This is a genomic window from Streptomyces sp. NPDC096048, assembly GCF_044763415.1.
GTDB lineage: Bacteria > Actinomycetota > Actinomycetes > Streptomycetales > Streptomycetaceae > Streptomyces.
In genome coordinates this window covers 227077-284043 of record NZ_JBIWGG010000002.1, presented here as the reverse complement: position 1 = coordinate 284043, position 56967 = coordinate 227077, and the positions used below count along the sequence as shown (strand labels likewise).

General features: G+C 70.5%; 53 protein-coding genes and 2 tRNA genes (2 of these 55 cut by a window edge). 45 read left to right on the top strand and 10 right to left on the bottom strand.

The window, feature by feature from the left end; all coding sequences use genetic code 11:
- A protein-coding gene (locus ACIQ6R_RS05795; RefSeq protein ID WP_404177610.1) for a superoxide dismutase crosses the window boundary here: on the bottom strand, window positions 1-221 show its 5' portion. Its footprint begins 421 nt before the window's first position; only the first 221 of its 642 coding nucleotides appear in the window; it begins with the start codon at window positions 219-221; the stop codon falls past the left edge of the window.
- Between the two features lie 168 nt (window positions 222-389).
- Window positions 390-1772 carry an amino acid permease gene (locus tag ACIQ6R_RS05790; RefSeq protein ID WP_404218976.1) on the bottom strand — a complete coding sequence of 461 codons (1383 nt, stop codon included), beginning with the start codon at window positions 1770-1772 and terminating at the stop codon, window positions 390-392.
- A 329-nt stretch (window positions 1773-2101) separates the two neighbouring features.
- Here ACIQ6R_RS05790 and ACIQ6R_RS05785 point away from each other — a divergent pair, with 329 nt between their 5' ends.
- Window positions 2102-2683 (top strand): biotin transporter BioY, encoded by a 582-nt coding sequence (locus ACIQ6R_RS05785; protein ID WP_404177616.1) that lies wholly within the window; start codon window positions 2102-2104, stop codon window positions 2681-2683.
- Between the two features lie 94 nt (window positions 2684-2777).
- On the opposite strand, the gene ACIQ6R_RS05780 is transcribed toward ACIQ6R_RS05785, so the two are convergent.
- Window positions 2778-4235, bottom strand: a complete 1458-nt coding sequence (locus tag ACIQ6R_RS05780; RefSeq protein WP_404218974.1) for an amino acid permease — start codon at window positions 4233-4235, stop codon at window positions 2778-2780.
- Between the two features lie 208 nt (window positions 4236-4443).
- Here ACIQ6R_RS05780 and ACIQ6R_RS05775 point away from each other — a divergent pair, with 208 nt between their 5' ends.
- The gene (locus ACIQ6R_RS05775) at window positions 4444-4929 is read left to right on the top strand and encodes a ribose-5-phosphate isomerase (RefSeq protein WP_404218972.1); all 486 of its coding nucleotides are present in this window, start codon (window positions 4444-4446) and stop codon (window positions 4927-4929) included.
- A gap of 315 nt (window positions 4930-5244) precedes the next feature.
- Entirely contained in the window at window positions 5245-6126 is an 882-nt protein-coding gene (locus tag ACIQ6R_RS05770) for an Fpg/Nei family DNA glycosylase (protein WP_404218970.1), read from the top strand.
- A gap of 10 nt (window positions 6127-6136) precedes the next feature.
- Here ACIQ6R_RS05770 and ACIQ6R_RS05765 read toward each other — a convergent pair whose 3' ends face one another.
- Window positions 6137-7399, bottom strand: coding sequence for a GNAT family N-acetyltransferase (locus ACIQ6R_RS05765; RefSeq protein WP_404218967.1), 1263 nt, complete (start codon window positions 7397-7399; stop codon window positions 6137-6139).
- Window positions 7400-7561: 162 nt separating this feature from the next.
- Between ACIQ6R_RS05765 and ACIQ6R_RS05760 the strand changes: the two genes are divergently transcribed.
- Together ACIQ6R_RS05760 and ACIQ6R_RS05755 are read left to right on the top strand one after the other, a co-directional pair.
- Complete coding sequence (locus ACIQ6R_RS05760; RefSeq protein ID WP_404177629.1) at window positions 7562-8749, top strand: PP2C family protein-serine/threonine phosphatase; 1188 nt, start codon at window positions 7562-7564, stop codon at window positions 8747-8749.
- A 13-nt stretch (window positions 8750-8762) separates the two neighbouring features.
- The gene (locus ACIQ6R_RS05755; RefSeq protein ID WP_404218965.1) at window positions 8763-9266 is read left to right on the top strand and encodes an HD domain-containing protein; all 504 of its coding nucleotides are present in this window, start codon (window positions 8763-8765) and stop codon (window positions 9264-9266) included.
- A 15-nt stretch (window positions 9267-9281) separates the two neighbouring features.
- On the opposite strand, the gene ACIQ6R_RS05750 is transcribed toward ACIQ6R_RS05755, so the two are convergent.
- Entirely contained in the window at window positions 9282-10472 is a 1191-nt protein-coding gene (locus ACIQ6R_RS05750; protein WP_404218962.1) for an acyltransferase family protein, read from the bottom strand.
- A gap of 665 nt (window positions 10473-11137) precedes the next feature.
- Between ACIQ6R_RS05750 and ACIQ6R_RS05745 the strand changes: the two genes are divergently transcribed.
- From ACIQ6R_RS05745 to ACIQ6R_RS05730, 4 genes are all read left to right on the top strand, one after another.
- Window positions 11138-11332, top strand: coding sequence for a hypothetical protein (locus ACIQ6R_RS05745; RefSeq protein WP_055416925.1), 195 nt, complete (start codon window positions 11138-11140; stop codon window positions 11330-11332).
- A 453-nt stretch (window positions 11333-11785) separates the two neighbouring features.
- Entirely contained in the window at window positions 11786-12157 is a 372-nt protein-coding gene (locus ACIQ6R_RS05740) for a hypothetical protein (RefSeq protein ID WP_404218960.1), read from the top strand.
- Window positions 12158-12559: 402 nt separating this feature from the next.
- Window positions 12560-12982, top strand: coding sequence for a GNAT family N-acetyltransferase (locus ACIQ6R_RS05735; protein ID WP_404218958.1), 423 nt, complete (start codon window positions 12560-12562; stop codon window positions 12980-12982).
- A gap of 689 nt (window positions 12983-13671) precedes the next feature.
- Window positions 13672-14232 carry an HD domain-containing protein gene (locus tag ACIQ6R_RS05730; RefSeq protein ID WP_404218956.1) on the top strand — a complete coding sequence of 187 codons (561 nt, stop codon included), beginning with the start codon at window positions 13672-13674 and terminating at the stop codon, window positions 14230-14232.
- Here the strand turns inward: ACIQ6R_RS05730 and ACIQ6R_RS05725 are convergent.
- Both ACIQ6R_RS05725 and ACIQ6R_RS05720 read right to left on the bottom strand, forming a co-directional pair.
- The gene (locus tag ACIQ6R_RS05725) at window positions 14220-14690 is read right to left on the bottom strand and encodes an NUDIX hydrolase (protein ID WP_127433291.1); all 471 of its coding nucleotides are present in this window, start codon (window positions 14688-14690) and stop codon (window positions 14220-14222) included. The genes ACIQ6R_RS05730 and ACIQ6R_RS05725 overlap by 13 nt on opposite strands.
- 47 nt (window positions 14691-14737) lie before the next feature.
- Window positions 14738-15469 carry an XRE family transcriptional regulator gene (locus ACIQ6R_RS05720; RefSeq protein WP_127433290.1) on the bottom strand — a complete coding sequence of 244 codons (732 nt, stop codon included), beginning with the start codon at window positions 15467-15469 and terminating at the stop codon, window positions 14738-14740.
- Window positions 15470-15621: 152 nt separating this feature from the next.
- Between ACIQ6R_RS05720 and ACIQ6R_RS05715 the strand changes: the two genes are divergently transcribed.
- The 13 genes from ACIQ6R_RS05715 to ACIQ6R_RS05655 all read left to right on the top strand — a co-directional run bounded on the left by ACIQ6R_RS05715 (window position 15622) and on the right by ACIQ6R_RS05655 (window position 23305).
- Window positions 15622-15978 (top strand): hypothetical protein, encoded by a 357-nt coding sequence (locus tag ACIQ6R_RS05715; RefSeq protein WP_386769380.1) that lies wholly within the window; start codon window positions 15622-15624, stop codon window positions 15976-15978.
- Between the two features lie 3 nt (window positions 15979-15981).
- A complete protein-coding gene (locus tag ACIQ6R_RS05710; RefSeq protein WP_404218953.1) occupies window positions 15982-17337 on the top strand; it encodes an FtsK/SpoIIIE domain-containing protein in 1356 nt (451 codons plus the stop codon).
- Between the two features lie 20 nt (window positions 17338-17357).
- The gene (locus tag ACIQ6R_RS05705; RefSeq protein WP_404218951.1) at window positions 17358-17555 is read left to right on the top strand and encodes a hypothetical protein; all 198 of its coding nucleotides are present in this window, start codon (window positions 17358-17360) and stop codon (window positions 17553-17555) included.
- A 17-nt stretch (window positions 17556-17572) separates the two neighbouring features.
- Complete coding sequence (locus tag ACIQ6R_RS05700) at window positions 17573-18256, top strand: DUF2637 domain-containing protein (protein WP_404218949.1); 684 nt, start codon at window positions 17573-17575, stop codon at window positions 18254-18256.
- A 15-nt stretch (window positions 18257-18271) separates the two neighbouring features.
- The gene (locus ACIQ6R_RS05695) at window positions 18272-18463 is read left to right on the top strand and encodes a mobile element transfer protein (RefSeq protein ID WP_282392590.1); all 192 of its coding nucleotides are present in this window, start codon (window positions 18272-18274) and stop codon (window positions 18461-18463) included.
- 9 nt (window positions 18464-18472) lie between these two features.
- Complete coding sequence (locus ACIQ6R_RS05690) at window positions 18473-18628, top strand: hypothetical protein (RefSeq protein ID WP_404218946.1); 156 nt, start codon at window positions 18473-18475, stop codon at window positions 18626-18628.
- Window positions 18629-18648: 20 nt separating this feature from the next.
- Window positions 18649-18972 (top strand): SpdD-like protein, encoded by a 324-nt coding sequence (locus ACIQ6R_RS05685; RefSeq protein WP_404218944.1) that lies wholly within the window; start codon window positions 18649-18651, stop codon window positions 18970-18972.
- A 91-nt stretch (window positions 18973-19063) separates the two neighbouring features.
- Complete coding sequence (locus ACIQ6R_RS05680) at window positions 19064-19246, top strand: hypothetical protein (RefSeq protein WP_404219612.1); 183 nt, start codon at window positions 19064-19066, stop codon at window positions 19244-19246.
- Window positions 19247-19251: 5 nt separating this feature from the next.
- Complete coding sequence (locus ACIQ6R_RS05675) at window positions 19252-19449, top strand: hypothetical protein (protein ID WP_381915237.1); 198 nt, start codon at window positions 19252-19254, stop codon at window positions 19447-19449.
- On the top strand, window positions 19446-20537 hold the full coding sequence (locus ACIQ6R_RS05670) for a DNA cytosine methyltransferase (protein WP_404218942.1): 1092 nt from the start codon (window positions 19446-19448) through the stop codon (window positions 20535-20537). The genes ACIQ6R_RS05675 and ACIQ6R_RS05670 overlap by 4 nt, the downstream gene beginning before the upstream one ends.
- A complete protein-coding gene (gene repSA, locus ACIQ6R_RS05665; protein ID WP_404218940.1) occupies window positions 20534-21928 on the top strand; it encodes a replication initiator protein RepSA in 1395 nt (464 codons plus the stop codon). The genes ACIQ6R_RS05670 and repSA overlap by 4 nt, the downstream gene beginning before the upstream one ends.
- Window positions 21921-22136 (top strand): excisionase family DNA-binding protein, encoded by a 216-nt coding sequence (locus ACIQ6R_RS05660; RefSeq protein ID WP_404218938.1) that lies wholly within the window; start codon window positions 21921-21923, stop codon window positions 22134-22136. The genes repSA and ACIQ6R_RS05660 overlap by 8 nt, the downstream gene beginning before the upstream one ends.
- Window positions 22136-23305, top strand: coding sequence for a tyrosine-type recombinase/integrase (locus ACIQ6R_RS05655; RefSeq protein WP_404218936.1), 1170 nt, complete (start codon window positions 22136-22138; stop codon window positions 23303-23305). The genes ACIQ6R_RS05660 and ACIQ6R_RS05655 overlap by 1 nt, the downstream gene beginning before the upstream one ends.
- Before the next feature lie 66 nt (window positions 23306-23371).
- Here ACIQ6R_RS05655 and ACIQ6R_RS05650 read toward each other — a convergent pair.
- Window positions 23372-23445 (bottom strand) — tRNA-Gly (locus ACIQ6R_RS05650).
- A gap of 163 nt (window positions 23446-23608) precedes the next feature.
- Here ACIQ6R_RS05650 and ACIQ6R_RS05645 point away from each other — a divergent pair.
- The 5 genes from ACIQ6R_RS05645 (at window position 23609) to clpX (ending at window position 28735) form a co-directional block, all read left to right on the top strand.
- A tRNA-Pro gene (locus ACIQ6R_RS05645) sits at window positions 23609-23685 on the top strand.
- A gap of 335 nt (window positions 23686-24020) precedes the next feature.
- Complete coding sequence (tig, locus tag ACIQ6R_RS05640) at window positions 24021-25436, top strand: trigger factor (RefSeq protein WP_404218934.1); 1416 nt, start codon at window positions 24021-24023, stop codon at window positions 25434-25436.
- A gap of 420 nt (window positions 25437-25856) precedes the next feature.
- Window positions 25857-26462 (top strand): ATP-dependent Clp protease proteolytic subunit, encoded by a 606-nt coding sequence (locus tag ACIQ6R_RS05635; RefSeq protein WP_193776311.1) that lies wholly within the window; start codon window positions 25857-25859, stop codon window positions 26460-26462.
- Between the two features lie 124 nt (window positions 26463-26586).
- Complete coding sequence (locus ACIQ6R_RS05630) at window positions 26587-27267, top strand: ATP-dependent Clp protease proteolytic subunit (RefSeq protein WP_121747007.1); 681 nt, start codon at window positions 26587-26589, stop codon at window positions 27265-27267.
- 181 nt (window positions 27268-27448) lie between these two features.
- A complete protein-coding gene (gene clpX, locus ACIQ6R_RS05625) occupies window positions 27449-28735 on the top strand; it encodes an ATP-dependent Clp protease ATP-binding subunit ClpX (RefSeq protein WP_121747006.1) in 1287 nt (428 codons plus the stop codon).
- 96 nt (window positions 28736-28831) lie between these two features.
- Here clpX and ACIQ6R_RS05620 read toward each other — a convergent pair whose 3' ends face one another.
- On the bottom strand, window positions 28832-29812 hold the full coding sequence (locus tag ACIQ6R_RS05620; RefSeq protein ID WP_404218932.1) for a hypothetical protein: 981 nt from the start codon (window positions 29810-29812) through the stop codon (window positions 28832-28834).
- Between the two features lie 137 nt (window positions 29813-29949).
- Between ACIQ6R_RS05620 and ACIQ6R_RS05615 the strand changes: the two genes are divergently transcribed.
- The 18 genes from ACIQ6R_RS05615 to ACIQ6R_RS05530 all read left to right on the top strand — a co-directional run bounded on the left by ACIQ6R_RS05615 (window position 29950) and on the right by ACIQ6R_RS05530 (window position 56197).
- Window positions 29950-32601, top strand: a complete 2652-nt coding sequence (locus ACIQ6R_RS05615; protein ID WP_404218930.1) for a valine--tRNA ligase — start codon at window positions 29950-29952, stop codon at window positions 32599-32601.
- A gap of 168 nt (window positions 32602-32769) precedes the next feature.
- Window positions 32770-34293, top strand: a complete 1524-nt coding sequence (locus ACIQ6R_RS05610; RefSeq protein ID WP_404218928.1) for a bifunctional folylpolyglutamate synthase/dihydrofolate synthase — start codon at window positions 32770-32772, stop codon at window positions 34291-34293.
- Between the two features lie 6 nt (window positions 34294-34299).
- Window positions 34300-34656, top strand: coding sequence for a DUF4233 domain-containing protein (locus ACIQ6R_RS05605; RefSeq protein WP_404177650.1), 357 nt, complete (start codon window positions 34300-34302; stop codon window positions 34654-34656).
- 101 nt (window positions 34657-34757) lie between these two features.
- Window positions 34758-35171, top strand: coding sequence for a nucleoside-diphosphate kinase (ndk, locus tag ACIQ6R_RS05600; protein WP_007449819.1), 414 nt, complete (start codon window positions 34758-34760; stop codon window positions 35169-35171).
- A gap of 318 nt (window positions 35172-35489) precedes the next feature.
- Window positions 35490-36509, top strand: coding sequence for a rod shape-determining protein (locus ACIQ6R_RS05595; RefSeq protein WP_052838153.1), 1020 nt, complete (start codon window positions 35490-35492; stop codon window positions 36507-36509).
- A gap of 181 nt (window positions 36510-36690) precedes the next feature.
- Window positions 36691-37683: a rod shape-determining protein MreC gene (mreC, locus tag ACIQ6R_RS05590; protein ID WP_404177654.1), complete on the top strand. Its 993-nt coding sequence runs from the start codon at window positions 36691-36693 to the stop codon at window positions 37681-37683.
- A gap of 12 nt (window positions 37684-37695) precedes the next feature.
- On the top strand, window positions 37696-38367 hold the full coding sequence (mreD, locus tag ACIQ6R_RS05585; protein WP_404177657.1) for a rod shape-determining protein MreD: 672 nt from the start codon (window positions 37696-37698) through the stop codon (window positions 38365-38367).
- A gap of 82 nt (window positions 38368-38449) precedes the next feature.
- Window positions 38450-40759: a penicillin-binding protein 2 gene (gene mrdA, locus ACIQ6R_RS05580; protein WP_404219610.1), complete on the top strand. Its 2310-nt coding sequence runs from the start codon at window positions 38450-38452 to the stop codon at window positions 40757-40759.
- Complete coding sequence (gene rodA, locus ACIQ6R_RS05575; RefSeq protein WP_404177660.1) at window positions 40756-41955, top strand: rod shape-determining protein RodA; 1200 nt, start codon at window positions 40756-40758, stop codon at window positions 41953-41955. The genes mrdA and rodA overlap by 4 nt, the downstream gene beginning before the upstream one ends.
- Before the next feature lie 91 nt (window positions 41956-42046).
- Entirely contained in the window at window positions 42047-43990 is a 1944-nt protein-coding gene (locus ACIQ6R_RS05570; protein ID WP_404177663.1) for a TIGR03960 family B12-binding radical SAM protein, read from the top strand.
- Between the two features lie 51 nt (window positions 43991-44041).
- Window positions 44042-45109, top strand: coding sequence for a hypothetical protein (locus tag ACIQ6R_RS05565; RefSeq protein ID WP_404218926.1), 1068 nt, complete (start codon window positions 44042-44044; stop codon window positions 45107-45109).
- 48 nt (window positions 45110-45157) lie between these two features.
- Complete coding sequence (locus ACIQ6R_RS05560) at window positions 45158-45934, top strand: TIGR03936 family radical SAM-associated protein (RefSeq protein ID WP_404218923.1); 777 nt, start codon at window positions 45158-45160, stop codon at window positions 45932-45934.
- 274 nt (window positions 45935-46208) lie between these two features.
- Entirely contained in the window at window positions 46209-50357 is a 4149-nt protein-coding gene (locus tag ACIQ6R_RS05555; protein ID WP_404218921.1) for a ribonuclease E/G, read from the top strand.
- 194 nt (window positions 50358-50551) lie between these two features.
- Entirely contained in the window at window positions 50552-51613 is a 1062-nt protein-coding gene (locus ACIQ6R_RS05550) for an iron-containing alcohol dehydrogenase family protein (protein ID WP_404177675.1), read from the top strand.
- A 203-nt stretch (window positions 51614-51816) separates the two neighbouring features.
- Window positions 51817-52137 (top strand): 50S ribosomal protein L21, encoded by a 321-nt coding sequence (gene rplU / locus ACIQ6R_RS05545; protein ID WP_007449531.1) that lies wholly within the window; start codon window positions 51817-51819, stop codon window positions 52135-52137.
- A gap of 14 nt (window positions 52138-52151) precedes the next feature.
- Window positions 52152-52406: a 50S ribosomal protein L27 gene (gene rpmA, locus ACIQ6R_RS05540; protein ID WP_003976205.1), complete on the top strand. Its 255-nt coding sequence runs from the start codon at window positions 52152-52154 to the stop codon at window positions 52404-52406.
- Window positions 52407-52516: 110 nt separating this feature from the next.
- Window positions 52517-53953, top strand: coding sequence for a GTPase ObgE (gene obgE / locus ACIQ6R_RS05535; RefSeq protein WP_404177678.1), 1437 nt, complete (start codon window positions 52517-52519; stop codon window positions 53951-53953).
- A gap of 204 nt (window positions 53954-54157) precedes the next feature.
- Window positions 54158-56197: a glycosyltransferase gene (locus ACIQ6R_RS05530; protein ID WP_404218919.1), complete on the top strand. Its 2040-nt coding sequence runs from the start codon at window positions 54158-54160 to the stop codon at window positions 56195-56197.
- Window positions 56198-56272: 75 nt separating this feature from the next.
- On the opposite strand, the gene ACIQ6R_RS05525 is transcribed toward ACIQ6R_RS05530, so the two are convergent.
- Window positions 56273-56967: the 3' portion of a CDP-glycerol glycerophosphotransferase family protein gene (locus tag ACIQ6R_RS05525; RefSeq protein WP_404218917.1), read on the bottom strand. Its footprint extends 2869 nt past the window's final position; 695 of the gene's 3564 nt are visible here — the last part of the coding sequence; its start codon lies off the right edge, out of view — the gene reads right to left on this strand; the stop codon is at window positions 56273-56275.

Genomic DNA, 56967 nt, shown 5'->3' with positions numbered 1-56967 from the left:
ATGTGCCCGGAGAGGTGGAAGGCCAGGTTCTTCTCCAGGCCGTTGATCGATCCCCACGTCTCCTTGTCGCGCGCCTCGGCGAGCTGCTCAAGGGTGTCGTTGGCGCCCTTCACATAGGCGGCGTGGTGCTTGTCGTGGTGCAGCTCGATGATCTCGGGGCTGATCACGGGGGCCAGCGCGGAGTAGTCGTACGGCAGTTCAGGAAGTGTGTAGACGGGCATGGCGGGTCCCCTCCGACCTCTTATTGCAAAAGGCTTGCAAGTGCACGCTAGCAGCAAGTGACCGGGTGGGCAGTGCGGGGGACGGCCGGGCGTGCCGCGGCACGCGAAAGGGCCCCCGCACGGATCCGTCTCCGTGCGGGGGCCCTCGTGGAGCCAGGGGCGGTGGGGCTAACCGCGCGCCCGCCGCCGCTGCCGGGCATAGCCCGCGGCCGCCAGGACCAGCGTCATCCCGCCCGTCGAGTACAGCTGCACCCGGGTGTCCGGCTCCCGGGCCATCAGCACGAACACCGCGGCCATGCCCGCCAGCGCCACCCAGGTCAGGTACGGGAAGCCCCACATGCGCACGACCAGCTTCCCGGGCGCCTCCCGCTCCAGCCGGCGGCGCAGCCGCAGCTGGGAGACGGCGATGAAGATCCAGACGACCAGGATGACCGCCCCGATCATGTTCAGCAGCCAGGAGAAGACGTCGTCCGGCCGCCAGTAGCTCAGCAGCACGCAGCCGAAGCCGAAGAGGGAGGAGACGAGCACCGCGATCCGCGGCACCCCGCCCGACACCCGGCCCAGCGCCTTCGGGCCCTGGCCGCGCTCCACCAGCGAGTAGCCGATCCGGGAGGCGCCGTAGATGTTGGCGTTCATCGCGCTCAGCAGGGCGACCAGCACGACGACGTTCATGAGCTGTCCGGCGCCGGGAATGCCGAGTTCGTCGAGGGCGGCGACGTACGGGCCCTTCTCCACGACCTCCTTGGAGTCCCACGGCACCAGGGTCACGATGACCGCCATCGAGCCGATGTAGAACAGCGCGATCCGCCACATCGCCGTCCGCACGGCGCTCGCCACGCCCTTGACCGGGTTCTCCGACTCGGCCGCAGCGATGGTCACCGTCTCCAGGCCGCCGTAGGCGAACACCGAGGCCAGCAGGCCGATGATCAGGCCGTTGCCGCCGTTCGGCAGGAAGTCGCCCAGGTGCGAGGTGCCGGGGGAGTCGGTGCCCGGCAGGATCCCGGCGATCGCCAGTACGCCCAGCACCAGGAACAGCGAGATCGCGCCGACCTTGAGGGCGGCGAACCAGAACTCGAACTCGCCGAAGTTCTTCACGGCGGCCAGGTTCGTCCCGCAGAACACCACCATGAACAGTGCCACCCAGGCCCACTCGGGCGTGCCCGGCAGCCAGCCGTGGACGATGTGCGCCGCGCCGATGCCCTCCAGGCCGACGGCCGTGCACAGCAGCACCCAGAACGCCCAGCCCGCGGTGAAGCCGGCCCAGGGGCCGATCGCCCGCTCGGCGTGTGCGGAGAACGAACCCGACGACGGATACGCCGCCGACATCTCGCCCAGCATCCGCATCACCAGCATCACGAGGAGGCCGGAGAGGGTGTAGGCGACGACGATCGACGGCCCGGCGGCGGCGATGCCGGCCCCGGAGCCGACGAACAGCCCGGCGCCGATCACGCCACCGAGGGCGATCATCGACAGATGGCGCTGCTTGAGGCCGTGGGAGAGGGAGGCGTCGTCCGACTGCGGCGGCTTACCTGTGGTGGTGCTGTTGGACATGGAGCGGCTGGTCCGATGCGTGGAGGGCGGGGGGCGGCAAAAACGCCCACAGTCTCCGGTCTCGCGCCGGTCGGCGACAGCGGCTGCCCACGATGCGGACGGTCTCGATACGGAACGTGATCGTCCGAATGCACCGTTCCGCTTGGGGTGACGCTCGCCTCTCCTCCTCGGTGACCGGTGTCACGCGCAAGCACGTGTATCCGGCCGTCTTTGTCGGGAGCCCACCAAGCTGGTGATCAGGCCTTTGTCGGGCGCTGCTGGTGATCGGGCCCGATCCGCTGGGATAGCGTCGCGGTGTCCCGACATGTCCACACCACCGCGGAGTCCCCATGAGCACCGCTGCCGTCCCCGCCCGATCCGGGCAGGTCCTCGCCGACCTCATTCCCTCCTCCCGTGTCCGGGACGTCGCGCTCGTCGCCGGCGGCGCCGCGCTCGTCGGCGTCGCGGCCCAGGTGGCGGTGCCCGTGCCGGGCTCCCCGGTGCCGGTGACCGGCCAGACCTTCGCGGCGCTGCTCGTCGGCACCTCGCTCGGCGCCCGCCGCGGCCTGCTCTCGCTCGCGCTGTACGCGCTGGTCGGCATGGCGGGCGTGCCGTGGTTCGCGGAGGGCGGCTCCGGCACCGGCGCCCCGTCCCTCGGCTACGTCTTCGGCATGCTGCTCGCCGCCACCGTCGTGGGCGCGCTGGCCCGCCGCGGCGCCGACCGCTCGATGCTCCGCATGGCCGGTGCGATGCTGCTCGGCGAGGCGATCATCTACGCCGTCGGCGTTCCGTACCTGGCCCTCGCCGCCGACATGTCCCTCACCGCGGCGATCGCGGCCGGTCTCACCCCGTTCCTGATCGGGGACGCGCTGAAGGCGGCCCTGGCGATGGGCGTGCTGCCCGCCGCCTGGAAGCTGGCCGACAAGCGGTAGTACCGCCTCGGTTCCCGCCGAAGAGGCTCGCCGGGTCGCACTGCGACCCGGCGAGCCTCTTTCGCGTCTGCGCGTCCCACGCCGACAGCGGCCGTCAGCCCTTCCCGGCGACGGCCTTCTGCTCGGCGGCCTTGCGTGCGACGGCCTTCTGCTTGACGAAGGCGACGGCGAGGACCAGCGCCGCCACGAGCAGCGACAGCAGCACGGTCGTACGCCCGTTGTGCTCGGTGTCGGTCAGCATGTAGCCGAGCACGAAGACGATCACGCCGGCGACCGCCCAGGTCAGGTACGGGAACAGCCACATCCGCACCACCAGCTTCTCCGGCGCCTCCGCCTGGATGATCTTCCGCATCCGCAGCTGCGAGAAGCAGATCACCAGCCACACGAAGAGGGCCACGGCGCCGGAGGAGTTGACGAGGAAGAGGAAGACGGAGTCGGGGAACTCGTAGTTGAAGAACACGGCGACGAAGCCGAACACCACGGACACGAGGATCGCCGTCCGCGGCACACCACGCCGGGTGGTCCGGGCGAACGCCTTGGGCGCGTCACCGCGCTCACCGAGCGAGAAGGCCATCCGAGAGGCCGTGTACAGCCCGGAGTTCAGACAGGACAGCACGGACGTCAGCACGATGAAGTTCATGATCTGACCGGCGTTCGCGATCCCGAGCGAGTCGAGGGCGGCCACGTAGGAGCCCTGGTCGATGATCGACTGCGAGTCCCAGGGCAGCAGCGCGACGACGACGAAGATCGAACCGAGGTAGAAGACGGCGATACGCCAGATGATGCTGTTGGTCGCCTTGGTGACGGCCCGCTGCGGGTCCTCGGACTCGCCGGCGGCCAGGGTGGGGATCTCACTGCCCATGAAGGAGAAGACGACGAGCAGCACACCGGTCAGGATCGCCCCCGCCCCGTTCGGCAGGAATCCGCCGTGCTCCGTCAGATTGGCCAGCCCCGCCTGCTCGCTGTCGACGCCGGGCAGCAGCCCGAAGACGGCCAGCCCGCCGACGACGATGAACGCGGCGATCGCGACGACCTTGATCCCGGCGAACCAGAACTCGAACTCGCCGTAGGAGCCGACCGAGGCCAGGTTGGTGGCGGTCAGCACGACCATCACGATCAGCGCCCACCCCCACTGCGGCACGGCCGGTATCCACCCTTCGAGGATCTTGGCCCCGGCGGTCGCCTCCACCGCCAGCACCACGACCCAGAAGAACCAGTACAGCCAGCCGATGGAGAACCCGGCCCAGGGCCCGAGCGCCCGGTCGGCGTGCGCGGAGAACGAACCCGAGGTCGGATGTGCGACGGACATCTCCCCGAGCATCCGCATCACCAGCACCACAAGAGTGCCGACAAGGGCGTACGAGAGAAGGATGCCGGGGCCCGCGGTGGCGATTCCCGAACTTGATCCCACGAACAGCCCGGCCCCGATGACACCGCCAATGGCGATCATCGAGAGATGGCGGTTCTTGAGCCCCGCCTGGAGCCCGGACCCGGGTTCTCCGGGGCCTTCGGGTCCGTTCTCGGGCTTCGTCAGGGTCGGCTGCGAAGTCATGGGGTGGTGTTTTCCTTTGTGCCGGTCGAGCAGTTTCCCGTACGAGCGGTGTACGAGCCGGACCAGTGAAACGGAGGTGAACGAGTTCGGGAACCTTTGATTTCAGATCGTTACTTGAGCTTTCCCTGAGCTTCCAAAGTTTTACTCGCCCTTTTCGAATCCGACACCCGACGCTGCCGCCCCGTGGTCCGCGTGTCACACTCAACCCATGCGCGTGTATCTCGGCTCCGACCATGCGGGCTACGAACTCAAGAACCATCTCGTCGAGTGGCTCAAGGCGGCGGGTCACGACCCCGTCGACTGCGGCCCGCACATCTACGACGCCCAGGACGACTACCCGCCCTTCTGCCTCCGCGCCGCGGAGCGGACGGCCGCGGACCCCGGTGCCCTCGGCATCGTGATCGGCGGCTCCGGCAACGGCGAGCAGATCGCGGCGAACAAGGTGAAGGGCGTGCGTGCGGCGCTGGCCTGGAGCGAGGAGACGGCGTCCCTCGGCCGCCAGCACAACGACGCCAACGTCGTCGCGGTCGGCGCCCGCATGCACACGCGGGAGGAGGCGACGAAGTTCGTGGAGACCTTCCTCGCCACCCCGTTCTCCGGCGACGACCGCCACATCCGCCGCATCGACATGCTCACGTCCTACGAGACGACGGGCGACCTCCCCCCCATCCCGCCGCACCACCCGCAGCAGTAGCGCTGCCGCGTGGTGCCTCCTTCCTCCGGTGCGTGAGCGCGAGGGGGAGGACGAAGGAGCCCCCGCCGGAGGGGTGCGGCGCCGGGCCCGGGAGGGTGCGGCGCCAGTCCCTCCGGAGAGCGCGGGACACGGTGCCCGCAGGGGCGCAGGGGACGGAGACCCCGCCGGGGTCCTGGGCGGGGCCCCGGGGCGAGTCCCGCTGCTTGCCCGACCGTCGGTCCGCGGCCGGGCGTCCCGCAGGGGTGCAGAGGGCGGAGCCCCCTGCCCGCGCCCGGACGGGGACCGACGGTCGAGGAACGCAGGAAGGACACTCCCGTGCCGGAAGGCCACACGATCCACCGGCTGGCCAGGGACTACGCCGCCGCCTTCGCCACCGGCACGGCCCCGCGCGTCACCAGCCCCCAGGGGAAGTTCGCCGACGCCGCCGCCCTCCTCACCGGCACGCCGCTCACCCGCACCGAGGCCCACGGCAAACACCTCTTCCTCGGCTTCGGCGCCGCCGAGCCCGCCGACCCCGCCGACCCCGCCGAGCCCTTCGCGTCCGCAGAACCCGCCGAGCCCGCCGACTGGATCCACATCCACCTCGGCCTCTTCGGCAAGGTCACCTTCGGGGCGACCCCCGCGCCCCCGCCCACGGACACCGTCCGCCTCCGCCTCGCCAACGAGACCGCCTACGTCGACCTCCGCGGCCCCACCACCTGCGCCCTCATCACGGACCCGGAGAAGCAGGCGATACACGACCGCCTCGGCCCCGACCCCCTGCGCCCGGACGCCGACCCCGGGGCCGCGTACCGCCGCGTCTCCCGCAGCCGCACCACCATCGCCGCCCTGCTCATGGACCAGAAGGTCATCGCCGGCGTCGGCAACGTCTACCGCGCCGAGGTCCTCTTCCGCCACGGCATCGACCCGTACCGCCCCGGCAGGGACCTCACCCCCGCCGAGTGGGACGCGATCTGGCGCGACCTCACCGACCTCATGCGCGAGGGCGTCAGGAACAACCGCATCGACACCGTCCGCCCGGAACACACCCCCGAGGCCATGGGCCGCCCGCCCCGCGTCGACGACCACGGCGGCGAGGTCTACGTCTACCGCCGGGCCAACCGGTCCTGCCACCTCTGCGGCGACGCGATCCGCACCGCGGACCTCGCCGCCCGCAACCTCTTCTGGTGCCCGACCTGCCAGCGGGGTCCCCGGTAGGCGACCGCCGTCAGAACCCGTGCGGCAACCACGGCGCGACGTCCGACCCGAACGCCACCGAAGCCTCCGCCAGCGCCCCCCGCCGCAGCTCCCGCACCCGCCCGGCCGCGCCCAGCGAGACCAGGCTCACGCCCCCGAGGTACGCCGCCCCCAGCTCCCGTACCGTCAGGGCCAGATCCGCCGCGTCGGACGTCCGCTCGCAGGACGCCCCCTTCGCGTCCCCGGTCAGCCGCCAACGCCCCTCGTTCCAGGGACAGAAGGCGTCCTCGACCTCGAACACCACGTCCACCGGCGCCTGGTACGTCCGCGCCGACAGCGCGGCCCCCACGTCCACCAGCCGCACGTACAAGGCGTCCCGCAGCACCGGCCGGCACCGGCGGATGTCCGACACCTGGTGCTGCCACGCCTCGTCGACCGGCCGCCCGCGCACGGTCAGCACCGACGTCAGGTCGATGTCGAACAGGAACCGCCACAGCGCCGCCTCGGTCGCCGGATCCAGCCCGGCCAGGTCCTCCACGACCACCGTGCCGCCCGGCCCCTCGTTCCCCCAGGCCGGCCGCACCCGGAACCGCGCGTACCCCGTGACCTCGCCGTCCCGCCGGGCGACCACGCACTGCAGCGGTGACGCGCCCTCCCGCTCGCTCTCCGGGTCCAGCAGCCCCACCCGCTCCCAGCCGGGCCGCCGGGCCAGCATCCCGGGCCGTCCGGGCACCAGCCGCGCGTACACCGCCTCGCACGCGTCGAGTACGTCCGCGGGCGCCGCGTACCGGAGCCGTACGTCGTCCGTGCCGTCCGGCACGGACAGCCGGACCCGGTTCGTATCGATCTCCGCGTTGATCTGGAAGGTCGCGGCGCCGTACCCGAACCTGCCGTAGATCGCCGGTTCGGAGGCGGTCAGCACGGCCAGCGGCTCGCCCCAGGACCGTACGTCGTCCAGCTGCCGCCGCATCATCGACGTCAGCACACCCCGGCGCCGGTGCGTGGCGGCGACGCTCACCATCGTCACGCCCGCCGCGGCCACCTCCGTACCGCCCGGCACGGTCATCCGGAAGCTGAACGCCCCCGCCGTGCCGACGCATTCGTCGCCCTCCCAGACGCCGAGCGAGCGGTCGACCTCGGTCAGGGCGTTGTACAGCTCCAACTCCTCGGTGGACTCCGGGACCCCGCCGAAGGCACGGATCAGCGTCCCGTACCACTGGTGCCACTCGTCCTGCCGCAGTACTCGCAGCTCGGTCATCAGGTCGTCGTCGCCGTTTCCCATGGAACGTCCCATGGACCATGCGTACCAGGGCCGCTCGGACCGGGCGAGGCAATTTCCGCCAGGTTGCGGCGCGACGGCCGTTCGTGAAGTTCACTGTGAAGTCGGGCCCCGGACGGGGGACAAGCAGGACCTCCCGTGCCAAGCGCCCGGTCCGATGGATAGGGTCCCGAACTAATGGCAGCAGGACGACAGCGGCGCGCGGAAGCCGACACGTTCACGGCCCGGTGGAAGAAGCAGTGGCACCGGGCCCGCGTCGGCATGCGCCGATCCGCCGTCGACTACTTCCGCGGCGACGGCTCGGACTGGATCGCCCTGGCCGGACTGCTGCTGACGATCCCCGTCATCGCGGCCACCACGATGATGAACTCGGTGTGGTGCGCCCCCTCCGCACTGGTCCTGCCCATTGTCGCGGGCGGTCTGCTGCTGCGCCCGGCCAGCCTGCTCGGTCTGTACGCGGCGGCGGCCACGGCGCTGATCGTGGAGTCGGTGCAACTGGGCCCGTACACCGAGGGCCCCTCCCGGGTCACCCCCGGCGTGGTCCTGGTCGTCGCGGCCTGCGGTTTCTTCGGGCTGCTGGTCGCCCAGTTCCGCAGCCGGGTCGGCGTGCCCTGGCGGCGCGGCGGCACCATGCTCTTCGACCTGCGCGAACGCATCCGGGTCCAGAGCAAGCTGCCCCAGCTGCCGCCCGGTTGGCACCGGGAGATGGCGCTGCGCCCGGCCGGCGGCCAGTCCTTCTCCGGCGACTTCGTCGTCGCCGCCCGCACCAACGGCGGCCGGACGCTCGAGGTGGTCCTCACCGACGTCTCCGGCAAGGGCATGGACGCGGGCTCACGCGCCCTGCTGCTGTCGGGCGCGTTCGGCGGACTGCTGGGCAGCCTGCCCCCGCACGCCTTCCTGCCGGCCGCCAACGGCTACCTGCTCCGCCAGGACTGGGACGAGGGCTTCGCCACCTCCATCCACCTCGTACTGGACCTCGACTCCGGCGACTACGAGCTGTACTCCGCCGGACATCCGCCGGGCCTCCAGCTCAGCGCGGGCACCGGCCGCTGGGAGGAGAAGACGGCCGAGGGGCCGCTGCTGGGCGTGTACGACGGCGCGCAGTTCGACCCGGTGAAGGGCTCACTGCGCCCCGGAGACGTGTTGATGCTGTTCACCGACGGTCTGGTGGAAACCTCGGACCGCGACATCGCCGAGGGCATCGACCGCCTCACCGGCGAGGCCGACCGCTATGTCGCGGGCGGCTTCCACGGCGCCGCCTGGCATCTGATCGAGGCGGTCGCCAAGGACGTCAACGACGACCGGGCGCTCCTGCTGCTCTGCCGGGAGGGCCCGACGGCCCAGTCCCCGACGGTGGCGGACTGACACACTGGACCGCGTGTCCCACACTCCGTCATTCCCGTCACCGCCCTCACCGCCCACCGAGCCGCTCTCCCTGGCCGACGTCGAGGCCACCGCCCGTGCCGCCCACGCCGGACAGACCGACAAGGCGGGGCGGCCGTACGCCGAACACCTGCGGGCCGTCGCCGAGGGCGTGCGGCGGCGCGGCGGGGACGACGAGCAGATCGCGGCGGCCTGGCTGCACGACGCCGTCGAGGACGACGCGCTGTCGGAGCGATGGCTGCGCGAGGCCGCACTGAGCCGCCGTACCAAGGACATCGTCCTCGCCCTCACCAAGCGGGCGGGGGAACCGCCCGAGGCGTACGCCGCGCGCATCCTCGCCACGCCCGGCGCCCAGCTGGTCAAGGAGGCGGACCTGGCACACAACGCCGACCCGGCGCGCCTCGCGGTCCTGGAGGAGAACACCCGCACACGACTGACCGAGAAGTACGCACGGATGCGCGCACTTCTCGGTCCGGTCGACGTGGGGGAGGGTGCCTGAAGCGGAAAGCCGGCTTCAGACGGAGACCTTCTCGCCGGCCTCGCTCGGCGCACGCGCCTCGCGCACCTCTGTCTCCCCGGCCTTCTCCGCCTTCTCCCGCCTCTCGCGACCCCGGGCGGCCTCGCCCGGATCCCGCTTGAACAGCCACTCCATCCTCGGCTCCACCACGCACCGCAGGACCCGCTGGACGGGCTTGGTGCACAGCAGGGTGATGACGGTGGCCCCGAGGACGGTGAGTCCGATCTCACCGAGCGGCCGGTCCAGCACGGGGTGGGAGAACCAGCCGGCGTAGCTGCCCTCCTTCACCAGGAAGCCGTGCATCAGGTAGCCGTAGATCGTGCCCGCGCCGAGCGCCGTGAACCACATGCGCCGGCCCGGCACCCAGGCGAAGAAGCACGCGGACAGCACCAGCGAGCAGCCGAAGAGGGCGAGCGTCAGCACGGGTCCGGTCCACCAGGGGGCGCCGGTGTCCTGCACGGCGGCGTTGCGGTAGAACCAGCCGGTCTCCATGCGCGGCACCGACCACCAGGCGACGGCCACCGCGGCCGCGACCACCGGCACGGACAGGATCCGCACCGAGCGGCGCCGTACCAGCTGGAAGTGCTCGGGGCGCAGCACCAGGCCCAGCACGAAACAGGGCAGGAACTGCAGCACCCGCTGCATGTTCAGGTCGTTGCCGACCGTGGGCGTCACGGACGCCAGTGCGGCGATGCCCAGCGCGATCGGCAGCGGCCAGCGGACCGTCTGCCAGATGGGTGTGGTCAGCCGCCAGACGAACAGCGCGCACAGGAACCACAGAAGGTACGTGGGATCCAGCAGGCTGATGTCGTTGGCCGGGTCCTCGCTGACGCGGCGGTGCAGCGCGTAGGCGACCTCGAAGACGAGGTAGGGGACGGCGACACCGGTGATCAGCCGTTTGACGCGCTTGGGGCTCAGATCGAAACTGCGCGAGAAGTAGCCGGAGATGATGATGAACGCCGGCATGTGGAACGTGTACAGGACCCGGTACAGGGTCTCGACGGTCCGGTTCCCGTCCAGGATCTGTCCCCAGGCGTGACCCACACCGACCAGGACGATCGCCAGGTACTTGGCGTTGTCGAAGAACGCGTCGCGTCGCCGACTCGGCTGTGCCTGCCGGTCCGGTGCCTGCTGGTCCGAGCGGTACGGCGACTTCCGGTCGCCGTGCGGTCGCAGCGAGCTAGTCATGCAACCCCCCGCCAAAAACTCGGCGGGTCGTAGCAGGACCTCGCTGCTCTGGAGGGGGACGAGGCAGCGTAGAACATCTGAGGCACCCTAGCGTTCTCCTCGTGTTTCCGTAAAACCCTTGATGCCATTCCTGCATTCGTCTACCGACTACCTTGCGAGTGCCCGGTATTTCGGGGAACTCGACCTCTCCGGTCGCGTGACGGCTCCCACACCGAACGGCGTCGCCGGGCATGGAAGCAGCCCTCTGGGCACCCCGGTTGTCACGACTCGTCATGACTAAACAGTGCATAAGACCGGCAGGCGACTCCCCTGGAATGTCCCCTTCAATGCGCTTACGTGGCCCGCCGGCGTCTCTGTGAACTCCCTGTGAGGCGCCCGTCGATGTGCGCCCCGCGACAATTCGAAATAACTGCGAACGGGTTGTGTGGGCATCGAAACGAAGTGGCCGGAATTCCCCACACGAGTGCCCTGTCGAATTTCTGTACGGGGTGCGATGGTTGGGTACGCCCGCGCGCGGGGGAGGTGCGCCGCCCCGGGAACCCGGCCGGACGATGTGTCACCCGCCGCATAGCGGGGCCCGGTTGGTGGCACGATGGTTCTGGCGGGGGTGTGCTGCGCTGCACCTCCGGGCCGGGAGAGCGGACCGACCTAGGGTGTGATCAGTTGTGGCCATTTCGCTGTCAGTGGTGCTGCTGTTGGCAATCATCCTGGTGGTGCTGCTGCGAGGAGGCTCCATCAAGGCGGGCCCGGCGATCGTCGCGGTCCTCTTCGGCTTCTTCCTGGCCTCGACGGGCATGGCCGACGACATCCAGCGGTTCCTGGACTCGATAGCGGAGACGCTCAACTCCATCCAGTTCTAGCCCGGGGCCGCACAAAGGCCTCCGGCCCGGTCCCCTGGGGGGCCGGGCCGGAGGCCTCTCGGAGCGGGCGACGGGAATCGAACCCGCGTAGCTAGTTTGGAAGATCGCGTACGCGCGCGGGTCTCACCTGAGGGGAGCTTGACCTGGTGTTCTGCGGGGCGCTCCCCGTGAGTCCCTCTTCAGCCCTGTGGGGTACTGCTCCGTCGGGCACGCGAGGGGCACGCTGCCGCGATGCTAGGACGCCGTCGGTCCGAGTGGCGTTCGCCGAGCCTTTGAGGTGGAGAGCGATTGGCTGGTTATTTGGGGGCGTGATCGGACTAGGCCGCGCGGTTACCTGAAGTGATCAACCGAGGTCGGGCAGCCCAGGCACGCATGATGTTCAGTGTTCAGTCGCTGGTGGGGTTGGCTGAGGTTGCAAGCGCCGTGAACCTTGAGCGATGGCACACTACTGCTGTGACCACGCCTGAGAATGTGCCCGACGTCCTTGAGGTGCGGCTTAAATGGCGCAATACGGACGTGCCTAGCCGTCCTGCGAACCAGTTCATTGTCTCCATGAGTCTGCCTAACTTGGCAGGTCAGGCCGATGCGATCCACTTGACCCTGGGCCAGGCGGACCCGCCCGTCATCAGCGGATCACCAGAGCAGATGGAGCAGGATCTGCGCGAACTGGGTACCCTTCCAGTGGAGACACTTGGACGCTATGTTCTAACCAGGGCAAGGTTGGCGGAACTCATCCAAGTCTTGCAGCAGGCAGCTGACAAGTACGACAACATGCGACGGTCTGGGGGGCTGACGGATGACGACACCGATGCCGGCACCACATGAGCTAACTCCAGTGGCTGCGCCGTTCGTGAGTACGCTGAAGAGCCTGGCGTCTTCGCTTGTCATGCCGCTGGCTCAGAGCAGGCCCAACCTTGATAGGCACGTGGTTGAGCTGGCGGTTTCATCGTCGGCGCCCGAGCCGGAAGGTGCTCAGCGGGCCGCTGCTCTGGCCTACGCGAAGGCCTTGCGCACGCCCCCCTCCGCAGAGGCTGCTGACTACATAAGGAAACGCCTCGCTTCGGGCCCGCCGCGACGTCGAAGGGCCAGGTCTGACGCTTGAGCCACGTCTCGTGGCGGGCCGCGAGAAGCACTGATAGACGAGCGTTTGAAAGCTTTACATGCACACAGCCAAACCCTAAGGGCCCGACCGGGCGCCCGCTCCCGCATCCTGCTCACTGGGAGTGGGTGGTTCAGAGCTGGGTGCGAAGCGAGGCTCGCAAGGAGTGCAGCGGGCCGCTGGATGAACGCGTCTTGGTTGCGGAAGTGGTGCCGTCGAGGCGCTTCGGAGCCGTCGTCGCACACTCACGTCCTGATGACGCATATGCAGCATGGGTGCACGAGAGGATGGGCTGGGAAGGGCCAGTCCGTCTGTTGAGGGTGATAGCAGTCGCTCTAGATCACCAAGGACGCGGCCTTGGGCACGAAGCTATGGACACGGCGTTCGACGATATTGATGAGCGGGAGTCCGGGGAGCAAGCTCTCGTTCTTGCGTTGATCCATGAACGCAACGAACGTAGTCAGATGATGGCGCTGAAACATCAGCTGGAGCTGGCCCCTTTTCCTTGCACGGAGACCCCAGGGATGCAGTACTGGTTCACGACGACGTAGGGGTTCGTTGCCCTTGACCTGCGGTAATCACTGTTCGTAGCGGGTCTTAACGGTCTGCGGGTGCTCGGTCAGTACGCTCCGTCGCTACGCTGATCTCCGATCACGGAGCGTACTGACCGAGCACCCAATCAGCCTTCCATCTTTACTTATTCTTGGTCGACCCGTGTCCGACTCGATACGCAAAGATGAGCCAGGTCGGTGGAGCGGCTTTGGGCTGGAGCTGCTTTGGGGCGAGTGATCATGGCCCCGTAAGCTTCCGGCGAGTCGGGCAGTCTGTGGACCTGCCCGGTAAAGCACGACGTTGGGGCCATGATCTTAGAGGCTCGCCCCAAAGTGGCTGCCTAAAGCCGTGGAGCCGACCGCCCCAGCCACGACGGAGTTCTGACCTTGGCATTGCTTTCTCACCCTCGCCCCGGCCTGGTCTTCGCCCCCTTGTGGGCGCGGGCGGGCGCCGGCGCGCGGCCCCGGTGACGAAGGCAAGGAGGGGCGGCGCGGCGGCGACCGGCCGGCGCCGCCGCGCTGTGCGCGGCACCTCCGATCTGTGATCGGACTGCTTGCAGTTCCAGGAGGCCGGGCGCGACAGCGAGCGAAGCGAGCCTTGATGATGTAGGGAAACTCTTACCGCGCCATGCCTGAGCGGCTGATCCCGGGGTGTCGGCAACGCGTTGATCTGGGCTACCGTGCGGTCTATGCCCTCTGGACTGGACACGCCTCACGGCGCGGCTGAACTGGCTGAGTCGCTCTTGCCTCCGCTCGGGAACCGCTGGCTGCACACTCAGGCGGTGGCGGCCATGGCACGAGAAGTATCCGGGGCTGTGTCCGAAGAGGACCGTGATTTGCTCGTCGCCGCCGCCTGGCTGCACGACATCGGCTACGCCCCGGAGCTGCGGGACACAGGATTTCACCCGCTCGATGGTGCTCGTCACCTGGAAGCCCTCGGGGCGCCCTCGCGGCTCGTCCGCCTCGTCGCCCACCACTCTGGGGCCGTGTACGAGGCTGAGCAACGCGGTCTGTCTGCTGAGCTTGACGCCTATGAGCGGGAGGACTCTCCCGTCCTCGACGCGCTGATCTACGCTGACATGACGACCGGGCCGGCCGGACAGTCCTTCGACTTCGATCACCGCATTGACGAGATCCTGGTGCGGTACGAGCCGGGCAGTGCGGTGCACAACGCGATCAGCAAGGCGCGTCCGTACCTCGGGGCTGCCGTTGAGCGGACGCGCTCTCGCCTCGCTGGTCAGCCGACGTAGGGCTCGCGGTTGTCGGTCAGCCCGTGATCGATCCGCATCCGCATCGACGGGTGGATGTTCAGGTCGTCCAGGCGGCTGGGGTGGACGAACGCCACTTCCTTGCTCTCGCTGCTCGTGCGTAGTTCGCCGCCAGCGATGCGGGCGCGGAAGCAGATCGAGAACTGTTGGCGCACCTCGCCGTCGTCGTACGCCATGACGTGCGCCGGGTTGGTGTAGATGCCGACGAGTCCCGTCACCTCGACGTCGAACCCGGTCTCTTCCTTGGTCTCGCGTACGGCGGCATCGGGGGCTGACTCGCCGACGTCGACGCCGCCCCCGGGGAGTGCCCACAGGTTGTTGTCCGTCTTGTGGATCAGCAAGACTTCACCGGCATCGTTGAGCGCCACTGCGGTGACGGATGGAACGATGCTGTTCGCCTTCGGGGCGTTCGGATCGTTGAAGTAGTCGACTCGGGCCATGCTCCAAGCCTTGCACGCTCCGTCAGGTGGTCGCGTGCCCTGGCTGCCTACTCGGGCCGGCCGCGTTCCCATGCGTAGTCGAAACTCCGCATGTAATGCCGGAAGGTCCGGGCCCCCGGGATGTAGCGGAAGTGCAGCACCGGGTTCTGCCCCGCGGGCGCACCGAGTACGTGCGGGTTCACCAACACGTCGTCATCGAACCGGTAGATCGAGTTGTAGAGGATCGTGTCGTGCAGCCGGACGTCGACGCCCGGAGTCGTCAGTGCCGGTTCGAGGTATCGCCGGGTGATCCTGGCGCGGGCGGCCAGATCGCCGCCGATGCCTTCCTCCTCGCCGCGCTGGCGAACCATCTCCGAGTCCGGGTCACCGAGCAGTATGCGTACCTGCCCGCCGGCCTTTGCCTTCTCCGCCAACTGGTCCGGGAGGTCCGGGTGGCTGTCGAAGAGGAACAGTCCCGCGTACACAAGGATGTCCACGTGGTCCCGCGCCTTCTCGATCAGTGATGACCAGAGTGTGGCTGGCACTGCCCCACGATGCGGGTAGTACGTGATCAGCTCGGAAGTGCTCGCCGACTCGGCTTGCTTCTGAACGGCGGGCCAGATGTAGACCTCGTCGACGCCCAGAAAGCTTGCGGCCTTCCAGCGGTGTCCCCGGTGCGGCGTGCGGTCCGTCGTGATCCACCGTTCCACGCTCTTGGGGTCCACCCCGACGTGCTGTGCCACAGACTGGATCGTCTCGCCCTTCGCTGAAATCGCCGCGCGCAGACGCTCGTTCGCCATGACGGTCCTTTCACGGACGCCGTAGGGACGTTTTGACGATAGCTCAGACGTCCCCAAACGTCCATACGGACCGTGATGCGTCCACTACCTCTCGCGGTCTCCTGATCTCACCGCCGCACATTGCGGCTCGACTGAGATCAGGAGAACAGACGATGCGTCAGATTCCCGTCGACACGTCCGCCGCCACCGTGATGGTGGCTCAGTCCCCGCAGCCGAAGGTGAAGGACCGCCGTACCGGCGAGCGTGCGATGGACGCCGAGACCGGCGCCGCGCTGTCGACCGTGGACGTGATGTTCGCGGCCAACGGTGAGGTGGAGATCCTGTCCGTGACCGTCCCGGAGTCCGGCATCTCCGGTGAGCTGGCCATGGGTACCCCGGTTGCGCTGACCGGTCTGATCGCCCGGCCGTGGGAGAACGAGTTCAACGGTCAGAAGCGCCACGGGATCGCCTTCCGTGCGGTCGCGGTGACCTCGCTCGCCGCCGGCGCCTCGTCCTCGAAGGCGGCCTGAGCCATGGCGTGGCTGACCGTCGCCCTGGTGCTGGTCGTCGCCGCTGCGGGTCTTCTGCGGTGGCGGCGTCCCGCCTGGTACTGGCTGACCTTCGGGGTCACCCTCGCCGCGCTGCGGGTCCTGGTCCGCTACGGCTCGGTCATGGACGCCTGCGGGCTCACGGTCCCGGCCCCGCGCTGGCGCCTGACGCTGGCCCGGGTGACCAACCGGCCGATTCCCGGTCCTCGTGCCCCGCGCGTCCTGCGGGTGCGGGTGACCCGGACCGGCCTGGTGCTGCGGCTCAAGCTCCGCCCGGGGCAGGACGCCTTCGACGTGGCGGCCTCGTGCGACCGGCTCCGGCATTCCTTCGCCATGTACGGCGTCACCTCCAGTGAGCTGCGCTCGGGTGTGGTCGAGCTGCGGATGACCGGCTACGACGTGCTCAAGCGGGTGCAGATGCCCGTGCGCGTCGACAGCCGGCCGATGCGGGTCCCGGTCGCCCTGCGCGAGGACGGAGCGGTCCACTACCGCGACTACCGCACGGTCCCGCACGGGCTGACCCTCGGCGCCACGGAGTCCGGCAAGTCCGTCTATCAGCGCACCCTCGTCGCCGCGCTCGCGCCGCAACGGGTCGCCCTGGTCGGCATCGACTGCAAGCAGGGGGTGGAGCTGTTCCCGCTGGCACGCCGGTTCTCCGCGCTCGCCGACAACCCCGACACCGCCGCCGAACTCCTCGCCGCCCTGGTGTCCCACATGCAGGACGTGTATCAGCTCATCCGGTCTCACCAGCGGATCACCGCTGACGTGCCGGATGCCGAGATCGCCGCCGACATCTGGGACCTGCCCGAAGACCTGCGCCCGGTGCCCATCGTGGTCTTGGTCGATGAGGTCGCCGAACTCGCCCTCTTCGCCACCAAGGACGACGAGAAGCGCCGCGACCGCATCATCACCGCGCTCGCCCGGCTGGCTCAGCTCGGCCGCGCCGCCGGCGTCTACCTGGAGATCTGCGGGCAGCGCTTCGGCTCCGAACTCGGCAAGGGCATCACCATGCTCCGCGCCCAGCTCACCGGCCGGACCGCGCATCGCGTCAACGACGAATCCTCGGCGAACATGGCCTTCGGCGACATCGCCCCGGACGCCGTGCTGGCCGCGATCCAGATCCCCACCGACACCCCCGGCGTTGCCGTCACCGGCGACTCGTCCGGCGGCTGGGCCCGCATCCGTGCCCCGCACACCTCGCTGCGTCAGGCCGTGAACGTCTGCAACCGGCACGCCGACCTGACCCCGGATCTTCCCGCCCTCGCGCCGTTCCGGCCCGCGATCGGCACCCTCGCGCCGGTTCCGGCCCCGGCTGTCGAGTCGGCCCCGGCCGCCGCCTGACCCCGCCCGGGAGGCACCTCATGCCCACCGCGAAGAAGCCCAACACTCGCCGCAAGACCACGCCGCCGGCGCCGGAACCCGCGATGTGCCCCGACTGCGACGGCAAGGGCGAGACCCGCGAAACCGTCCGCGTCGGCGCCCGCAAGGGCCGTGTGACCGACGACCACCAAACCGCTCTGTGCCTCACCTGCTGGGGCACCGGCCACGCCACCGACTGACCAGGAAGGAGGACACCATGCCCCGCACCGTGCTCCGCGTGGATGCCGTCCTGGTGCAAGCAGTCATCGCCGGCGCCTTGTCCTTCGCTCACCTGCACGACCTCGCCGCCGCTGCCGGACAGGAGGGCTGGAAAGCCTGGGCCTACCCGGTCTCCGTCGACCTGCTCCTGGTCGCCGCTTGGCGCCGCCTGCGCTCCGACGGACCGTCCCGGCTGGCCTGGTGCTGGTTCCTGATCGCTCTGATCGCCTCGCTCGGCGCCAACGTCGCCACCGCCGGACTCCTCGACCTGAGCAACGTCCCGGCCTGGCTGCGCATCCTCGTCGCCGCCTGGCCTGCCCTGGCGTTCATGGGCGGCACCCTGCTCGTCCACTCACCCGCCGACCGCTCCTCGACCCCGACGGCACCCGCCGCCCCGGACCCGGAGCCCGCTCCCGAGGTAGAGCCCGAACCGGCCCCCGCTGCTGATGTGACCCCAGAACCGGTCGACTCCGCCGACCACGCCCCGGCTCTCCCGCCCGCCGACCCGGCCCCGGCACCGCCGCCGGCCGTCCCGGTTCCGGCCGCTCTGGTCGACCACGCCCGCAAGGTCGCCGCCGACCACGAGACCCGCACCGGCGCCCGGATCGACACCGACACCCTTCGCGCACGCCTCGGCGTCCCGCCGCACATGGCCGACGCCATCGCCGCTCAACTCGCCTGAGAGGAGATCACCGTCATGCCTGCCCGCGACTTCTTCCACTCCGTGATGCGTATCGGACCGGTGCAGATCGGCACCCATCGCGACCGCCACGGCCAGACCAAGCACGCCGCCGTGTGCAGCTCGGACGGCTGCGGCTGGTCCGCCGACTACTCCAGCCAGTCCGCCGCCCAGCTCGCCGCCCGCACCCACCGCTGCAAGGTCCGCTAGGAGGCCGTGATGGATGTCCCGCTCTGGTTCGCCCTGCTCTGCGTCGGAGCCCTCGGCGTCAAGCTCATCCGCCCGCCCTGGTGGCTGATCGGCGTGCTCCTGCTCGGCGGGTTCCTCCTCGCCGACAGTGTTCTCGCCCCGGTCATCGACGCCGCCCTCAAGTAGTCAAGGAAGGAGGAACGTTCATGTTCCGGCCCAAGCTCCCGACCATGCCCCAGCCCACCGGCAGCGTCACCCCGCCCGCCGTCATCGAACCGACCACGATCACGCCCGGCACCCCGACCACGCCCACGGCCCGGGCCACCCCGGCCCCGGCTTCGACCCGGCCCACGGTCCAGCTCACCCCGGGTACCGCGCTCGCCCTCGTCGGGGGCGGCACCGCCATCGTCCTCGTCGTCGGCGCCGTCCTGGTCTCCATGCTCCTGGCGGTCGCCATCACCGGCGCCTCGGTCGCCGTCTGCGCCGTCGTCCTGCGCTCCCTGCTCGCCTCCGACAACCGGCGCCGCTAACGGCCCCCGGGGCGGCTCTCTCGCCAAAGAACCGCCGCCCCGGGCGCCTTCCCACCTTCCAGACCCAACGGACCCGAAAGGCACCCTCATGATGCCCCAGCACGCCCCGACCGCGCGCGTCTGCCGCGACTGCGACGGATTCCCGACGGTCGCCATCACCACCGGCACCCGCCACTCGGACGGCACCCGCGCCACCCTCCGCGTCACCTGCCCGACCTGCAAGGGCACCGGCACCACCGCCCCCGCCGCCAACCTGCACCGCATCGGGCGGTGACGACGATGGGCGACCTCACCCCGACCCAGGCCACCCCCGGCCTGCACATCAGCAAGCCCTCCCCGGACGCCCCCGCCACCGGCTCCGCCGTCTGCCACTGCGGCGCCTCCGCCACCGCCACCGGCGACGCACAGGTCCAGCGCCTGGTCCAGGGCTGGGAGGCCAACCACGGCTCCGCACACGCCAAGGGGGCCCAGCGATGACCACCCGCCCTCTGGTCCTCGACCTGTTCGCCGGCCCCGGTGGCTGGTCCGAGGGACTGCGCACGCTCGGTCTGCGAGACGTCGGTATCGAGACCGACCCCGCCGCCTGCGCCACCCGCGCCGCCGCCGGACACACCACCATCCGCGCCGACGTCGCCGCCTACCCGAGCACCGCTCTCCTGAGGAAGGTGTCCGGGCTGATCGCCTCGCCGCCGTGCCAGACCTTCAGCGCCGCCGGGCTGCGCGCCGGGAACGCCGACCGCGACCTGTGCCACCAGGGTCTGGACGACCTCGCCCGCGGGCGGGACACCCGCGCCGCCCTCCGCGCGGCCTGCACCGACCCGCGCTCTCTGCTGGTCGTCGAACCTCTCCGGTACGCCCTCGACCTGCGCCCCGAATGGATCGCCCTGGAAGAGGTCCCCGCGGTAGCACCGCTGTTCGCTCACTCCGCCGGAATCCTGCGCGAGCACGGCTACTCGGTATGGACCGGCGTCCTCAACGCCGCCGACTACGGCGTCCCCCAGACCCGCCGCCGGGCCTTCCTCCTCGCCTCCCGCACCCTGCCCGTGGCACCTCCCGAACCCACCCACACCAAGGACCCCGGCCCTGACACCCTGTTCGGCCCCGCCCTTAAGCCCTGGGTGTCCATGGCTGACGCCCTGGGCTGGGGCGCCTCGGACCGCCCCACCCCGACCGTCACCGCCGGCGGAGGCAAGAGCGGCGGCCCCGAACCCTTCCCCACACAGGCCCGCAAAGCCCTGGTGGACGCTCAGCGGCGCGGCGCCTGGGTCCTGCGCCACAGCAACCGCGCCAACGCCACCGTGCGCCGTGCGGACGAACCCGCCGCCACCCTCCTCTTCGGCCGGGCCAGCAACGACGTCTCCTGGTACCCGGACGGCTCGCACAAGCCGGAACCCGTGCGTATCACCGTCGCCGAGGCGGCCACCCTCCAGACGTTCCGCCCCGGCTACCCCTTCCAGGGCACCAAGACCAAACAGTTCGAGCAGATCGGCAACGCCGTCCCACCCGTCCTTGCTACCGCTGCCCTGCGTCCCTTGGTCCCCGCCGCCCTGGAGGTGGCCGCGTGACCGACACCGCCACCCCGGCGGGCCTGAACCCGACCACCCTCGCCGACCTGCTGCGGGTGGCCGGGTCTCCCGGCTTCGACCGATGGCAAGACCAGATCAAGCGCACCGGCGGCTGCTCCGACCCCATCCACCTGACCGGCTGGACACTCCACAAGGACAAGATCACCGGCGAGACCCTGCACCACTACACCACCGCCGACGAACCCGGCGGACGGCTGCGCGTCGCGTGCGGTAACCGCCGTGCTTCCCGCTGCCCGGCATGCGCCTGGACCTACGCTGGCGACACCTACCACCTCATCCGTGCGGGCCTGGCTGGCGACGACCGACGGGACATTCCCGCCACGGTCCGGGATCATCCGCGGGTCTTCGCCACCCTCACCGCTCCGTCGTTCGGCCCGGTCCACAACCGGCCCGACCGAGGCACCTGCCGCTGCGGCACCCGCCACACACCGGACGCCCCGGAGCTGGGCACTGCCCTCGACCCGAGCACATACGACTACGCGGGCGCCGTGCTGTTCAACAACCACGCCGGACAGCTCTGGCAGCGCTTCACCAACCGCCTGCGCCGCGAGATCGCCGCCCGCGCCGGCATCACCCAACGCGAACTCAAGGAGTGCGCCAGGCTCTCGTACGGCAAGGTCGCAGAGTTCCAGAAGCGCGGTGCCGTGCACTTCCACGCCGTGATCCGCATCGACGGGCCCGACGGCCCCGACACCCCGCCGCCGTTCTGGGCCACGGTCGATCTCCTCGCCGACGCGATCCGCGCTGCCGCCGCGCACTCCTACACGTCCGTCTCGGTCCCGGCCGCCGCCGACCAACCGGCCCGCACCTTCCGGTGGGGCAAGCAGCTCGACGTGCGCCCGGTGAAGGCGTTCGGGGACGGCTCCGACATCACGGAACAGGCCGTCGCCTCCTACGTCGCGAAGTACGCCACCAAAGCGGCTGAGAACACTGGCACCCTGGATCGCCGGGTGGGGGAGCTGTCCGAACTCGACCGTCACGGCGTCCCCGACCACGCCCGCCGCCTCATCACCGCGTGCAAGAGCCTCGATCCGCTCTACCCCGACCGGCGCCTCTGGGCCTGGGCTCACATGCTCGGCTTCCGCGGCCACTTCTCCAGCAAGAGCCGCCGCTACTCCACCACCCTCGGCGCCCTCCGCCAGGCACGCGCCGACTACCGCGCCGCACAGGAACACGCCGCCCTCGGCCTGGACGACCGCGAGCCGGACACCGTGCTCGTCCTCACGGACTGGCAGTACGCCGGCCACGGTCACACCCCCGGCGAATCCGTCCTCGCCGCCACGATCGCCCGGGATCTCCAGCTCAACCGCGAAATCGCCCGCGAAGAACTCGCATCCCTGCGTCAGGAAGGACAGCAAGCCCATGAATGAGCGATACCTCAACGTGGATCAGGTCGCCGAACTGCTCGGCACGACCGTGCGCTTCCCGCGCCGGTTGATCGAGGAGCGCCGCATCACGTACGTGAAGGTCGGCAGTCACGTGCGCATACCGGAGAGCGCCGTACGGGAGTACATCGCCGCGAACACGGTTCAGCCTCGCCGGCGTGGTGCCGCCGCTCTTCGGGAGGTGGCTGCCTGATGGCGGGGAAGCGTCGACAGTTCGGGCGGGTCCGCAAGCTCCCCTCCGGTCGCTATCAGGCCCGGTACGTCGGTCCTGATGGCATGCTCCGCCCGGCTCCGGAAACCTTCCGCACGAAGAAGGACGCGGACGCCTGGCTCGCCGACAAACAGACCGAGATGCGGCGTGGAGACTGGCGCGACCCCGACGCCGGGAAGGTGGCGTTCGGCCCGTACGCCGCTGCCTGGATCGAGGAGCGTGAGTTGACCGCCACCACGCGACAGCTCTACGGCTCGCTCCTGCGCCACCACCTGGAACCCACGTTCGGCGGGGTAAACGTCGCAGACATCTCGCCCCCGCTCGTGCGTCGCTGGCGTGCCGACAAGCTCGCCGCCGGCACCGGCCCGACGACCGTCGCGAAGGCGTACGCCCTGCTCCGCGCGATTCTCCACACCGCCGTCGCCGATCAGATGATCCGGCGCAACCCGTGCACGATCAAGGGCGCGAGCGTGGTGCACACCCCAGAGCGTCCCACCGCGACCGTCCAGGAGGTCTACGACCTGGCGGACGCCATCCAGCCGCGCTACCGGGCGCTCGTCCTCATGGCCGGCTTCCTCGGTCTTCGCTGGGGCGAACTGATCGGCCTGCACCGTCGGGATGTCGACCTGGACCAGGGCGCCGTGCGCGTCCGCCGGTCCGTCGCCGAACTCAACAACGGACAACGCGAGATCAAAGCCCCGAAGAGTGCGGCCGGTAAGCGTACGGTGTCCATCCCGACTGCGATCGTCCCGGACATCCGCGAGCACCTGAAGCGGTACGCCGAGCCGGGCGCCGACGGCCGCGTGTTCATTGGTGCAAAGGGTGCGACCCCGCGTCGCAACCACTTCAACCGGCTGTGGCGTACCGCGTGCGACGACGCCGGCGTCAAGGGTCTGCACTTCCATGATCTCCGGCACACCGGCAACACCCTCGCTGCCTCGACCGGCGCGAGCACCCGGGAGCTGATGGCGCGCATGGGCCACAGCACCGCCCGGGCCGCGCTGATCTACCAGCACGCCAGTGCCGAGCGTGACCGGCTGATCGCCGACGCCGTGTCCGGGCTCGTCGACAAGGGCCGGAAGAAGGGCCGCAAGGGCACGAAGAAGAAAGATCGAAAGCCCAAGGGGCACGCCGGGGACACGGCGGACTGATCGGGACCCCGGAAAGCGATCAGGGCCAGGCGGAGGAATGATCCTCCGACCTGGCCCTGAGTCGTATGGAGCGGGCGACGGGAATCGAACCCGCGTAGCTAGTTTGGAAGACTAGGGCTCTACCATTGAGCTACGCCCGCACAGCGCGCGCCGCAGGTCGCTGACCGCGGCACTGGAGGCATCGTAGCGGGTCGGCCCCCCTCACCGCACACCCCTTCCGGTCCGCGCCGGACCTTCACGGGCGCTCGGGAAACTCGGCGGTCCCCGACGCCTGGCGGCATGTACCCTACGTGTCGCACCAGACGGGGTGTGGCGCAGCTTGGTAGCGCGTCCGCTTTGGGAGCGGAAGGCCGTGGGTTCAAATCCCGCCACCCCGACCAACCACCGAGACCGCGGTCGCGGCCACCCATCGGCCGGCATCGGCCGGTATGGGCCACCCATCGGCCGGCATCGTTCATTCACCGGCCGCTCACCGGCCATCCGCGGCCGATCCCGGGTCTCCCCGTCGGGTCGTCCGGCCGGCCGGCCCGGAAGATCCCGCTGTGATCGGCGGTGATTCCCGTGATCGCCTTTTGGGCCGTGTAGTCGCTGCCGTTACTATGCAAGCTGCACGCCCGTGTGTCTCAGCGTCTGAAGTCTCCGGGCGGCGTAATTTGCCGGATGCCGCTCTGGCTCCGGCAGAACCCAAGAAGTCAGCCACCAAGGAGACCGAACCGTGAAGAGCGCCGTGGAGACCCTGAACCCGACCCGGGTTCGGCTCACTGTCGAGGTGCCCTTCGAGGAGCTCAAGGACAGCCTCGACGCGGCGTACAAGAAGATCAACCAGCAGGTCACGGTGAAGGGCTTCCGCAAGGGCAAGATCCCGGCCCGAGTCATCGACCAGCGGTTCGGCCGCGGTGCGGTTCTGGAGGAGGCGGTCAACGACGCGCTTCCGAAGTTCTACACCGACGCGGTCAACGAGGCCGAGCTGAACCCGCTCGGCCAGCCCGAGGTCGACATCACGGAGCTGAAGGACGGCGAGACGCTGAACTTCACCGCCGAGGTCGACATCCGCCCGGCCATCGAGATCCCGGACTACTCCGGCATCGAGGTCGAGGTCGACGCCGTCGAGGTCAGCGACGAGGACGTCGAGAAGGCGGTGGAGCAGCTGCGCGAGCGCTTCGCCTCCACCTCCCCGGTCGAGCGTGCCGCCGAGGACGGCGACGTCGTCACCCTCGACCTGCAGGCCAAGGTCGACGGCGAGGTCCTCGAGGACGGCGTCGCCGACGGCGTCTCCTACACCATCGGCTCCGGCGAGCTGCTGGAAGGCATCGACGACGCCGTGAAGGGCGTGGAGGCCGGTGGCGAGGCCACCTTCACCTCCGAGCTCAAGGGCGGCTCGGCGGCCGGCAAGGAGGCCGAGGTCACCGTCAAGGTCACCCAGGTCGCCAAGCGCGAGCTGCCCGAGCTGGACGACGACTTCGCGCAGCTCGCGTCGGAGTTCGACACGCTGGAGGAGCTGCGGGCCGACAGCCGCAAGCGCCTGGCCAACACCAAGCAGTACGACCAGGCCACGCAGGCCCAGGAGCGCGTGCTCGACAAGCTCCTCGAGCTGGTCGAGGTCCCCGTCCCCGAGAAGCTCCTCGAGGACGAGGTCAACACCCGCAAGCACAACCTGGAGCACCACCAGCTCGGCCAGATGGGCCTGGACCTCGAGAAGTACCTGGAGCTCCAGGGCAAGAGCGTCGAGGAGTTCGAGACCGAGACCCGCGAGGCCGCGGTCAAGGGCATCAAGACCCAGTTCGTCCTCGACGAGCTGGTCAAGCGGGAGAACCTCAACGTCAGCCAGGAGGAGCTCACCGAGCACCTCATGCGCCGTGCCGCCTCCTCCGGCATGTCCCCCGACCAGTTCGCCCAGGCCGTCGTCGAGCAGGGCCAGGTCCCGCTCCTCGTCGGCGAGGTCGCCCGCGGCAAGGCCCTGGCCGTCGTGGTCGAGAAGGCCACGGTCAAGGACACCAACGGCGAGATCGTCGACCTGGAGGACGAGGAGGACGAGACGGAGGCCGCGGAGACCGTGGAGGCCGCCGCCGAGTCCGCCGAGTCCGGTGACGACAAGGCCGAGGAGAAGGCCGAGGAGAAGACCGAGGGCTGAGCCCCACGGCACCTTGTAAGACGTGCGACGGGCTCCGGGGCGGCATCGCCCCGGAGCCCGTCGGCGTACGGCACGGCAGCGCGCCGAGGGGCCATGGCAGCGCGGCGGGGGGCGGGGCGCGGGGCCGTGCCGGCGTGCGGCTCCGCCGCGCGGACGCGCGCACCCCGCACGGCCCGCGGCCGGGGACGTGCCCGACCGCCCACGACGCGGACGGGACCCCTGCTCACCCAGCGGAGCGACATGCGCTCACAGCGAACACCCGCGGAACCGGGATGGCACCGCGGGGCCTGCGCGTTAGGGTCCATGAATACGAGGGCAGGGGAGTCCCCGAAACCGGCCGGACGGCCCCGAGCCCCGGCAGAACACGTGAGACGGCCCGGCGCCGTCGTAAGACGAGCAGGTGGATACGTGACGAATCTGATGCCCTCCGCCGCCGGCGAGCCCTCCATCGGTGGTGGCCTCGGCGACCAGGTCTACAACCGGCTGCTCGGCGAGCGGATCATCTTCCTCGGCCAGCCGGTCGACGACGACATCGCCAACAAGATCACCGCACAGCTGCTGCTCCTTGCCGCCGACCCGGACAAGGACATCTTCCTGTACATCAACAGCCCCGGCGGCTCGATCACGGCCGGCATGGCGATCTACGACACCATGCAGTTCATCAAGAACGACGTGGTGACGATCGCGATGGGGCTGGCGGCCTCGATGGGGCAGTTCCTGCTCAGCGCGGGCACCCCGGGCAAGCGCTTCGCGCTCCCGAACGCCGAGATCCTGATCCACCAGCCCTCCGCCGGCCTGGCCGGCTCCGCCTCGGACATCAAGATCCACGCCGAGCGGCTGCTGCACACCAAGAAGCGCATGGCGGAGCTGACTTCCCAGCACACCGGTCAGACGATCGAGCAGATCACGCGTGACTCGGACCGCGACCGCTGGTTCGACGCCTTCGAGGCCAAGGAGTACGGCCTCATCGACGACGTCATCCCCACGGCCGCCGGCATGCCGGGCGGCGGCGGCACGGGGGCCTGAGCCGCTCCCCGCGGGCCTCCCGGGCCTCCCGGGCCCCGCGGAGCCGAGTCCAGCCCCCGCGGGCCCAGCGCGCCCGTCCAGCCGGCCCCGAGCCGACCGCCTCAGCCCCTTCCCAGGAGACACTGTGAACGACTTCCCCGGCAGCGGCCTGCACGACCGCATGCGTGCCGAGTACACCGGCCCCTCCGCCGAGTCCCGCTACGTGATCCCGCGCTTCGTCGAGCGCACCTCCCAGGGCGTTCGCGAGTACGACCCGTACGCGAAGCTCTTCGAGGAGCGGGTGATCTTCCTCGGCGTCCAGATCGACGACGCCTCCGCCAACGACGTCATGGCGCAGCTGCTGTGCCTGGAGTCGATGGACCCCGACCGGGACATCTCGATCTACATCAACAGCCCCGGCGGCTCCTTCACCGCGCTTACGGCCATCTACGACACGATGCAGTTCGTGAAGCCCGACATCCAGACGGTCTGCATGGGCCAGGCGGCCTCCGCCGCCGCGATCCTGCTGGCCGCCGGCACGCCGGGCAAGCGCATGGCGCTGCCCAACGCCCGCGTGCTGATCCACCAGCCGTACAGCGAGACCGGCCGCGGTCAGGTCTCCGACCTGGAGATCGCCGCCAACGAGATCCTCCGGATGCGCGGCCAGCTCGAGGACATGCTGGCCAAGCACTCCACCACGCCGGTCGAGAAGATCCGCGAGGACATCGAGCGCGACAAGATCCTCACGGCCGAGGACGCCCTGGCCTACGGCCTGGTCGACCAGATCATCTCCACCCGGAAGATGAACAACGAGTCGGTTCGCTGACACGGAGCGGGTATCGTCTGCTGCTCCTTGGCACGGTCCACGTCAAAGTGAACCGTGCCAAGGGGGGCCCGGACGGGGGGCCCGGCAAGGTACCGTCGGACATAAGGCAGCACCAGGAGTCCGCCGGCCGTTGACGTGACGTCGACGTCCGGGAGTCTCCCAGGCGAAGGGGAAGCACACCGTGGCACGCATCGGTGACGGCGGCGATCTGCTCAAGTGCTCGTTCTGCGGCAAGAGCCAGAAGCAGGTCAAGAAGCTCATCGCAGGGCCCGGTGTCTACATCTGCGACGAGTGCATCGACCTCTGCAACGAGATCATCGAGGAAGAGCTGGCGGAGACCAGCGAGGTGCGCTGGGAGGAGCTCCCCAAGCCCCGCGAGATCTACGAGTTCCTCGACGGGTACGTCGTCGGCCAGGAAGCCGCCAAGAAGGCGCTCTCCGTAGCGGTGTACAACCACTACAAGCGCGTCCAGGCCGGCGAGAACGGCGGCGCCCAAGGCCGCGAGGACGCCATCGAGTTGGCGAAGTCCAACATCCTGCTGCTGGGCCCCACCGGCTCCGGCAAGACCCTCCTCGCCCAGACCCTGGCGCGCATGCTGAACGTCCCCTTCGCGATCGCCGACGCCACGGCGCTCACCGAGGCGGGGTACGTCGGCGAGGACGTCGAGAACATCCTGCTCAAGCTGATCCAGGCGGCTGACTACGACGTCAAGAAGGCCGAGACCGGGATCATCTACATCGACGAGATCGACAAGGTCGCGCGGAAGAGTGAAAATCCGTCGATCACACGCGACGTCAGCGGCGAAGGCGTCCAGCAGGCGCTGCTGAAGATCCTCGAGGGCACCACGGCCTCGGTCCCGCCGCAGGGCGGCCGCAAGCACCCGCACCAGGAGTTCATCCAGATCGACACGACGAACGTGCTGTTCATCGTGGGCGGCGCCTTCTCGGGCCTGGAGAAGATCATCGAGGGCCGGGCCGGCGCCAAGGGCATCGGCTTCGGCGCGACGATCCGCTCCAAGCGGGAGCTGGAGTCCAAGGACCAGTTCGAGGCCGTCATGCCCGAGGACCTGGTCAAGTTCGGCATGATCCCCGAGTTCATCGGCCGGCTCCCCGTCATCACCTCGGTCCACAACCTCGACCGCGAGGCCCTGCTCCAGATCCTGGTCGAGCCGCGCAACGCCCTCGTCAAGCAGTACGAGCGCCTCTTCGAACTCGACGGCGTCGAGCTGGACTTCGAGCGCGAGGCCCTGGAGGCCATCGCCGACCAGGCCATCCTCCGCCAGACCGGCGCCCGCGGCCTGCGCGCCATCATGGAGGAAGTCCTCCAGGGCGTCATGTACGAGGTCCCCTCCCGCAAGGACGTCGCCCGCGTCGTCATCACGGCCGACGTGGTCCTCTCCAACGTCAACCCGACGCTGATCCCGCGGGATTCGCGGGGGCGGGGCCCGGGGGAGCAGAAGACGGCGTAGCCGTCACCGTACGAACGACGAAACCGTACGAACGACGAACGACGAAGGGGCCCCGGTCGACCGACCGGGGCCCCTTCGATGTCCTGCGCGCGGGCGTCAGGCCTCGACGCGGATCTCCTTGCGGAGCTTGGTGGTGATGTCGACGGCGATGTCCTTCGTCACACCCTTGGTGGCGTCACCGGGGGAGACCACCGCGGCCGTGCTGTAGTCCGCCCAGGCGCAGATCCAGTCGGTCTTCTCCTCCTTGGTGACCTGGTTGGTGCCCTCGACCCCCTGGCACTTCATGACCGCGCCGTCCAGGTCGACCGACTCGGGCTCACCGAGCACCTTGCCGCCGGTGCCGCTGCCGGACGAGGAGCTCTTCTCGGACTGCTTCTTGAACTCCGCGAAGAACTTGTCGAGCGTCGCCTCGGGGTCGGAGATCTTGCCGTAGCCGCCGATGAAGGTGATGCCCTTCGCCGTCGCCATCTCCGCGGGGTCCGGCGCGGTGCTCGGGTCCGAGGGGTCGTAGCCGCTCAGGTCCGCCGTGGAGTAGAACCCGGTCACCCCCTTGCCGTCCTCGATCCCGGACTTGGCGAGGTCCTCCGCGTCGCTGTCGGAGGACGCGGACTCGTCACTGGCGAGCGTGTAGTCACCGAGCACCGTCTTCGGCGTCGTCAGCTTGTGCGCGCCGTCGTCCTCCAGGCCGCCGCCCGCACCCCCGCCCCCGCCGAACACGAAGTACGCCCCGACGCCGATCGCCGCCACGACAGCGACCGCGCCGATGATCAGGCCCGTCTTCTTCTTGCCGCCGCCCGGTGCCGGGGGCTGGGGCACGCCGTACGGCTGCTGGCCGTAGGGGGGCTGCTGGCCGTACGGGGCCTGCTGGCCGTACGGCGGCTGCTGCGGCGGGACGCCGCCCTGCTGCGGCTGCTGCGGGTAGCCGTAGCCCGGCTGCGCGGGGGGAGGCGTCTGCTGGGGGTAGCCGTAGCCGGGCTGGGGGGCCTGCGGCGGCTGCTGGCCGTACGGGCCCGGCTGGCCGTACGGTCCGGGCTGCTGGGGCTGCCCGCCGTACGGGCCCGGCTGGTTGTGACTCATTCCTGGGTTCCCCTCCAGATGCTTACGTGGTGCTGACATCCTGTCCCAGACCTGGCGTGCGCAGGTCACCGGGGGCCGCACCGTTACAAACGAAACGCGTTTCGGGACAGGGTCGTGACGCCCTTAAACTGACCCCCGTGACCGAGAACTCTCAGCAGCCGCAGCCCGCGCCCACCACCGAACTGCCGACCCAGTACACGCCGGCCGAGGTAGAGGGGCAGCTGTACGAGCGCTGGGTGGAACGGGGTTACTTCGAGGCCGACGCGGACAGCGACAAGCCGCCGTACACCGTCGTCATCCCGCCGCCGAACGTCACGGGCAGCCTGCACCTCGGCCACGCCTTCGAGCACACCCTCATCGACGCCCTGACCCGCCGCAAGCGGATGCAGGGGTACGAGACGCTGTGGCAGCCCGGCATGGACCACGCCGGTATCGCCACGCAGAACGTCGTCGAGCGGGAGCTGGCCAAGGAGGGCAAGTCCCGGCACGACCTCGGCCGGGAGGCGTTCGTCGAGCGGGTCTGGCAGTGGAAGGGCGAGTCCGGCGGGCAGATCGGCGGCCAGATGCGCCGCCTCGGCGACGCCGTCGCCTGGTCGCGTGAGCGCTTCACGATGGACGAGGGCCTGTCCCAGGCCGTCCAGACCATCTTCAAGCGGCTCTACGACGACGAGCTGATCTACCGCGCCGAGCGCATCATCAACTGGTGCCCCAGGTGTCTGACGGCCATCTCGGACATCGAGGTCGAGTACCAGGACGACGACGGCGAGCTGGTCTCGATGAAGTACGGCGACGGGGACGACACCATCGTCGTCGCCACGACCCGTGCCGAGACGATGCTCGGTGACACGGCCGTCGCCGTCCACCCCGAGGACGAGCGCTACAAGCACCTGATCGGCAAGCTCATCAAGCTGCCGCTGACCGACCGTTCCATCCCGGTCGTCGCCGACGAGCACGTCGACCCCGAGTTCGGCACCGGCGCCGTCAAGGTGACGCCCGCCCACGACCCGAACGACTTCGAGATCGGCCGGCGCCACGACCTGCCCGCCATCGCGGTCATGGACGAGCACGCGGTCATCACCGCCCACGGTCCCTTCCAGGGCCTGGACCGGCTGGAGGCCCGCTCCGCCATCGTCGCCGCGCTGCGCGCCGAGGGCCGGATCGTCGCCGAGAAGCGGCCCTACGTCCACAGCGTCGGCCACTGCTCGCGCTGCAAGACGACCATCGAGCCGCGCCTGTCCATGCAGTGGTGGGTCAAGGTCGGCCCGCTGGCGAAGGCGGCCGGTGACGCCGTCCGCGACGGCAAGGTCAAGATCCACCCGCAGGAGATGGAGAAGCGGTACTTCGACTGGGTCGACAACCTCCACGACTGGTGCATCTCGCGCCAGCTGTGGTGGGGCCACCGCATCCCGGTCTGGTACGGCCCCGAGGGTGAGGTCGTCTGCGTCGGACCGGACGAGGAGCCGCCGAGCGGCGAGGGCTGGCACCAGGACTCCGACGTCCTGGACACCTGGTTCTCGTCGGGCCTGTGGCCGTTCTCCACGCTGGGCTGGCCGGAGCAGACCGACTCGCTCGCGAAGTTCTATCCGAACTCCGTCCTGGTCACCGGCTACGACATCCTCTTCTTCTGGGTCGCCCGGATGATGATGTTCGGCCTCTACGCGATGGACGGCACCCCGCCGTTCCACACCATCGCCCTGCACGGCATGGTCCGTGACCAGAACGGCAAGAAGATGTCCAAGTCCTTCGGGAACGTGGTCAACCCGCTGGACTGGATGGACAAGTACGGCTCCGACGCGCTCCGCTTCACCCTGGCGCGCGGCGCCAACCCGGGCGTCGACGTGCCGATCGGCGAGGACTGGGTCCAGGGCTCCCGGAACTTCGCCAACAAGATCTGGAACGCCACCCGCTTCGCGCTGATGAACGGCGCGACGGTCGAGGGCCCGCTGCCTAACGCCTCGAAGATGTCGTCGACCGACCGCTGGATCCTCTCCCGCCTGAACTCGGTGGTCGCCGAGGTCGACGCGTTCTACGAGGACTACCAGTTCGCCAAGCTGTCCGACGCGCTGTTCCACTTCGCCTGGGACGAGGTCTTCGACTGGTACGTCGAGCTGTCCAAGACGACGTTCCAGGCGGGCGGCGAGCCGGCCGAGGTCAGCAAGCGCGTCCTCGGTGAGGTCCTCGACGTCACGCTGCGGCTGCTGCACCCGGTCGTTCCCTTCGTCACCGAGACGCTGTGGACGACGCTCACGGGGGGCGAGTCGGTCGTCATCGCCGAGTGGCCGGCCGCCGTGTCTGTTCCCGGGGCTGACGCCCCGGGGGGCTTCCGGGACGCGGACGCCGAGCGGGAGATCGAGACCGTCCAGTCCGTCATCACCGAGGTCCGCCGGTTCCGCGCCGACCAGGGCCTCCAGCCCGGCCAGCGGGTTCCGGCCAGGCTGACCCTGGCGGGCACCGCGCTCGCCGCGCACGAGGCGGCCGTCCGGCAGCTGCTGCGGCTCCAGCCCGAGGGTGACTCCTTCACGGCCACGGCGACCCTGCCGGTCGCGGGGGTCGAGGTCGCTCTCGACCTCTCCGGTGTCATCGACTTCGCCGCGGAGCGCAAGCGCCTCGCCAAGGACCTCGCCGCCGCCGAGAAGGAGAAGGCGCAGGCCAACGCCAAGCTCGGCAACGAGGCGTTCCTCGCGAAGGCGCCGGATCAGGTCGTGGACAAGATCCGGGGCCGGCTGGCCAAGGCGGACGAGGACATCGCCCGCATCCAGGCCCAGCTGGAGAAGCTGCCGGAGGCGTGAACGCCGGTACGACGGCGAAGGTCCCCGGAGCATTCGGCTCCGGGGACCTTCGCCGTTCAGGGGGCGCGGGACCCGCGCGACCGGCCACAACGGCGCCGCACGCGCCGCCGCGGACGGGCCACCCCACTCCGTGGGCGCCCTGTCGGCCGGCCTCCGTAGACTGTTCCCGTGAGCGACATCCCCGGCGAGAACGACCAGCCCGACCCCCAGGATCCCCTCGACTCCTTCGACGAGATCATCGACGCGGAGACGACCCGCGACCCCGATCTCGCCGTCATCGAAGCAGGCAGCCGCACCCTGCGCACCCAGGGCGGCCCCCCGGAGGCGGACGTGCCCGCGCGTCCCGAGGACCCCGAGGTGGACAAGGCCCTGCGCGAGGTGGAGGCGGAGCTGGCGACGCGCTGGGGCGAGACCAAGCTGGAGCCCTCCGTCGCCCGGATCGCCGCGCTGATGGACGTGCTGGGCGAGCCGCAGCGGTCGTACCCGTCCATCCACATCACGGGGACCAACGGCAAGACCACCACCGCCCGCATGATCGAGGCCCTGCTCGGCGCCTTCGAGCTGCGCACCGGGCGGTACACCTCGCCGCACGTGCAGTCGGTCACCGAGCGCATCAGCCTGGACGGCGCGGCCATCTCCGCCGAGCGGTTCATCGAGACGTACCAGGACATCAAGCCGTACGTCGAGATGGTGGACGGCAGCCAGGAGTACCGGCTCTCCTTCTTCGAGGTGCTGACCGGCATGGCGTACGCCGCCTTCGCCGACGCGCCCGTCGACGTGGCCGTCGTCGAGGTCGGGATGGGCGGCTCCTGGGACGCCACCAACGTCATCGACGGGGACGTCGCCGTCGTCACCCCCATCGACCTGGACCACACCGACCGGCTCGGCGAGACGCCCGGCGCGATCGCCACCGAGAAGGCCGGCATCGTCAAGCAGGACGCCACCGTGATCCTGGCCCAGCAGCCGGTGGACGCGGCGCAGGTGCTGCTGAAGAAGGCCGTGGACGTCAACGCCACCGTGGCGCGCGAAGGGCTGGAGTTCGGCGTCGTCGGCCGGCAGGTCGCCGTCGGCGGGCAGCTGATGACCCTGCGCGGCCTCGGCGGCGAGTACACCGAGGTCTACCTGCCGCTGCACGGCGCCCACCAGGCGCACAACGCGGCCGTGGCGCTGGCCGCCGTCGAGGCGTTCTTCGGCGTCGGCGCGCAGCGTCCCGACCCGTTGGACATCGACACCGTGCGCAAGGCCTTCGCCGCCGTCGCCTCGCCGGGCCGGATGGAGGTCGTCCGGCGCTCGCCGACCGTGGTGCTGGACGCCGCGCACAACCCCGCCGGGGCCCGCGTCACCGCCGAGGCGGTCGGGGAGGCGTTCCAGTTCAGCCGGCTCATCGGCGTGGTCGGCGCGAGCGGCGACAAGAACGTGCGAGGGCTGCTGGAGGCCTTCGAGCCGGTCTTCGCCGAGGTCGTCGTCACCCAGAACTCCAGCCACCGCGCGATGGACGCCGACGAGCTGGCGGGAATCGCCGTCGAGGTGTTCGGCGAGGACCGCGTCCAGGTCGAGCCGCGGCTGCCGGACGCCCTGGAGGCCGCGATCACGCTGGCCGAGGAGGAGGGCGAGTTCGCGGGCGGCGGTGTGCTCGTCACCGGTTCCGTCATCACCGTCGGCGAGGCCCGACTGCTCCTCGGGAGGGGCTGAGAAACCGTGCGTACGCTCTGTGCTTCGACTCTGATCAGCGAGTTCTTCGTGATCGGCTTCGCCGGACTGGTCGCCATGAAGGACCCGGACCTGTCCGTCGGGACGGTGTGGACGGTCAGCGGCATCGCGATGTTCCTGTGTGTCGCGCTGTGCGGCGTGGTCACCCGGCCCGGCGGCATCGCCTTCGGCTGGGCCCTGCAGATCGCGCTGATCGCCTCCGGCTTCGTCGTGCCGTCCATGTTCTTCCTGGGCGCGATCTTCGCCGCCCTGTGGTGGGCCTCCGTGCATTACGGGCGGAAGATCGACGAGGCGAAGGCGAGGTTCGCGGCCCAGGCCGACGCCGCCGCCCCCGACGCCGCCTGAGGCCGTCCGACGCCGTCCGACGCTGCGTGACAGGCGCCGCGACACGCCCGGTAACCTCAGTCATCACCTCGCACAACCGCACACCCCCAAGGGAGCCCGTCGTGACCCAGCGCAGCCTCGTCCTCCTCAAGCCCGACGCCGTCCGTCGTGGCCTGACCGGCGAGATCATCAGCCGTATCGAGCGCAAGGCCGGCTGGCAGATCACCGCGCTGGAACTGCGCACCCTGGACGCCGAGACGCTGGAGCAGCACTACGGCGAGCACAAGGGCAAGCCCTTCTACGAGCCGCTGGTCGAGTTCATGGCGTCCGGTCCGGTCGTCGCCATGGTCGTCGAGGGTGAGCGGGTGATCGAGGGCGTGCGCGCGCTGGCCGGCCCCACCGACCCGATCGCCGCCGCTCCCGGCTCCATCCGCGGGGACTTCGGCGTGATCGTCCGGGAGAACCTGATCCACGCCTCCGACTCCGAGGAGTCCGCCGAGCGCGAGCTGAAGATCTTCTTCCCCGGTCGGGTCTGAACCTTCTTCAGGACACGCCGGACGGCCTTTTTTCTGACACGCCGTCAGTCGAATGGCCGAGACGGAGCCGGGGCGGTCGCGTAGAAGCGACCGCCCTGTGGCATATGCGCGCCTGATCGGGGGAACGGATGCCCCCGTTGGCCCGTCTCCACAAGCGAGGCGCCGCGCCATCTGCTGACAATGGCGAAGACCCTCGCGCAGTGTTCGCGAAAGCGCGTCTACGATGGAAGCCTCCACGCGTCACTGCACCCACTTCGCCTACCTGAAAAGCCCTCAAAAGCTCCTGGGAAGGCCAGTCGAATCCTGATGGGGAACTCAATGTCGTTCATCGGCCGTGACATGGCTGTCGACCTCGGGACCGCCAACACGCTGGTGTACGTCAGGGGTCGCGGGATCGTACTCAACGAGCCGTCCGTCGTCGCGATCAACACCAACACCGGTGGCATCCTCGCGGTCGGCGCCGAAGCGAAGAAGATGATCGGGCGCACGCCCGGCAACATCGTTGCCGTGCGCCCGCTGAAGGACGGCGTCATCGCCGACTTCGAGATCACCGAGCGGATGCTCCGCTACTTCATCCTGAAGATCCACAAGCGGCGGTATCTGGCTCGCCCGCGGGTCGTCGTCTGCGTGCCCTCGGGCATCACGGGCGTCGAGCGCCGCGCCGTCATCGAGGCGTCGTCCCAGGCCGGCGCCCGTCAGGTGCACATCATCGAGGAGCCCATGGCCGCGGCCATCGGCTCCGGCCTGCCGGTCCACGAGGCCACGGGCAACATGGTGGTGGACATCGGCGGCGGCACCACGGAGGTCGCGGTCATCTCGCTCGGCGGCATCGTCACCGCCCAGTCCATCCGCGTCGCGGGTGACGAGCTGGACAACGCGATCATCCAGCACGTGAAGAAGGAGTACAGCCTTCTGCTGGGTGAGCGCACGGCCGAACAGATCAAGATCACGATCGGTTCGGCGTACGACCTCGACGCTGACGAGCACACCGAAATCCGCGGCCGGGACCTCGTGTCCGGGCTGCCCAAGACCGTCGTCATCTCGGCCGCCGAGGTGCGCAAGGCCATCGAGGAGCCGGTCAACGCGATCGTCGACGCCGTCAAGACGACCCTCGACAAGTGTCCGCCGGAGCTGTCGGGCGACATCATGGACCGGGGCATCGTCCTGACCGGCGGCGGCGCGCTGCTGCGCGGGCTCGACGAACGGCTGCGCCGGGAGACCGGAATGCCCATCCACATCGCCGAGGACCCGCTCGACAGCGTGGCGCTCGGCAGCGGTAAGTGCGTCGAGGAGTTCGAGGCACTCCAGCAGGTGCTGGACGCCTCACCCCGCAGATGACGTAACACTTCGGTTCCGCCGTACGAGACGATCTCCTCTCGTGCGGCGGATCGTTGATATAGAGGGGTGCGGTACCGGATGCGCGTGAAGCGCCCGGCGTACCGAATCACCTGAATTCCCGAACACCGCCACGTACATTCCGAGATTCCCGAATTCGACGAGGAAGGCACGGCCGCCGCACGTGAGGGACACGAAAGAGAGCCGGCTGCTCCTGGTGCTGCTGATCGCCATCGCGTTCGCACTGATCACGGTGGACATCCGCGGTGGGGAGGACTCCCCGGTCGACGGTGCCCGGCAGGCCGCGGCGGGCGTCTTCGGTCCGATCGAGAACGGGGTGTCGTCCGCGGTCGACCCGGTCGGCAACGCGGTCTCCGCGATCCGCGACTCCGGAGACCGGCACGACCGGCTCTCCGAGCTGGAGACGCAGAACGCGGCCCTGAAGGCGAAGCTCGGCAGCGACGAGCGCGGCCGCAGCCGCCTGAAGCAGTTCGACAAGATGCTCGGGCTGGCCGGCGCCGGCCAGTACGGCATCAAGGGCGCCCAGGTCATCGCCATAGGAGCCGCGCAGGGCTTCTCCTGGACCATCACCATCGACGCCGGCGCCGACGACGGCATCAAGCGCGACATGACCGTCCTCAACGGCGACGGCCTCGTCGGACGCGTGACCACCGTCGGCCCCGGCACCGCCACCGTGCTGCTCGCCAACGACCCCGACTTCACCGTCGGCACCCGGATGGAGGCCGGTGACGAACTCGGCTTCGCCTCCGGCCAGGGCGGCCGGCCCCTGCGCGTCGAACTCCTCAACGGCAAGGCCGACGTCAAGAAGGGCGACCGCCTGGTCACCTTCGGCTCCCAGGCCGACAAGCCGTTCGTGCCCGGCGTGCCCGTAGGCGTCGTCTCCCGCATCGACCCCTCCGGCGGCGACCTGACCCGCACCCTCGACGTCACGCCGTTCGTCAGCTTCACCAAGCTCGACATCGTCGGCGTCGTCGTCCAGGCCCCCCAGAAGGACCCGCGCGACACGGTGCTCCCGGACAAGCCGAAGCCGAAGCCCACGCCGACCGTCACGGTGACCGTGACCCCGTCCGCCGGGGCCGGCACCGACGGCCAGCCGCAGAACGAAGAGAACGAGCAGAACCAGCAGACCGAGCAGAACCAGCAGAACGAGCAGTAGGAGTCTCACCCCATGCGCGTCAACCGGATCCTGCTGTCCGTCGCCCTGGTCGTCGTCGCCCTGGTGCTCCAGGTGAGCGTCCTCGCCCGCCTGCACCTGCCCGGCGCCGTCCCCGACCTGCTGCTCCTCACCGTCCTCGGCCTCGCCCTGGTCTACGGCCACGTCGGCGGTGCCCTCGTCGGCTTCGGCGCCGGACTGCTCGCCGACCTCGCCCCGCCCGCCGACCACGCCGCCGGCCGCTACGCCCTGGTGCTCTGCGTCATCGGCTACCTCGCCGGCCTCGCCAAACCGGAGAACGGCCGGCTCAGGACGGCCACCGGCCCCATGGCCGTCGTGGTCGTCGCCGCCCTCGGCACCACCCTGCTGTACGCCGGCGTCGGCGCCCTCGTCGGCGACACCGCCGCCCGCCATGTCGGTTTGCCCAGCCTGCTGTTCACGGCCGCCCTGTACGACCTGCTGCTCGCGCCCTTCGTCGTCCCCGGCATCATGGCCCTGGCCAGGCGCGCCGAGAACGACCCGCTGGCCGAGACCAACTCCGCCGGCCAGAAGACCGACATCGCCTCCGGCTGGCTCTCCGGCGGCACCGGCCTGCGCATCGGCAACCAGCGCAACGGACTGCGGGTGAAGGCGGCGCGGGCGCGGGTCGCCCGGGCCGGACGCATCAAGGGGGTCAAGCGGCTGTGACGACGCGGCAGCACACGAAGCGGCCGTGCGCGACGCGGCCGTACCCAAGGACCACGCACCGCACGAGGGGGAGGCAGCCGCGGTGACCAACATCCCCGAGACCGGCCGCAGCACACGCGTCCAGACCCGGCTCGTCGTCATCCAGATCCTCGTCCTCTCCCTCCTCGGCACCCTCGGCGGCCGACTCTGGTACCTCCAGATCCGCCAGGGCGACGAGTACGCCAAGGAGGCCTCCGGCAACCACGTCCAGCAGGTCGTCCAGCCCGCGCCCCGCGGCTCGATCCTGGACGCCCGCGGCGTGGCGCTCGCCGACAACGAGACCCGCCTGGTCGTCTCCGCCTCCCGCACCGACCTGCTCAAGATGAAGGACGACGGCAAGGCCGTCCTCACCAAGCTCGCCGGGGTCCTGGGCATGAAGCCCAAGGACGTCATGGACAAGGTCCGGCTGTGCGACGCCGAGACCCCCCAGCCCTGCTGGAACGGCTCGCCCTACCAGCCGATCCCCGTCACCGACGAGGCCACCCCCAAGCAGGCCCTCCAGATCCGCGAACGAGCCGAGGACTTCCCCGGCATCACCGCCGAACCCGAGGCGATGCGCCGCTACGCCGCCCCCGGCAAGTCCAACACCGCGCAGGTCCTCGGCTACCTCTCGCCCGTCACCGACGAGGAGATCAAGAAGGCCCAGGACACCGACTCGCCCTTCCTGCGCTCGGACCAGGTCGGCCGCTCCGGCCTGGAACGCCAGTACGACAAGGCGCTGCGCGGCAAGGCCGGCGTCACCCGCTACGAGGTCGACAACCTCGGCCGCGTCATCGGCGAGGCCGAGTCCGACCCCGGCGTGCCCGGCTCCAACCTCGTCACCAGCATCGACGCCCGCGTCCAGCGGGTCGCCGAGTACGAGCTGAACGAGGCGATGAAGGAAGCCCGCAAGCAATACGACGACAACACCGGCGAGAACTACAAGGCCGACGCGGGCGCCGTCGTGGTGATGGAGGCCAAGACCGGCCGCGTCGTCGCCATGGCCTCCAACCCGACGTACGACCCGAACGCCTGGGTCGGCGGCATCGACGCCGCCGACTACAAGAAGCTCACCGGCAAGGACTCCAACTACCCGCTGCTCAACCGGGCCACCCAGGGCCAGGCGGCCCCCGGCTCGATCTTCAAGGTGATCTCCACGTCCGCCGCCGTCGAAGCCGGCTACGACTTCAACGGCGGCTACGACTGCTCCAGCTCCTACTCCGTCGGCGGCCAGGTCTTCAAGAACTACGAGTCCGCCAGCTACGGCTCGATCGACCTCGGCCGCGCCCTGGAACTCTCCTGCGACACCGTCTACTACCGCCTGGCCCACCAGGAGTGGAAGAAGGACGGCGGCATGAAGCCGAAGAACCCCAACGACTACTTCTACGAGGCCGCCCACGAGTTCGGCCTCGGCAAGAAGACCGGCATCGACCTCCCCAACGAGGTCACCGGCCGCGTCCCCGACCGCCAGTGGAAGCAGGACTACTGGGAGGCCAACAAGGACGCCTGGTGCAAGTCCGGCAAGAAGGACGGCTCCTACGTCGAGAAGATCGCCTACGAGAACTGCCTCGAAGGCAACAAGATGCGCGCCGGTGACGCCATCAACTACTCCATCGGCCAGGGCGACACCCTCACCACCCCCATCCAGATGGCCACCATCTACGCGGCCATCTCCAACGGCGGCACCCTGTACGACCCGACCATCGGCAAGGCGGTCATCAGCCCCGACGGCAAGGAGATCCGCCCGATCGAGCCCAAGTCGCACGGCAAGCTGCCGATAAGCAAGACCACGCTGGCCAAGATGGACGGCGCCCTCGAAGGCGTCGCCACCCGCGGCACCGCCGCCTGGCGGTTCGCGCAGGACGGCTGGCCGCAGGACAAGATCCCGATGCACGCCAAGACCGGTACGGCCGAGGTCTACGGCAAGCAGACCACCTCCTGGTTCGCCACGTACACCGACGAGTACTCGATCGTCATGACGATCTCCCAGGGTGGTACCGGCTCCGGCGCCTCCGGTCCCGCCGTCCGCAACATCTACGACGCGCTGTACGGCGTCTCGGACGACGGCGAGGTCGACCGCAAGAAGGGTCTGCTGCCCGAGCCGCAGGCGAAGCTGCCGACGATCAAGGCGGACGGCACCATCCCCGCCCCGAAGATGTCCAAGGACGCCGTCAAGGACCTGCAGCCGAAGGAGAAGGTCTCCCCGGAGGAGGAGTACGCCCCCGTCGAAGAACCGGGACAGGGAGCGACGACGCCGACGCAGAACGGGGACAACCGCGACACGCGCCGGCACCGACGACGCGGCGGCGCGGGCCGGCGCGGCGGCCGAACCCGCGGTGCGGGCGGAAGCGGAAGCCGGAGGACGCGCGCATGACCGGTTCCAACAGCTTCCAGGTCTCCGGATACGGACCCGAGAAAGCCGGGTGGACCCGACTCCTCGCCCGGGACTCGATGGCGCGCCGGCTCGACTGGCCGATACTGCTGGCCGCCGTCGCGCTCTCGCTGATGGGCTCGCTGCTCGTCTACTCCGCGACCCGCAACCGCACCGAGCTCAACCAGGGTGACCCGTACTACTTCCTGACCCGGCACCTGCTGAACACCGGCATCGGGCTCGCCCTGATGATCGGCGTCATCTGGCTCGGCCACCGCGCCCTGCGCACCGCCGTGCCGGTCCTCTACGGCGCGTCCGTCTTCCTGATCCTGCTGGTGCTCACCCCGCTCGGCTCGACCATCAACGGCGCCCACTCCTGGATCAAACTCCCCGGCGGCTTCTCCCTTCAGCCCTCGGAGTTCGTGAAGATCACGATCATTCTGGGCATGGCGATGCTGCTGGCCGCACGCGTCGACGCGGGGGACCGGCCGAACCCGGACCACCGGACCGTGCTCCAGGCCCTGGGCCTGGCCACCGTGCCGATGCTGATCGTGATGCTGATGCCCGACCTCGGCTCGGTCATGGTCATGGTCATCATCGTGCTGGGCGTGCTGCTCGCCTCCGGCGCCACCAACCGCTGGGTGTTCGGACTGATCGGCGCCGGAACCGCCGGCGCGCTCGCCGTCTGGCAGCTCGGCATCCTCGACGACTACCAGATCGCCCGCTTCGCCGCCTTCGCCAACCCCGAACTCGACCCCGCGGGCGTCGGCTACAACACCAACCAGGCGCGCATCGCCATCGGTTCCGGCGGCCTCACCGGCTCCGGCCTCTTCAACGGCTCACAGACCACCGGCCGCTTCGTACCCGAACAGCAGACCGACTTCGTCTTCACGGTCGCCGGAGAGGAACTGGGCTTCCTCGGCGCCGGTCTCATCATCGCCCTGCTCGGCGTGGTGCTCTGGCGCGCCTGCCGGATCGCCCGCGAGACCACCGACCTGTACGGCACGATCGTCGCCGCCGGGATCGTCGCCTGGTTCGCCTTCCAGACCTTCGAGAACATCGGCATGACGCTCGGCATCATGCCGGTCACCGGCCTGCCGCTGCCCTTCGTGTCGTACGGCGGCTCGTCGATGTTCGCCGTATGGCTGGCGGTCGGGCTGCTCCAGTCGATCACGGTACAGAGACCGATGTCCGCCTGAGCGCGGGCCCGCGGGACGGGCGGTACGGGGGACCTCCTTCGCCGGGTTAGGCTGGATGGTCCCCCTTGTCAGCACACGAAGGTTCCGTGAGATGCCTGCCGAAGCCGCCGAGTCTGTGAAGTCTGTCTTTCCGCAGCTCGAAGCTCTGCTCCCGCATGTGCAGAAGCCGATCCAGTACGTCGGCGGAGAGCTCAACTCCACGGTCAAGGACTGGGAATCCTGTGACGTCCGCTGGGCCCTGATGTACCCGGACGCCTATGAGGTCGGTCTGCCCAACCAGGGCGTCATGATCCTCTACGAGGTACTCAACGAGCAGGAAGGCGTCCTCGCCGAGCGCACCTACAGCGTGTGGCCGGACCTGGAGGAGCTGATGCGGGAGCACACCGTCCCGCAGTTCACCGTCGACAGCCACCGTCCGGTGAAGGCCTTCGACGTGTTCGGCCTCTCCTTCTCCACGGAGCTCGGCTACACGAACATGCTGACCGCCCTGGACCTGGCCGGCATCCCGCTGGAGTCCAAGGACCGCGGCATCGACGACCCGGTCGTGCTGGCCGGCGGACACGCGGCCTTCAACCCCGAGCCGATCGCCGACTTCATCGACTGCGCTGTCATCGGCGACGGCGAGCAGGCCGTCCTGGAGATCACCGCGATCATCCGCGCCTGGAAGGCCGAGGGCCGCCCCGGCGGCCGCGAGGAACTCCTCCTCCGCCTGGCGAAGACCGGCGGCGTGTACGTCCCCGGCTTCTACGACGTCGAGTACCTCCCCGACGGCCGCATCGCCCGCGTCGTCCCCAACCGCTCCGGCGTCCCGTGGCGTGTCTCCAAGCACACCGTCATGGACCTCGACGAGTGGCCCTACCCCAAGCAGCCCCTCGTCCCGCTCGCCGAGACGGTCCACGAGCGCATGTCCGTGGAGATCTTCCGCGGCTGCACCCGCGGCTGCCGCTTCTGCCAGGCCGGCATGATCACCCGCCCGGTGCGCGAGCGCTCCATCACCGGCATCGGCGACATGGTCGAGAAGGGCCTCAAGGCCACCGGCTTCGAAGAGGTCGGCCTGCTCTCCCTCTCCTCCGCGGATCACTCGGAGATCGGCGACGTCGCCAAGGGCCTCGCGGACCGGTACGAGGAGGACAAGATCGGCCTGTCCCTCCCCTCCACCCGCGTCGACGCCTTCAACATCGACCTGGCCAACGAGCTGACCCGCAACGGCCGCCGCTCGGGCCTCACCTTCGCCCCCGAGGGCGGCTCCGAGCGCATCCGCAAGGTCATCAACAAGATGGTCTCGGAGGACGACCTCATCCGCACCGTCGCCACGGCGTACGGCAACGGCTGGCGCCAGGTGAAGCTGTACTTCATGTGCGGCCTGCCCACCGAGACCGACGACGACGTCCTCCAGATCGCCGACATGGCCACCCGCGTCATCGCCAAGGGCCGCGAGGTCTCCGGCTCCGGCGACATCCGCTGCACCGTCTCCATCGGCGGCTTCGTCCCCAAGCCCCACACCCCCTTCCAGTGGGCCCCGCAGCTGTCCGCCGAGGAGACCGACTCCCGCCTGCAGAAGCTCCGCGACAAGATCCGCGGCGACAAGAAGTACGGCCGCTCCATCGGCTTCCGCTACCACGACGGCAAGCCCGGCATCGTCGAGGGCCTCCTCTCCCGCGGCGACCGCCGGATCGGCGCCGTCATCCGCGCCGTCTACGACGACGGCGGCCGCTTCGACGGCTGGCGCGAGCACTTCTCCTACGACCGCTGGATGGCCTGCGCCGACAAGGCCCTGGAGCCCTTCGGCGTCGATGTCGGCTGGTACACCACCCGCGAGCGCGGCTACGAGGAGGTCCTCCCCTGGGACCACCTCGACTCCGGCCTCGACAAGGAGTGGCTCTGGGAGGACTGGCAGGACGCCCTCGACGAGACCGAGGTCGACGACTGCCGCTGGACGCCGTGCTTCGACTGCGGGGTGTGCCCGGCGATGGACACGGAGATCCAGATCGGCCCGACCGGCAAGAAGCTGCTGCCGTTGTCCGTGGTCAAGTAGGGCCGCACAGCGCGACGCCGCGGGATCCGGATCGGGTCTCGCGGCGTCTTCATGGGCATGGTGGATCTGGAGAAGGCGCCCGGTGCGGGCCCGCGGGAGGAGTCGGCGCGGCGGTCGGACGCCGAGGGGTGTCTGGTCGTGGCGATCCGGATTCCGGTGCGGATCGTGGTCCTGGTGCTGGTCGTGCCGGTGCGGATCGTGTGGGACGCGCTGGTCGTCGCCGGGCGGGTGCTGCGGGACACGGTGCTGCGGCCGTTCGGGCGGGCGCTGGCGTGGCTCGGGCGGGCCGTCTTCGTGTGGCCGCTGGTCGGGGTGTGGCGGTATGTCCTCGTGCCGCTGGCCAAGGGGGTCGCCTGGCTCGGGAACGTGCTGCTCGTCGTACCGGCGGTGTGGGTGTACCGGTGGCTGCTGACGCCGGTCGGGCACGGGTTCGCCTGGTTCCTCGCGGGTGTGGGCGCCGTGTTCGCCGCCGTCGGGCGGGGGCTGTACGCCGGTCTCGCCAGGCTCGCGCGGTATCTCGTCGTCGTACCGGCGGCGTGGTTCTACGCCTGGGTGCTCACTCCGGTCGGACACGCCCTCGCCTGGTGCGGCAGGGGGCTGCTCTGGTGCCTGGGCATGGTCGTCACCGGCGTGGGCACGGCCCTGTACTGGACCGTCCGGGTGCTGCTGGTGCTGCCCGCCCTCGCGCTGTGGTGGTGGGTGCTCACGCCGGTCGGCCGGGTGCTCGCCGTCATCGGGAGGGAGGTCTGGGACGCCCTCGGGCACGCCTGGCGGATCGCGGGGTACGTCTCGCGCGCCGTCGGGCGGTTCCTCGGCACCCTCTTCCGGTGGACCGTCGCCGAGCCGGCGCGATGGGCGTACCGGAGCGTCCTGACGCCGGTGGGGCACGCCGTGCGGGACACCGTCCTGCGGCCGCTCGCCGAGGGCGCGCGCGGCGTGGGGCGGGCGGCCCGGCAGGCGCTCGACTCAGCCCGGCTGTCCGTGCGGCAGGCCCGCGCCGACGTGCGCCGGATGCTTTTCGGGGAGCCGGTGAAGGCACGGCCGGTGGCCCGGCGGGAACCATCCGCGGCCGAGGCACGTACTCTTGGTAGTAGTACGACCGCTCTCACGAAGGACTGAACGACACTGGGCAAGCGACAGCCCGAAGGCCCGCCGCCCGTACCCGCGGTGCAGCGCATCCGACTGCGTTACACCAAGCGCGGCCGCCTCCGGTTCACCAGCCACCGTGACTTCCAGCGCGCCTTCGAGCGTGCCCTGCGCCGCGCCGAGGTGCCCATGGCGTACTCGGCGGGGTTCACGCCGCACCCGAAGGTGTCGTACGCCAATGCCGCACCCACCGGCACGGGCAGTGAGGCGGAGTATCTGGAGATCGCGCTCACCGAAGCGCGCGACCCGGAGCGGCTCAGGCTGCTGCTCGACGAGTCGCTGCCCACCGGGCTCGACATCGTGGAGGCGGCCGAGGCCCGGACCTCGGGACTCGCCGACCGGCTGACGGCTTCCGTGTGGGAGCTGCGGCTGACCGGTGTGGAGTCCGCGGAGGCCGAACGCGCCGTGGCGGCCTTCAACGCGGCCCCGGCCGTGGAGGTCCAGCGGCGGACCAAGAACGGCGTCCGTACCTTCGACGCCCGTTCCGCCGTTGCGCACCTCGAGAGCGTCACCACGCACGGTTCGCCGGCTGATAGGCCGACCGACCAGCCCTGTGCGATACTGCGGCTGGTTGTTCGGCACGTGACGCCTGCCGTACGACCCGACGACGTCCTGTCCGGTCTTCGCGCCGTGGCCGACCTGGCGCCGCCGGTCCCCGCAGCGGTGACCAGGCTGGCGCAGGGGCTGTTCGATGAAGAGACCGGTGCGGTGACCGACCCGCTCGCGCCCGACCGCGAGGCAGAAGCGCCCGAGCCGCAACCGGCCGCCGCTTCCGCCGCCGCGAAGGCACCGGCGTAAGGAAGGTTCCGCTCAGGGACGGACGTCGTAGCGCCGCCCTCGAACTCGGGAGCCACCTGGGTCGGGCAGCGCACCGACCACAAGACTTTCGCCAGGCCGTGCACGACAAGGGGTACGGAACCGGCGAGACAAGACACGGAGAGCTTCCGAGCGGCGCCCGCGCCCCGGACGGCGGCGACCGCGCATCGCGCGAGCCGCGGACGTCACCGGCGGTCGACATGATCGATGCCGGACCAGGCGCGGCGCCCGGGAGCCTGACGGGAGAAACCCCCGCATGCTCGAACCGACCGAACCCACAGAGTCCTCCACCACCTCGACGGACTCCGAATCGAACACCCCCAGCGACACCCTGCCGCCGCGCCGTCGGCGCAGGGCCGCGTCCCGTCCGGCGGGCCCGCCGTCCGGTGCTCCCGAGGCGCAGGCGGAGACCGTCGCGCCGGCCGTGGTGACCGACGAGGCCGAAGAGGCGGTAGCCGAGACCGCCGCCGAGGTGCCCGAGGCGGCTCCGGAGCCCGCGTCCGCAGGCCGGCCGCGACGCCGTGCGGTGCGCCGCGCCTCCGCGCCCGCCGGGGCCCCGACGACGGCGGAGACGGCCGAGACCGTCGTACCGGCGTCCACCGCCGCCGAGACGCCCGCCCAGCCCGAGCCGGCCGCCGAGCCCGCCGAGGACGCCGCTCCGCGCCGTACCCGGCGTCGTGCGACGCGCAGTGTGACCGCGCCGGCCGAGTCGGTCGGCGAGGAGGCGTCCACCGCTTCGGTGACGGCCGCCGCGCCCGCCGAGGCGCCCGCGCCCGTCGAGGCCTCCGCAGCCGCCGAGGCGCCCGCGCCCGTCGAGGATGCCGCTCCGCGTCGTAGCCGGCGTCGTGCGACGCGCAGTGTGACCGCGCCGGCCGAGTCGGTCGGCGAGGAGGCGTCCACCGCTTCGGTGACGGCCCCCGCGCCCGCCGAGGCCCCCGCGCCCGCCGAGACCGAGGACGCCGCTCCGCGTCGTAGCCGGCGGCGTGCCACGCGCAGTGTGGCCGCCCCGACCGGCGGCTCGCCCGCCGACACCAGCGCCGAGGTGAGCGAGTCCGCCACGGCCCCCGAGACGCCGGAGAAGACCGAGAAGACCGCCGCGCCCGCCGAGTCCGCCGAGCCCGTCGAGGAAGCCGCTCCGCGTCGTGCGCGCCGCCGGTCCACCCGTAAGGCCGCCACCGGTTTCGCCGCGCCGGCGCAGACCGCGGCCTCCGACGACGCGGATGCGCCCAAGCGCCCGTCGCGTCCCGCCGTCGCGGTGTTCCAGGCGCCGGTGTTCGCCGAGCCCCAGTTCCAGACGCCCGAGCGGGCCGCCGCCGAGGCCGCCGCCGAGGCGGCCGGGGCCCAGCCGGAGCAGGCGCCGCAGGAGACCGAGGAGCTTCCGGAGGAGCAGTCCGCCGGGTCGCGTCGCCGCCGCAAGCGCCGGGGCGCCGCCGCCGAGGAGGCCGCCGAGGAGCGGGCCACCGCCAGCGTGAAGCGGGACGAGCCGGAGGCCGAGGCCCAGGCCGGGACGGACGCCGACGCCGACTCCGACGCCGACGAGTCCGGCGAGGACCACGACGACGCCGAGGGCTCCGAGGACTCCGGTTCGCGCCGCCGCCGTCGCCGGGGTGGCCGCCGCCGTCGCCGGGGCGATGCCGCCGAGGGCGACTCCGCCGACGGCGACGAGTACGCCGAGCAGGCCGACCGGGCCGATCAGGACGCCGCGGACACCGCCGAGCAGGCCGAGGAGGACGCCGAGGAGGGCGAGGACGCCTCGGACGAGGGCGGCGGCTCCAGCAGCAGCCGTCGCCGCCGTCGCCGTCGTCGCCGTGCCGGGGACGGCTCCGGTGACGCCGAGTCGTCGTCCGCCGCCGACGACCCGGAGCGCACCGTCGTCAAGGTCCGCGAGCCCCGTCCCCCGCGGGAGAAGGGCGAGCCGTCCGACGAGGTGCAGTCCATCAAGGGCTCGACCCGCCTGGAGGCCAAGAAGCAGCGCCGCCGGGAAGGCCGTGAGCAGGGACGCCGTCGCGTCCCGATCATCACCGAGGCCGAGTTCCTGGCCCGCCGCGAGGCCGTCGAGCGCGTCATGGTCGTCCGCCAGCACGGCGAGCGCACCCAGATCGGCGTCCTGGAGGACGGCGTGCTCGTCGAGCACTACGTCAACAAGGAGCAGGCCACCTCGTACGTCGGCAACGTCTACCTCGGCAAGGTGCAGAACGTGCTGCCGTCGATGGAGGCCGCCTTCATCGACATCGGCAAGGGCCGCAACGCCGTCCTGTACGCCGGTGAGGTCAACTTCGAGGCCCTCGGCATGTCCGGCGGGCCGCGCCGCATCGAGTCCGCCCTCAAGTCCGGCCAGTCGGTCCTCGTGCAGGTCACCAAGGACCCGATCGGCCACAAGGGCGCCCGCCTGACCAGCCAGATCTCGCTGCCCGGCCGCTACCTGGTCTACGTGCCCGAGGGCTCGATGACCGGTATCAGCCGCAAGCTGCCCGATACCGAGCGGTCCCGGCTGAAGACCATCCTCAAGAAGATCGTCCCCGAGGACGCGGGCGTCATCGTGCGCACCGCCGCCGAGGGCGCGAGCGAGGACGAGCTGCGCCGCGACGTCGAGCGGCTCCAGGGGCAGTGGGAGGAGATCCAGAAGAAGGCCAAGAGCGGCGGCAGCTCGAACGCGCCCACGCTGCTCTACGGCGAGCCGGACATGACCGTCCGGGTCGTGCGCGACATCTTCAACGAGGACTTCACCAAGGTCGTCGTCAGCGGTGACGACGCCTGGCAGACCATCCACGGCTACGTGTCGCACGTGGCGCCGGACCTCGCCGACCGGCTGTCCCGGTGGACCAGCGAGGTCGACGTCTTCGCCACGTACCGGATCGACGAGCAGCTCGCCAAGGCGCTGGACCGCAAGGTCTGGCTGCCGAGCGGCGGTTCGCTGGTGATCGACCGGACCGAGGCGATGGTCGTCGTCGACGTCAACACCGGCAAGTTCACCGGTCAGGGCGGCAACCTCGAGGAGACGGTCACCAGGAACAACCTGGAGGCGGCCGAGGAGATCGTGCGCCAGCTGCGGCTGCGCGACCTCGGCGGCATCATCGTCATCGACTTCATCGACATGGTGCTGGAGTCCAACCGGGACCTGGTGCTGCGGCGCCTGCTGGAGTGCCTGGGCCGCGACCGTACGAAGCACCAGGTCGCCGAGGTGACCTCGCTGGGGCTCGTGCAGATGACGCGGAAGCGGGTCGGGCAGGGGCTGCTGGAGTCGTTCTCCGAGACCTGCGTCCACTGCAACGGCCGTGGCGTCATCGTCCATCTGGACCAGCCGACCGCCGCCGGTGGTGGCGGCGGTGCCGGCAAGCGCCGCAAGCGGGCGCGGGCCGGCGGCGGAGAGCAGCCGCACGAGCACGAGGCCGTGGCCGGCGTCGAGACCGGTGTGACGGCGGAGCAGGAGGCGGACACCGAGTCCGAGTCCGAGGTCGCCGCCGAGGCGGCCGAGCCGGTCGCCCTCCCGGCGCCCGACTTCAGCGCGGACGAGGAGCTGTACAGCAGCGCCGCCGAGGCCGAGGCCGCCGCCACGCGCGGTCGTGGCCGGCGTCGTTCCAGCCGGCGGGCGTCGGCCCCGGCGGGCGCCCCGAAGGCCGCGAAGGGCGAGGCCCGGCGCGCCGAGGCCCCGACCGCGCAGGACGTCACGGTCCAGGAAGAGGTCGAGCGTCCGGTACGGCAGGAGTCCGCCGCCGAGGTGCTCGCCGAGCCCGCCGCCGTCGAGGACGCCGTCTCCGGTGCCCCGGCCCCGGTCACCGAGGAGGCCCCGGCCGCTGCCGAGGCGCCGGCCGCCGAGGAGGCCGCGCCCAAGGGCCGTACCCGCCGTCGGGCCACCCGGAAGGTGTCCGCACCGGCCGGTTCGCCCGCGGGTGCCGAGGCCGCCGTGCTGACGGTCCCGGAGCAGGCCGCCCAGGCCCCGCGGGCCGAGCAGGCGCCTCAGGAAGCACCGGCGGCTGCCGAGGCCCCCGCTGAGTCGCCCGCCGAGAGCGCCGCCCCGGCGCGTCCGCGGCGCCGGGCCGTGCGCAAGCCCACCACGTCCACCGCGTCCGAGGAGGCGGCCGTCATGGTCGTCCCGTCGGCCCCGGCGGAGAACGCGGGCGAGACCGCGGCCGTGGCGGAGGCCGAGGCGGACGCCGCCGAGGAGACCGCTCCGGCCAAGAAGGCGGCGGCCCGCAAGACGGCCAAGAAGGCGACGGCGAAGAAGGCCGCCACCAAGAAGACCGCGACCAAGAAGACGACGACCGCGAAGAAGACCACGGCCAAGAAGGCGGCCAAGACGACGACCGCCAAGAAGGCCACGGCCAAGAAGACGGCGTCGAAGAAGACCGCGGCGGCTGCCCAGCAGACGCCGTCCTCGGTCACGGCCGCCACCGACGAGGGCTGATCCGGCCGTCTGTCGCAGCACGTGTGGTCCTGTCCGGCTCGGAATCCGCTCGGATTCCGTTCGGCCAGGACCATACGTTTCGGACCACACGTTTCGGACCACACGTTTCCCCGGACGTCCCCGGGCGCATCATCACCGGACAGCCGGGCCACCGCCCGTCCCCGCCGACCCGCCCCGCGAGGAGAGAAGATCACGTGCCGGTACTGACGAGGCTCATCCCCTCGCCGCTCGTAGTGGACATCCGTCCGGGCGCGCTCGACGACCTGGCGAGTGTCCTCGCGGACCAGCGGATCTCCCAGTCCGGAAAGCTCGCCGTGGCGATCAGCGACGGCTCGGGAGCCCGCCTGCGCCGGAGACTGGCGCCCTCCCTGCCCGGCGCCGACTGGTTCGAGGTCGGCGGCGGCACCATCGACGACGCGGTGCGGCTGGCCGACGGCATGAAGGCGAGCCGCTACGACGCGATCGTCGGCCTCGGCGGCGGCAAGGTCATCGACTGCGCCAAGTTCGCCGCGGCCCGGGTCGGCCTGCCCATGGTCGCCGTGGCCACCAACCTCTCCCACGACGGCATCTGTTCACCGGTGTCGATACTCGACAACGACGCCGGCCGCGGCTCGTACGGTGTGCCGACGCCCATCGCGCTCGTCGTCGACCTCGCGGTGATCCGCGAGGCGCCGATCCGCTTCGTGCGCTCCGGGATCGGTGACGCCGTCTCCAACATCTCCGCGGTCGCCGACTGGGAGCTGGCCCACCGGGTCAACGGCGAGAAGGTCGACGGTCTCGCCGCCGCCCTGGCCCGGCAGGCCGGCGAGGCGGTGCTGCGCCACCCCGGCGGCTGCGGCGACGACGGGTTCCTGACCGTGCTGACCGAGGGCCTGGTGCTGTCCGGCATCGCCATGTCGATCGCCGGGCACACCCGGCCCTCCTCCGGCGCCTGCCACGAGATCAGCCACGCGCTCGACCTGCTGTATCCGAGGCGCGCGGCGAGCCACGGGGAGCAGGTGGGCATCGGCGCCGCCTTCGCGACGTATCTGCGCGGCGACCACGAGGGCTCCCTGCTGATGGCCGGGACGCTGCGCCGGCACGGGCTGCCCGTGGTGGCCCAGGAGATCGGGTTCGACGACGAGGAGTTCGTGCGGGCCGTGGAGTTCGCGCCGCGGACCCGGCCCGGCCGGTACACGGTCCTGGAGCATCTCGACCTGTCGCCCGCGCGGGCCAAGGAGGCGTACGCCGAGTACGTCGCGGCGGTCGCCGGCTGAGGCCCGGGGGCCCGGTTTGACCCCTGTCGTGCGGCCCCGTAATCTTGAGCGTCGGCGTGTCGACTGACGCGTCACATCCCCGTAAACCTTTCTTCCTTCCGGGTGCGGGCCCCGACGGGCCCCGGCCGGGAGAGGCCGTTCGCGTGTTCACCGGGCGGCTGGACTGCGGGGGTGCCGTTCCAGAGCGAGAGAGTGAGATCCGCGTGTACGCCATCGTGCGCAGCGGTGGTCGCCAGCACAAGGTTGCTGTCGGCGACATCGTTGAGGTTGACAAGATTTCCACCGCCCAGGTCGGCGACACGGTCGAGCTCTCGACCCTGCTCGTCGTTGACGGCGACGCTGTGACCAGCGACCCGTGGGTGCTGGCCGGCATCAAGGTCCAGGCCGAGGTCGTGGACCACCACAAGGGCCAGAAGATCGACATTCTGCGCTACAAGAACAAGACCGGCTACCGCCGTCGTCAGGGCCACCGCCAGCAGTACACGGCGATCAAGGTCACTGAGATCCCCGCGGCCGCGAAGTAAGGGACTGAGAACAGATGGCACACAAGAAGGGCGCATCGTCCACTCGGAACGGTCGCGACTCCAATGCCCAGCGGCTCGGCGTGAAGCGCTTCGGCGGTCAGGCCGTCAACGCGGGTGAGATCCTGGTCCGCCAGCGCGGCACCCACTTCCACCCGGGCGCCGGCGTCGGCCGTGGCGGCGACGACACGCTGTTCGCGCTGCAGGCCGGTGCGGTGCAGTTCGGCACCCACCGTGGCCGCAAGGTCGTGAACATCGTTCCGGTCGCCTGATCGGAAACTTTCGCGAGGCGGACCTCACTTCCCTCAGGGGAAGCGGGTCCGCCTTTCGCGTGTTACCCAAGAGACATCCCCACAGCAGGCAGTAACTGGAGGCACATCCCATGACCACCTTCGTGGACCGCGTCGAGCTGCACGTCGCCGCGGGTAACGGAGGCCACGGCTGTGCCTCCGTCCACCGTGAGAAGTTCAAGCCGCTCGGCGGCCCGGACGGCGGCAACGGCGGCCGTGGCGGCGACGTGATCCTCACCGTCGACCAGTCGGTGACCACGCTCCTCGACTACCACCACTCCCCGCACCGCAAGGCCACCAACGGCAAGCCCGGCGAGGGCGGCAGCCGCTCCGGCAAGGACGGGCAGGACCTGGTCCTGCCCGTGCCCGACGGCACCGTGGTCCTCGACAAGGCGGGCAACGTCCTGGCCGACCTGGTCGGCCAGGGCACCTCCTACGTCGCCGCGCAGGGCGGCCGGGGCGGTCTCGGCAACGCGGCGCTGGCCTCCGCGCGGCGCAAGGCGCCCGGCTTCGCGCTGCTCGGCGTGCCCGGCGACGTCCAGGACATCCACCTGGAGCTGAAGACCGTCGCCGACGTGGCGCTGGTCGGCTACCCGAGCGCCGGCAAGTCCTCGTTGATCTCCGTACTGAGCGCGGCCAAGCCGAAGATCGCCGACTACCCCTTCACGACGCTCGTCCCGAACCTGGGCGTGGTGACGGCGGGCGCGACCGTCTACACCGTCGCGGACGTGCCCGGTCTGATCCCCGGCGCCAGCCAGGGCAAGGGCCTCGGTCTGGAGTTCCTGCGGCACGTGGAGCGGTGCAGCGTGCTGGTGCACGTGCTGGACACGGCGACGCTGGAGTCCGAGCGCGACCCGGTCACCGACCTGGACATCATCGAGGCGGAGCTGCGCGAGTACGGCGGCCTGGACAACCGGCCCCGGATCGTCGTCCTCAACAAGATCGACGTGCCCGACGGCAAGGATCTCGCCGAGATGGTCCGGCCCGACCTGGAGGCACGCGGCTACCGCGTCTTCGAGGTGTCCGCGGTGGCCCACATGGGCCTGAAGGAGCTGTCCTTCGCGCTGGCCGAGCTGGTGGGCAACGCGCGCGCGGCCCGGCCCAAGGAGGAGGCCACGCGGATCGTCATCCGGCCCAAGGCCGTGGACGACGCCGGCTTCACCGTCACCCGCGAGGAGGACGGCCTGTTCCGGGTGCGCGGCGAGAAGCCCGAACGCTGGGTGCGACAGACCGACTTCAGCAACGACGAGGCCGTCGGCTACCTCGCCGACCGGCTCAACCGCCTCGGTGTCGAGGACCGGCTGATGAAGGCGGGCGCCCGCAACGGCGACGGCGTGGCCATCGGCCCCGAGGACAACGCGGTCGTCTTCGACTGGGAGCCGTCGGTGACGGCCGGCGCCGAGATGCTCGGCCGCCGCGGCGAGGACCACCGCTTCGAGGCACCCCGACCGGCCGCCCAGCGGCGCCGGGAGCGCGATGCCGAACGCGACGAGGCGGAGCGGGAGTTCGACGGTTTCGAGCCGTTCTAGGCTCGGTACCCGGCTTCCCGGGACACGGTCCGGCCCTGCGGGCGGCAGCACGCCGTCCGCAGGGTTACACAGGTGTGTCTGGGCTGTGATCCGCTGTCGAACAGCGATGTGTACGTTGTGAGGAGGATGTGGCCGCAGCTGTGTGGCCAGGGGTGGGAGGACGGACTGACCAGCCGTTTCCCGAAAGCAGAGAGAAGCCGCCAAGTGAAGATCGCATTTCTCGTCCGGGACCTCTGCCACATGGGGGGTGTGGTCAGCGCGACGCAGAACCTAGCGGGGGCGCTGGCCGAGCGGCACGACGTCGAGATCGTGGCCCTGCGCAAGGTGCGCGACGAGTCGTACTTCCCGCTGGACCCGCGCGTCTCCGTCCGGGTGCTCAGCGACATGCGTCCGCACTCGCCGGTCTCCGACGTGGACGACCCGCTGTCCGACAAGTTCCCGCTGATCTACCCGCTCAACGCCGGTGCCAAGACGCCTGTGGTGAGCCGGCTCGCGGAACTGAGGCTCCTGGAGTACCTCGACACCACCGACGCCGACGTGGTCGTCAGCTCCAGCCCGCGGAACACGATCATGCTGGCGCAGGCGCGCGGTGACTACCTGAAGGTCACCCAGGAACACTCGATGCCCGCCATCTACGCCACGGACATCAAGGAACGCCTCTTCCCGGCCTACCGGTCCCTGGACGTCCTCACGGCGCTCACCCCGGAGGAGGTCGCCGCCATCGCCAAGCAGGTGCCCGCGGTCGCCAACCGCCTCGCGGTGATGCCCAACTGCGTGCCCTCCTCCACCATCAGGGCCACCGGCACCAACAAGGTCGTCGTCTCGGCCGGGCACCTGACCGGCAACAAGAACCACGCCCTCCTGATCGAGGCCTTCGCCAAGGTCCACGCCGTCGCCCCGGACTGGACGCTGCGCATCTACGGCCACGGCGCCGAGAAGAACAAGCTGCGCGCCCGCATCGAGGAACTGGGCCTCTCCAACAGCATCCTGCTGATGGGGCAGACCTCGCCGGTCACCCCCGAGTTCGGCAAGGGCTCGATCTTCGTACTGCCCTCCAAGCGGGAGGCGTTCGGCAACGTCGTCGTCGAGGCGATGGCCGCCGGGCTGCCCGTCGTCGCCACGGACGCCGACCACGGGCCGCGCAACATCCTCACCGACGGCGAGGACGGGCTGATCGTCCCGCGCGGCGACGCGGACGCGATGGCCGAGGCGATCCGGAGCCTCGTCCAGGACGACGGCCTGCGGCTGAAGATGGCCGCCGCCGCCGTCCGCAACGCCGAGCGCTTCCACGAGCGGGCGAGCCGCGAACGGTTCGAGGCCATCATCGAGGAGGCCCTCGCCCGCAAGGAGCTGCCCCGCCACGCCACGGCCCGGGTGGACCGCGAGGGCTCCGTCCACGTCGCCGTGGGCGCGCTGCCGCCGAGCGCGGGGCAGGCCGATCTCGTGCTGCGCAAGGGCGCCGCCGCGGCCGGGGAGCACCGCTTCCCGTTCTCCGCCGAGGGTGACGCCGTCGTGCCCTGGGACGCCGGGCTGCCGCACGGTACCTGGGAGCTGACCCTGGCCACCCGCGAAGGCGACCGCGAGGTGGCGCTCGGCACCGACGGCTACGGCTGCGACACCCGGGACCTGCTCGCCGTGGAGCTGCCGCGCCCGCAGGGGCCGTCCCTGGCGGTACTGCTGCCGTACCCGCACGAGGACGGCGGGCTGCGGCTGCGCAGCGCGCTGCGCGACGTCCACGCCGAGGTCGGCCCGGTCAGGGTCGACGAGCGGACCATCGCCGTGCGCGCCGACCTGTGGGGTGCCCAGCCGGCCGCGGGCGCCGTCGTGGAGGCCGTGCACCGCCGGGACAAGGAGCGGATGCTGTCCTTCCCGCTGCGGGACGAGGGCGACGGCCGGGTGGCGGTGGACATCGACTGCGCGGCGCTGGTACGCGAGCACACCGACGCCGACGAGAAGGAAGTCATCTGGGACTTCTCGCTGCGCCCGGCGCCCGGCGCGCCCCGCGTGCAGCTGGCCAAGCTCGCCACCGACGTGCTGGCGCCGATCAACGTGTTCACCTTCCCGCGCCCGGTGATCAGCGAGACCGTGGCGGCGGGGCCGACCGTGCTGACCCGGGCGGTGCGCAAGTCCCGCAGGGCGCTCGGCCAGACGCCCGCGCCGCTGCCGCCCACCCGCCGGCGTACGGAACTGCGGCCCTACTTCACCGCCGCGTGCCAGTTCGCGGTGAAGACCGTACGGCTCTGACCCGCGGTACACCGCGCGAGAGGGCGGGGCCCGGAGGAGACGTTCCTCCGGGCCCCGCCCTCTCGCGTTCGCGGCTCAGCTCTCCCGAGCCTGCTCCAGCATCCGGTCGACGACCCGTGCGGACGCGTTGCCGTCGTCCAGGTCGCAGAACAGGTGGTGGAAGCGGTCGAACCGGTCCTGGTACTCCGCCTGGACCTGGTCGATGTCCCGGATCGCGTCGACCAGCTCCTTGGAGTTGTCGATCAGCGGGCCGGGGGAGTCCTGCTCGAAGTCGAAGTAGAACCCGCGCAGCGTGTCCCGGTAGTGCTCCAGGTCGTACGTGAAGAACAGCATCGGCCGCTTCAGGTGCGCGTAGTCGAACATCACCGACGAGTAGTCCGTGATCATGATGTCCGCCGCGAGGTACAGGTCGGCGATGTCCGGGTACTCCGAGGCGTCCCACACGAACCCGTTGCCCGCGCCCGGCACCGCGTCCACCACGTTGGAGTGGCGGCGGATCAGCAGCACGTGGTCGTCGCCCAGGCGGCGCTGGGCGTCCTCGAGGTCGATGCGCAGGTCGAACAGGTACTGGCCGGCGCTGTGCGACTGGTCGTCCCGCCAGGTCGGCGCGTACAGGACGACCTTCTTGCCCTCGGGCAGACCGAGCGCCTCGCGTACCCGCGCCGCGATCGCGTCCTTGTCGGGCGAGTACAGGTAGTCGTTGCGGGGGTAGCCCGCCTCCTGGATCTCACCGTCGTAGGAGAACGCGCGCTTCAGGATCGGCGTGCTGA

Coding starts and splice junctions, on each gene's coding strand:
- ACIQ6R_RS05675 (WP_381915237.1), top strand. CDS start 19,252: ATGGGCGACCTCACCCCGACCCAGGCCACCCCCGGCCTGCACATCAGC.
- ACIQ6R_RS05690 (WP_404218946.1), top strand. CDS start 18,473: ATGGATGTCCCGCTCTGGTTCGCCCTGCTCTGCGTCGGAGCCCTCGGC.
- ACIQ6R_RS05595 (WP_052838153.1), top strand. CDS start 35,490: ATGTCGTTCATCGGCCGTGACATGGCTGTCGACCTCGGGACCGCCAAC.
- ACIQ6R_RS05700 (WP_404218949.1), top strand. CDS start 17,573: ATGCCCCGCACCGTGCTCCGCGTGGATGCCGTCCTGGTGCAAGCAGTC.
- ACIQ6R_RS05570 (WP_404177663.1), top strand. CDS start 42,047: ATGCCTGCCGAAGCCGCCGAGTCTGTGAAGTCTGTCTTTCCGCAGCTC.
- ACIQ6R_RS05655 (WP_404218936.1), top strand. CDS start 22,136: ATGGCGGGGAAGCGTCGACAGTTCGGGCGGGTCCGCAAGCTCCCCTCC.
- ACIQ6R_RS05660 (WP_404218938.1), top strand. CDS start 21,921: ATGAATGAGCGATACCTCAACGTGGATCAGGTCGCCGAACTGCTCGGC.
- ACIQ6R_RS05705 (WP_404218951.1), top strand. CDS start 17,358: ATGCCCACCGCGAAGAAGCCCAACACTCGCCGCAAGACCACGCCGCCG.
- ACIQ6R_RS05555 (WP_404218921.1), top strand. CDS start 46,209: ATGCTCGAACCGACCGAACCCACAGAGTCCTCCACCACCTCGACGGAC.
- ACIQ6R_RS05680 (WP_404219612.1), top strand. CDS start 19,064: ATGCCCCAGCACGCCCCGACCGCGCGCGTCTGCCGCGACTGCGACGGA.
- ACIQ6R_RS05790 (WP_404218976.1), bottom strand. CDS start 1,772: ATGTCCAACAGCACCACCACAGGTAAGCCGCCGCAGTCGGACGACGCC.
- ACIQ6R_RS05635 (WP_193776311.1), top strand. CDS start 25,857: ATGCCCTCCGCCGCCGGCGAGCCCTCCATCGGTGGTGGCCTCGGCGAC.
- ACIQ6R_RS05760 (WP_404177629.1), top strand. CDS start 7,562: ATGGCAGCAGGACGACAGCGGCGCGCGGAAGCCGACACGTTCACGGCC.
- rodA (WP_404177660.1), top strand. CDS start 40,756: ATGACCGGTTCCAACAGCTTCCAGGTCTCCGGATACGGACCCGAGAAA.
- ACIQ6R_RS05730 (WP_404218956.1), top strand. CDS start 13,672: ATGCCCTCTGGACTGGACACGCCTCACGGCGCGGCTGAACTGGCTGAG.
- ACIQ6R_RS05785 (WP_404177616.1), top strand. CDS start 2,102: ATGAGCACCGCTGCCGTCCCCGCCCGATCCGGGCAGGTCCTCGCCGAC.
- ACIQ6R_RS05620 (WP_404218932.1), bottom strand. CDS start 29,812: ATGAGTCACAACCAGCCGGGCCCGTACGGCGGGCAGCCCCAGCAGCCC.
- ACIQ6R_RS05775 (WP_404218972.1), top strand. CDS start 4,444: ATGCGCGTGTATCTCGGCTCCGACCATGCGGGCTACGAACTCAAGAAC.
- ACIQ6R_RS05670 (WP_404218942.1), top strand. CDS start 19,446: ATGACCACCCGCCCTCTGGTCCTCGACCTGTTCGCCGGCCCCGGTGGC.
- ACIQ6R_RS05715 (WP_386769380.1), top strand. CDS start 15,622: ATGCGTCAGATTCCCGTCGACACGTCCGCCGCCACCGTGATGGTGGCT.
- ACIQ6R_RS05750 (WP_404218962.1), bottom strand. CDS start 10,472: ATGACTAGCTCGCTGCGACCGCACGGCGACCGGAAGTCGCCGTACCGC.
- ACIQ6R_RS05565 (WP_404218926.1), top strand. CDS start 44,042: ATGGGCATGGTGGATCTGGAGAAGGCGCCCGGTGCGGGCCCGCGGGAG.
- ACIQ6R_RS05695 (WP_282392590.1), top strand. CDS start 18,272: ATGCCTGCCCGCGACTTCTTCCACTCCGTGATGCGTATCGGACCGGTG.
- ACIQ6R_RS05685 (WP_404218944.1), top strand. CDS start 18,649: ATGTTCCGGCCCAAGCTCCCGACCATGCCCCAGCCCACCGGCAGCGTC.
- ACIQ6R_RS05725 (WP_127433291.1), bottom strand. CDS start 14,690: ATGGCCCGAGTCGACTACTTCAACGATCCGAACGCCCCGAAGGCGAAC.
- obgE (WP_404177678.1), top strand. CDS start 52,517: ATGACCACCTTCGTGGACCGCGTCGAGCTGCACGTCGCCGCGGGTAAC.
- ACIQ6R_RS05710 (WP_404218953.1), top strand. CDS start 15,982: ATGGCGTGGCTGACCGTCGCCCTGGTGCTGGTCGTCGCCGCTGCGGGT.
- ACIQ6R_RS05780 (WP_404218974.1), bottom strand. CDS start 4,235: ATGACTTCGCAGCCGACCCTGACGAAGCCCGAGAACGGACCCGAAGGC.
- mreD (WP_404177657.1), top strand. CDS start 37,696: ATGCGCGTCAACCGGATCCTGCTGTCCGTCGCCCTGGTCGTCGTCGCC.
- ACIQ6R_RS05720 (WP_127433290.1), bottom strand. CDS start 15,469: ATGGCGAACGAGCGTCTGCGCGCGGCGATTTCAGCGAAGGGCGAGACG.
- ACIQ6R_RS05765 (WP_404218967.1), bottom strand. CDS start 7,399: ATGGGACGTTCCATGGGAAACGGCGACGACGACCTGATGACCGAGCTG.
- rpmA (WP_003976205.1), top strand. CDS start 52,152: ATGGCACACAAGAAGGGCGCATCGTCCACTCGGAACGGTCGCGACTCC.